We start from the raw sequence: 48,068 nt of genomic DNA, 5'->3' as shown, positions 1-48,068 counted from the left end.
CGGAGATCCTCCGGCGTGAGGTCGCACAGCCGCACCTTCGGCCGCTCGCGTTGAAAGCCGAACTTCGGTGGACGCTCCAGCACGCGATGCGCCAGCCGCCGAAGGTGATGAGGGGCGATGTCGTTGACCGGCACGAACAGCAGCTCGTCGGCCAGATGATGGTTGATGAGCGCCAGCGTGTTGTAGTGCCCGCCCGGCGAATGCGCGATCTTCGTCCAGGCGGTGTAGTCGGCAAGGGCATGGCCGATCGTGTAGAGATCCCCGATGGGGCAGAACCTGACCCCTGACATTCGCTCGGCGGGCCGCGCAGCATGCGCCTTGTCGGCGACGTCCGGGGCCGCAAACCATGCCTCGGCGAGATCCAACGCGGCCTCGAACCGCAAGGCGCCTTGGCCCGCGCCCAATGCAGGACCGAGAGCTCTTTGCTTGTAGAGCTTGTCCCTGGACAGGTAACGCGCCGTCCAGGTGCAGACCCCGGCGTGAGGACGATAGATCCCGAGATGCCGGGAGGTTGCGATCGACCACCAGTAGGGCGTCTCCCGGAACGGCAGTTCCGCGATCGTCCGTGGGGCGGCGAAGGGACATGTCCTTTCATTCACCGCATGTGTCGACGGCACTGGCAGCGTCATGACGCACTCCATGCGGCCGTTAACGGCTGGTTAACAGTTTGCCGTCAAACCGAAGGACATGGGAAGCATCTGTTCATTCGAGCGATGGGTTTGCAAAAGCGCCACCGCCTACACGGAAGGAAGGGCAGTCCGATATGGCCTGTTCGACCCGGAGACACTGGCACGGCTTGCGGCGCTTCCGCGCTTGCGATGGGTTCGGCTGGAGGACTTCGCCCCTCTGGGTGCCTCGTATCAAAGCATCATGGCCCGAGAAGAGAGGGCGGTGGTTGCGATGTCGGCTCAACTACGCCTGCATGGCCGCCGGGTGTTTGATCACGAGCTCACCCTGTCAAACCGGCGATGCGACCTGCTGATCCTGGTTTGCAGCACACTGGCCTCTCCCATCTCGGATCGAGAAAGCCCCCGCGACGTCCGGGGCGATGCCGCTTCGGTATTGCCCGGTGTGATGTTTCACCGAAGCGAAGGAAGAACGTGGGGTCATGGCATCAACCAGACAGGTTCCTCCCGCTCCTTCCCACCCATACCATGCCCCTAAGAATGGCGGCGCAGCTCCTGGATCGATCAGCAACGCAGCGGCCCCGTGTAGAGTGAACATATAGAACTGGACGGCATGACCCACCCCATCGACAAACACGTCGGCACGCGCATCCGCCATGCTCGCTGGATGAGAGGAAAAACGCAGCAGGACCTGGGGGAAGCGGTCAACTGCAAGTTCCAGCAGGTCCAGAAGTATGAGACCGGGGCCAACCGGGTTTCAGCGTCGCGGTTGTGGGACATTGCCAATGCGCTCGGCCTGCCCATCACCTATTTCTTCAAAGGCACGGACCAGCCGGATCCGATGCTATCGACATTCCCGGATCGCGGCTCGGCCGAATTGCTTCGGATCTGGATGTCTCTGCCGGACAGGCAGAAGCAGGCACTTCTAAGCCTTGCGAAAAGCATGGCCGATATGGAGGGGCAGGCTTAGGTGGCACTGGCCGCTCCCCAGTCCTGCGAAACACGAGCTTGGCGCTTGCGCCCTACTCGACCTTGGTGATGTCGCAGACCAGCGCAATGGCCGGGGCCTCGGTGCGGTTGTAGACCCAATGCACCGTCTCCTCGGTCTCGCGGAACGTGCCGAGTGAGGCGGCATCGAAGCTGCGCTCGCCCGATGGCTGGCCCTCGATCCAGCTACCGTCGATCACCGTGACGATGCCCGGGCGATCGGCATGGTCATGCTCGGCGATCTGGCCGCCGGGAGCGATCTCGATGGCGCGCATCCGCAGGCTGTAGCCCGCAAGGCCGATGGTGGCCTCCATGGTATCTCCGGAAAGCTCGGCCAGCAGGTCGACCGTCAGGCCGGCATGCTCGGTTGGGCCTGACATCTGCGCAAATCCGGACCCACCTACAGCAGCTACGAGCCGGTGGAAAGGCCGAGGGCGAATGCCATCCAAGGATGGCGTCGAAGTCGCGACATGGTGGTTTCCTTTCACGATTGGGTGGAATTTCACCTCCGGCGATGACGGTGCTGTCAATGGGTGCAGACTGTGCCGACCAGCAGCATTGCCGGATCGAGGTCGAAGGCGGATTGCAGATCTTCGCCGAACAGGGCCAGCCAAGCGTCCTGTGCATCGTAAGCCAGCCGTTCACGCGCGGCCGGGCAGGCGAAGCGGTGCCCGGCCATGGCCTGCATGTGATGAACCATCTCATGGATGAGGATCGACAGCTCTGCCGGGCTTCGGCCTGTCCAGCCATCGGAGAGGTAGATGGTGGCAGTGGCCTCATCATAGAGCGCGACCACGCGGTCGGGAGCGATGCGTGCTCCGTCGCCATAGCGCATCGCGATCAATTCCGGGCCGGGCAAGGTGACGAGGCGCGGATTATGGACTGCGAGCGGCAGGTCGAAATTGGCCCCAAGCCACAGCGCGAGGGTGTCGAGAAGCGGCGGTGCGTCGCGCATCCGGCCCTCCTGCTCAAAGGCGGGCAACGGCGCCGCGGTCATGGTCGAGAGGCATAAGGCAAGCGTCGCGATGTAAGAGGCTGAACGGAGCATGATGACCCTCCCGAGGCCGTGACGGTGTGCCCCAAAGCTTCGATCAGGGACGAGTCGAAGTCCTGAAAACGGCCTGAAGGAAGTCTGAAATCGTGCTAAAATCGGCAGGTCCAGCAGCGGGGCATCGTCGTGGAGGCATGTGAGTCCATCCGGATTGGCAACGTCGTGCTGAACCCCAAGCGGGGCCGGCTTGAGGATGAGACCGGCGCTGAGCGGGTTCTGCGCGCCAAATCCTTTCGCGTGCTCGAACTCCTGCTCGCACGGCGCGGGGAGCTGTTGGCCAAGGACGAGCTTCTGCGCAATGCATGGCCGGACGTCATCGTGTCGGACGACGCTCTGTCACAATGCATCAGCGACATCCGGCGCGCGCTGGGGTCGCGTGGTGCGGCACTGCTGCGCACGGTGCCCCGGCGCAGCTACGTGCTCGAGGAGGAGGCCCTTGCCAGTGTCCTGCCGCGCCGCGCGGCCGCCCGGCACGGTGCGGCGACCGCCTCTGTCGCTGCGGTCTTCGCCGTTATTACGGGTCTGGGATGCTGGCGATGCCTGCCGAACCGGATGTCCTTCCCGTGACGCCGAGCCGGGCCATGGCAGCTGAGGCACTGCTGAGTGGCCATGACTGGCAAAAACGAGAAGCCAATGAGGAGGCGCGCGCGCTGCTTGAGGCGGCAGTCGCGGACGATCCCGGCGACTCTGTGGCCTGGGCCGATCTCGGCCTGACCTACTGGCTCGAGGTTCGACATCTTGCCTGGGGCGGGGGGCGGCGCGAGATGGCGCAGGTGATCGAGGCGGTCGAGCGCGCCGTGGCCCTCGGGGGCACGGCCAGCGCGCACCGGCTTCTGGCCGAGATGCGGCTGCTGTCGCCTTTTCCCGAGATGCGCTCGCCTGTCGATGCACTGGCCAATGCCCGGGCAGCGGTCACGATCGCGCCCGACGAAGCCGACAACCTCGCCGTGCTGGCGCATGTGCTGGCACTGACCGGTCGTGGCGCCGATGCCATGCACCATATCGAGCGGGCCATGCGCCTCGATCCGACCCCGCCCGACTGGTATCGGCAGGTGGCCGGGCTGAGCTATCTCGTTTCGCAGGAGCCAGCCCGCGCGGCGGAAGCCTTTGGTCCGCTCCATGGCGCGGGCACCTTCGCCGGCACGCGCTGGTGGCCCGGCTGGCTGCTGGCGTCGAGCCTCGCGCAGGCAGGCCGCATCGACGAGGCGGCTGCGATCATCCATGCGGCCGAGGGGCGCCGCCCGGAGCGTAGCATCTCCGCGGTGGCGCAATCGCTTGACGGCTGGTCCGATCGCGACAGCCGAGAGCGGTTCCTCGACGGGCTGCGATTGGCCGGGCTGCCTGACTGACCCGCTCTAATCGATGTAGCCCCGCGCGGTGGCAGAGCCTGGGCCTTCGGCATGCTCCAGATAGCTCTCCCAGGCCGCGGCAAGAAGCGGATCGCGGGCGGACTCCTCGGCGATCACTTCCGCCCAGGCCCGCCGCAGTGCTGCAAGGATCTCCTCCGGCCAGTCATGGATCTCGATCCCCTGGCGCGGAACCGATCCAAGGCTGTTTCCTGCCGTTCCCGTGCCATTGCAAGCGACCAGGACAGCGTCGCCCCGCAGGCCGCCTCGATCGCGGATCGGTGGACATCTGACAGCGTCGCCCAGCTGCGCTTAATCATCAGCAACTCAAGGGAGGTGGCCGGCTGCTGCCAACCGGGCAGGTAGAGATGCCCGGCTGCCTCGTGCAGGCCGAGATCGGCGTCGATCGACGGCAACGAGAACTCTGCCGCCGTGATCAGCCCGGTTTCCAGTGCCGGGCGGATGTCGGCTGCTGGCAACTCGTAGGGCACCACGCCGAGCGCCCTGAGCGTCAGCGCGCCGTAGCCGAAGGCGCGCATGGCCAGCCCATCGAGATCGGCGATGGTCTCGATCGGCGCGCGGAACCAGCCGCCGCCCTCGGCCGGCAGCACGCCGCAATAGTGGCTCTTGAGACCGTGGCGTGCATAGATGGCCTCCAGCGCCTCGGCCCCGCCGCCCTCGAGCATCCAGGCGGTGAAGCCCTCGGCATCCGGTCCGAAGGGAAAGCCGCTGAAGATCGCGAGTGCCGGGTCCTCGCGATGATGGTGGCCGGCCGACCCCCAGACCGCATCGATCAATCCAGTCTCGAGCGCGCCGAAGCTGTCCTGATCAAGAACCATCCGGTCCTGCACCTCGATGACGAAGCTGCCGACTGTCAGGCGCTCCACCTGCGCCGCGAAGTAGGACCCGGCTTCGCCAAAAAGCTTTGGGTAGAGCAGGCTGTTCATGTGCCACCGCAGGACATCCGCCTCGACCGACGCGGGGGATGATGCCAAGCTGAGCGCGGTGATTACCGGGCCCAGTTTGCAGATCGAAAGGGAGCGGTATGACATGTCGAGCTCCTTCACATGGAGCCGTTGGCTCTGCCTATCATGTGCACTTTTCAGTTGCCGATAAAACCCGAAGGCTTTGTACAGCCCTCGTGCTTCGTAGACGGCTTTTCCCTTTGACGAGCAGCAGCGAGTTCGCGACAGGCGCGAGCGGGACAGGGTCGCGCAGATCACCGAGCGAGGCTATCAGCTTAGGGAAGTTGCGAATGGCCGCTCATCGCTTGGATCAACCAGGTGAGTGGGCTGCCTTCGACCCCGTCGCCACGTCGATGAGACCGGATCGACGAGTGACACATTCGACAAAGACAGACAGGACGTGACGTTTTGAGACGGCGGGACGTAGCGTCCGAGGACCACCGCCACATTCCAGCCATCCAGATTTATCATTCGACCTGAGTAACACTCACATTGGAGGCAGACAGAATGTCCATACTGAGCAAGAAGCACCTTGGCCTGACCCTCGCCGCCACCCTGATCGCGGGCGCAGTTGGCGAGTTCGGCTTTGCCCGCCATGCCCGCGCGGTAACCGTCGAGCCGTACGAGTTGTTCAAAACCGTCGAGATGGAGATCGGCGGGGTCGTCTACGACGTGCAGATCCGGAAGGACCCGCCGACGATCTCGGCAGCCGGTTCCGCCTACTTCTTTTAGGAGGTCAGTAGGTAGGCAGTCGTCGCATTGACAAAAATTGCCATGGCACCCATCTTGAGAGTATGGCCACCATGAACATCTCATTGCCTGACGACATGCGTTCCGCAGTGGACGCCCAGACGGTCGCGCGCGGCTACGGCACTTCAAGTGAATATGTGCGCGACCTGATCCGCCGCGATCTGGACCGGCAGGCGCTGCGCGCTCTGCTCGATGAGGGACGTGCAAGCGCGCAAGGGGAGCCCATCACCGAGAAGACTTTCGAGGCCCTGAAGCGGCGGGCAGCTCTGGCGGCCGGCAAGACAGCTTGATGGACGACGCCAAGCCGGTCGTGCCCCGACTGGCAGCCAGCCAGGATATCGAAGCAGCTGTCGAATACCTCGCTCGTGAGGCGAGTTTCGAGGTAGCCATGCGCTTCATTGATGCCCTCGAGGCGGCATGCCTGCATATTTCAACGCACCCCGGGTCTGGGTCGCCGCGGTTCGGCTGGGACCTTGGCCGGCCTGGTTTGAGGGTGTGGCCAGTGAAGGGCTTCGGCTACTTGGCATTCTATTGCGAGGAAGAAAACTTCGTGGATCTCTGGCGCGTGCTGCACAACGCGCGCGACATTCCAGTCTCGCTGCGCGACGACCTTCCGAAATGACGATGTTATTGCTCCAAGGGCATCCGTTACGCGACTTGTCGAGTGCTATCCTGCAAGTCGCCCAAAGAGGAGCCGACGTATACGAAAAAAAATCGCTATATGTCGCTACACTTGGTGCGACCGCGCTCAGGTCCATCTGTGCAAAGCGCTTAGTCGTCTGCGGCGCCGGTATGTCGCGGTATTCTCCAATACATACCGGTATCCCTCCCTGCATACCAAGCCACGCATAGACCGCATATGACCGACCACACGAACGATCTGATCTTTCTCGATTTCGAGGCCTCGTCCCTCACCGCCGACAGCTGGCCGGTCGAAATCGGCTTGTCATGGCTCGCAGACGACGGGGCGATCGAGAGCCATGCGCGGCTGATCCGACGACACCCCACCTGGTCGATGGACGCATGGTCTGAGGACAGCGCAGCGGTGCACGCGATTCCATATGCGACGCTCGAGAAGGGGCTCGATGCCCCGGAAGCGGTCGAGTGGTATCAGGCAATGACACGCGGACGACGGATCTGCTCGGATGCGCCCAAGTACGATACCATGTGGCTCCGCCGGCTGCTCGAAACGTCGCTCGATCCGAACACGGTGGACCACGAGCTGGCGAGGGTCAGAGACATCCGGGTCATTCTGGAGCCAATGCTACCGCCACGGGCGCTGGATGCATTTTACGAGCGTCTGGCGCGGCTACGGACACCGCATAGGGCAGGGCCTGACAGTGCCCGCTACGCCTCGGCGCTGCGGGCAGCTTTCTTGGCCAGGTGATGCGCATCGCCGACGTCATCGACGTTCATTTCAGGAAGAGGTCGTACTGTGCAGATGACAACGAGCTTGGTGCCAAGATGAGAGAGGTGTCGGAGATGACGCGCGCGGAGCTCGAGCGAGAGTTGCGGCTGCTGCGCCGCTTCATCCGGCGTCGATTGGGCCATGCCAAGATTTCACGGGTTCTTGCGGGTGATCTCGAGACGACCGCGCTGACCTCTGAGGAGAGGGCTATCTGGTCGAAGAGGTTTCTGGCGCAAATGTCCGAACCCGGACCGGAGGAAGAGGCGTACTATGACGAACTACGCGAGAGTGGCAAAGTCGTCGGTCTTGATCCGCCGGGCGAGCCCGACATGGAGGCGTGAGCAGAGGCTCGGACGAAGGGAGGCTATCAAGTGAAGGCACCATTAGCCCAAGCGTCAGCCTGCCCAAGGACTCCATCAATATCACCAACTGCCAGTAACTCGTGAAGTCGGCGGTCAGTGCCGTCGTGAGCCGCGCTTATGAGTAGCCGGTAGACTGTCAGGGGTGATCCATCCAATCTTGCGACTACCTGATCAATACCAGGCAATAGCGTACCGTCTGGCCTCCTCTGCCAGGCAGGATAGCGGGTCTCTCCGAGCAGAGTGAGGGCGAGCACACGATCGTGCTGCCGGAGATCATCGACTGCGTCGGCCGAGACGCCGAGCCGCTGTGCCAGCTGCTCAGCGGTGAGCATCTCCGGGTCAGCCAGACGCTCGGCCATCCAAACACGGCCTCGTGCTCGGGCGCGATCGAGAGCTTCGGAAAGCTTGGGTTGCGTTGTCATCGCATCCTTCCTTGTTCAGGACTATGCACCGAAACCTATTTGGTACAAAGCGTAGAAACCTGAGCTGCTTTTTGCACACCGTTAGCCCTTTGAAACAGAAAATTAGCTTGACCTAATGTAAGGCACTGTATTGCGAGATGGGTTGCTATAAAGCGGTCTTGAGTCTCAGAGCGCCCTGCTTCAAATCATACATCTTGCCCCCACAATGGGAATGTAAGCGCCCCATTTTAAGGACAGACAGGGGAGCTACTCCTTACCTTCATTGACCACGTAAGTGCGCGCGGTTGGAGAGCACACTTTCGACGAATTCCCTCGAGAACATATCGCCCCTACGAATGACGTAATGCGCAGCATCTCTCGGTGGAATCAGCCAAGCTTCATCGAATCCGATGAATAGCAGGTTTTGAAATATAGCGTGGAATGTTTCTGGAGAATACTTTCCCCAGTCCGGATCGGTTAAATTTTTACCCGTTATCGTAAGGTCCAATTCGAAGGGTGAGCTTCCACCCTTGGCAACAACCACGCAATTTCTCAATCCCTCTTCGGCCCAGTCCTGGGGGATCCATCCCGTCAACCTCAGCCTGAAGACCTCCTTCCAACCCGGCTTTATGCATCGAATATCAATCCACGCGTACCCTGCGTCATCCATCAAATCACTCCCATTTTGGGAGTAGACGCATAGTGCATCTACAGAGGCCTGTCCACACCCGAGTTGCGCATGGCAGGCACTTTACACTCTCGAGAATACAAGGCGCTCATCGCCACGTTGGTGCGAGCAAGACAGGACAGTGGGCTGTCACAAGCTCAACTGGCAGAGAAAATATCACGGCCGCCATCATTTGTAGCAAAGGTCGAACTTTGCGAGCGACGGTTGGATGTACTGGAATTCTGTGTTTGGGCCTCAATCATATCCAATAATCCACTTTCGTTGCTGGAGGAGCACATCCGTCAGGGCCCCTCAAAGATGCCAAAGTGAGCGCCTATAGCACTGGATCTATTTCTCGACAAATCAATCTGCATTTATATTATGTGTGCACAGGCTATCAACCACATAACTGATTTACGACCCCTCGACGCCCAACTGTAAATTTATCTACGCCGCGGGGATGTATTTAATGCCCCATTGAAATTATGGGCGCTTGCTCGGCAACTCTGATAGGCTGATCTCCAACCATAGACCCCAGCGCCCTATCTCCGGCCTCTATGATTTGCCGATATGTGCTCTAAGCAGGACTTGCCTGGATGAGGATTTTGCAGCGGTCTCGCCGGTGAGTGAGATACCTAAATTACTCACTTTCATATTGTGCGATGCATGAATTTGGATTCAGATCAGGTCCGCGTAGTCGTCGTCACTCCTGTTGGCGAAGATCAGATCCTGCGCGGTTCTGTAACTCACTTCCTTCGACTTCATTGATCGGTACTTCTCCGGGATAGCGTCAGTCTTGTGGAAGGTTGACGCCTTGGCGTATTGCAGACCGAACTCGCCCTCAGAGGCGAAGCTGTCGTAGATTACAGTGCGTGCGATCTGACCGCCGGTGCCTGTAATTGCCGCCCACTGACGGCTGTACCAGCCGTAGGCACACGGGCTGCCGTCGTAGTTCACATAGAGCGGTCGCTGAGCTGCGATCGCCTGGGCCCGAAGATCGCCGAGATAGCGCCGATCCTGATCTTGAAGGATCACAGCGTCGATGAAAGCCCCGTACTCCGGATTGAGCGGTATTCTCAGGGGTTCGGCGACCGTGCCGCATGTCTTTTGGGGGCGATATTCGAAGCGGTAGTTGCCGGTGTCCGCATCCCAGAAGAGACCCTTTCCGAAAACATGGTTCTTATGAACATCCTCGGGGCGCGCCGGCACGGCGGTGCCGAGTGAGATAGCCGTGGCGCGGTTGCGTCGGGCATGGCGCCAATCGACCCTTTCTAAACGCTCGGCCTCCGCGAGGATCTTGCGCGCATCAGCCAGCAGATCGCCTGACGGCTTGATGTTCTCGAGTTTGTAAAACTTGAGAGGTTCCTGGTCCGTCTCGTTCATGGTCAGAGCGTCGAGAGTCTTTTTGAGCGCGATACATGTTGCATGGGACAGGCCGTGTACCTTTGCAAAGCGATGCAGCTCCTCCCAAGTCGATCGAAGATAGGCCCAGCGAGGCTCGCCCTCGTTCGCCTCCTTCTCGGCGGACCGGGCCCGCATGTCATCGTAGAGGGCCTTGCAGGCCGGAACAGAGCCAGATCGACAGGGTGCCCCGCTTGGCTGGCAGACCAGGCAAAGCAGCAAAGCCGGGCCTGCATCCGCTTCAGGACCTCGGGTGAAAAGGCTGCGTGCGTGCGCAGTCGGAGGAGAGTTTCTTGCCAATCCGTCGGCAATTGCTCGAGCGGCACGCTCACAGTGCGATCATAGTCCCGATTCGGTCCTTTCGGATAAGCCTTGAAGTGAGTCTGGCGCTTGACCGCCTCCGTCACGGCGCGAACCTGCTGAAGAAGACCATCGTCAAACCCGAGGCGGCACAGCGAGAGATCAAGACGATGAAGATCCCGCGCCGATTGCTGGCACAGCTCAGCGAAGGCCAGAATATCCGTCTGCACCGGGGGTTCGAGCCCGTTCTCGAAGCAAAAGGCCATGAAGGCATCAAGTGTGGCGAGTTCCTCGTGAGGCATCGTCTCGATGGCGGGTTCGTCGATCAGCCCTTCCATGTAAGGCTCGCGCAAAATGATGTGTCGGGGCTTCATGACTTGCTCCTGTTGGCGTGTTTGATGATGAGGTCCTGACCAGTACGGAAGAGCTTCTCTTGGTCGATCCAGGCATAGTTCTTGGCGCAAACGGCAGGCGTGTTGCCCAACATGTCGGCCGCAATCTGCAAATTCTCGAAGCCGAGCGAGAGTATGATCGACGCCATCCCGTGCCGCCACATGTGAAAGGTCATCGGCAAGCCGGCCTCGGCACTGGCTCTCTGGAACCAGCAGTCGAAGGTTCTCTTGTCCAGCGACTGGCTCTTGGTTTCGACGCTTGGGAACAGGAACTTGCTGGTCTTGGCGTGTGGAAACAGCGGCCGGATTTCCTTCAGGTACCAAGCCATCACGGTGTGGCCGCCGCCCTCCTTTCGCAGGGATGTCGAAGCCTCGTCCTTTTTGCTTTTGGTCTCGTCCTTGAACAGTTTGAAGCGGTAGTCGAACTCGCTGGCATCCGGGACGAAGAAGTTTTGTTTTGCGCCACTCATGCGCAGGCCGAGGGCGTTCATCAGCCGGATCGGCCGGCCGGTATACTCGATTGCAGAGGTCGCGGCAGCGGTGCCGAGTGCGCGGACCTTGCGCATCTCCTTCGGGGTGAGGTCACGCCCCTCCGCTTTGGCCCTGGCGATGATGGCTTTCGCCTTGCCCATGAGGATCATGTGCATGCCCTCGAAGATCCGGGTTTTCTCCGGGTTCTTCAGCAACGCCTCGCACCATATCCGGATGTGGGGTCGCATACCCTCGGCAAGATCTCGACCCTCCTCCATGTACCGGCACTCCTTGATCGCTTTGAAGGTCGCATCGGGGAGCAAGTCGTTGCGGCTCAGCACGACGAGGATGTCCGAGTAATACTGATAGGCGGAGACGTGCGAGATCGTGCCGCGGTTGTCATCGACCTGCTCGGTCTGGCGGATCGTCGCGGCGAGATGCGACAGGTCGAGAAGGCCCTCGATATCATTGACCTGGGTGAGGTCCCGGACAGGATTGGGGTAGCGCCGCGCCAGATCGGCGGGGCACGTGGTCAGTGTGCGGAAGTGATGCCGCATCGCGGCGCGATAACAGGCGATCGTCGCATCCGAGACTTTCTTGTTGTCGTTCTTCATGACTTCGTCGTTTTTGAAGCCAGCCTTGAGGATCAGTCGCTCGATGAGCTCCAGAATGCTGTTCGGCAGATCGTGCGGGCCGCGCAGCGCCGGAATTTCCGGCAGCGACTTTCGCGGCAGAAGCCTCTTGATCCCGGGCAGGGAGCCGTACTTCCCGAGGAACTTGAAGGCGCGCCTGATGGCCTTCCGATCATTCGACGACTGAACCGCCGCCTCGAGCCGTGCCACAGCATCGTCGCTGTCCAGGTCCCAAGGCTGCAACTCGGCGCGGCGGCTGATGTCGGAGAGCGTCGTCACCGGAGAGGCCGACGCACCATGGATGGGGCCGCCATCCTTGGATTGCAGCTTGATCTCATCGAGAAGATCCGACCAGCCGTCTTGCTGCGCGCGCAGCGCTTTCTTTGCGGCAACGGCACCGGTGGCCTTCTTGGCCGCGCGAAGAATGTTTTCGCGCCACTTGATGTAAGCCGTGAGGCTCTGATCGAGATCAGGGCGCGGGTGTTGGCCACGGCGCACCTTGGGGAAGAGCTCTTCAAGCTCGCGAATGCATGTCGAGTCGAGCGATGTGCCGCACAGGTTCGCCAGCAACTTGCTGAAGTACTGCTTGGAGTTCTTATCGCCATAGCGGGCGGCCCAGTCCTTGAGTTCCTGCAACGTGGCGTCCGGTGTCAACACGGGTGGCTCGGTAGGCAAGGTCGGCATGATCGCGGCTTGATCGTACGTCTGGGCAGCTCGCAAGGCTGCGAAACTGATGGTCTTCTTGCGGGGGGCCGTGCCCGCGGCGATGACGGGGTCAGAGGTGTCTTTCATGGGTTATTCTCTATCTTTGTGCTGTCCGGCTATGTCGGTGATGTCCGCTTGTTCCGGTGATTTCGGGCTAATCCTGTCGGCAAGCGGTTTTTTCGTTCATTTGCCGGTCCCGGAAATGAGCAGAGGTTCCGCTTGTGTCCGGCTATTCCGGTGATGTCCGCCTGTTCCTGCTGTTGCCGGCGAAGGCCCTCTGACCGATGGGTTTGGCGGGGGTATTCGCCGCGATCTTGTCGGGAACTGGGGCCTCGAGGACCGTCTCGGCGGGCGGCTTCGATAAAGCCGCCGTGCTAATCTCGAATGCCGATGGCAGGTCGAGTTTGATCTCCTCTTCGACCCACAGTCGAACTTCGAGGGGACGGTAGCGCCTGAGCCGAACGCCCAACTCCAGTGTGGGGAAGGGCAGCGTGGCGCCACGCTTCATGGCTTTGCTCAACGAGTCCGGCTTCTTGTCGAGAGCTTGCGCCATCTCCGCGAAGTCGATCAGAGGCATTCTGAGTGCGAAGGCGAGATCAGTAATGCCAGAGAGGATCGGTGAGCTCGGGTGCTGCTTCTGGAGGGCATCCAGATGGTCGGGTAGGAGACGGCCTTCCGTCTTGTGGATGGTCTGCCAGATCCGCCGCCACGGATATGTACCGAGCTCCCGGCGGAGGGGGACCCTCTTCAGGACCTCGCTGATGGTCTTGTCGTCCACGGCCAGATGCCGAGCCAGAACGCGGCGCGTGAGGGGATCCCCACTCAGCAGCAGCTTTGCATCGTTCTGAATTTCGGCCTCTTCGCGGGCCGCTTTGTCTTCCAGCGTCATGTCGTATCTCCTGTCTGAGCAAGAGGTGTTGCTTTCGTCCGGAGCTCGGAAACGGATCTGACGGAAAAGTAGGCTCAGTCGGAAAAAAATGTTCATTAGCCGGACACACTGGCGTGGATCAGGCGGACATCACGGGAAGAGACAGAAGCGCGGACAGGGCCACGCTTCCCCTTGGCAGGCATCAGCTCTGCGTATTGCCGCGCAAGAGCAGAAGATGAGCGAAGCACGCGGCCAAAGTCAGGACTCGGACGACACGGCGGCAGGTGAGGCGGGGCTTTCGAACGGTTGGGTTGGTTGTGAAGAGGAATTCCGACCGTTCCGATTTTTCCTATTCGAGTCTGATTGTTGCGGATCATTCGATGAGAAACAGACGCTCAGTCGAGCCGATCTTCGAGGCTGAGGTTGCGCGGCGCCCAAGAGATGGCAACCTTGGGCCCAAACACGATCGCAGCGCCGATCTGCATACAACTCGTCGCAGATTCTATGACGCTGCCAAGTGCCACGCCTTGTTACTGACGACACGCAACAGGATCCTGCGGATCATGCACGGAAAGTGATGAAGCTTCTATCAGGAGCAGTCGTCCCCTACGATATGGGCGCTGAGCCGACATTCGCCGCAGGTCGGGCGAAGGTCGGCTCTGCGGACCTCGCCGCCGTTCGCTGCATTTGCTCGATCGCCGCTGCGTCTGCGAAGGCCTTGGTCAAGAAGGGCGGGAAGCTGCCATTCGCCGCAATCCGGACCGAGGTCCGCTCGGCGGACTTTCGCTGCGCTATGCAGGAAGGTCCGGTTAACCCGAGCATACGTGGTGAAACTGTCCCACCCTCAGATCGCTGCTTTTTCCAAGAATTAGACACGTACCTGCACGCGCTCACGAATTCGGTTGTAAATCCTGATTTCTGGTCGATGCTCAAGTTCCACGACGACGGCGAACCGCTGATCGAGAACTTGGTCCACCGCCCAATGGGACAGGCACCGCACGACGAGGTAGTAGACCTCTCCATACTCCCCCGTATCACGCTTGAAAGTGACAGAGGCCGTCTGAAGAGTGTTATTCGCCCGCTCATCCGACCCGGGTTGGAGCTTGCACTTAAACTTTGACGGCACGGCTGGCGCTGCCCCCTCCAACATCTTGTCCCGATCGCGGAAGTGTTCAAAGAGCTCAGCCTCGTCGATGCCTCGCAGGAGTCGGAAATCCATTTTGGTGCCGAGATAGTCATTCCGCGTGCGGCGGACGGGCGGGTCGAAGGCAAGGGAGACCCGGATCGTACGATCCCCACCCGCTCGGAACTCGGGTGGGATAGGCAGGCGGTAGACTGCGAATTGATCCATCTCCAAGGCGTCCTCAGCGTAAAGGACGACACGATGGTCATCAGAATAGGCGGCTCGGATGGGATCAACGACCCCATTACCTCCGATCCTGACGCGCTCGGCGGTCGTCATTGCCCCCAACCGTCGTTCTAAGGCATCGGGCGAGCGCGCTGCGCCCACGAGAAGTGCTCGTAAGAGATTGGCAGACGCATTGGGCATACGACGTAGCAAACGCGCGGCCTTGTGGACCAACAGCGGCGCGGCGAAGGATGTGCCCCCGGCGGCAGTGAGGAACTGCTCCGTGTAACGATGATGCAGCGTAATCACCCCCGCTGCGGGCAGATGTGGCGCGCCAGTCAAGCTGATCGAAGGCACGTCGAAGACCGCTGTCCCGCCAAGGTCGACGACGTCGGGCTTCCGTACACCGCCGGCCCCAGGTCCGACCCGTGTGAAAGGCGAGGGCTCGCCCCATTCCTGCGTGATTGGCCGCACATTTGCATCCTGAACATGCCGGGCGTCGAGACCGGTTCCTCCCGCCACCGCACCGACCGTCATGACGTTCGCCGCGCCCGCCGGCTCGGCCAACCGGTTTTCAGGTTCGAGCAGGTAGGTGGGGTATACGGTTACCAGTTCCTCGGACGTAGCTGCCATGAAGGGTCTTGGCCGCCCTCGATTGCCGGCGGAGACGACAATTAGTACGTCGAGCTCGCGAGCAAGCGCGTCGAGGGTCGCGGCCCAAGGACCGACTCTACCTTGTGGAAGGTTGGCGTTCGTATCGCCAAGGGACATTACGAACAGCCTACAGCCTGTGTCCGCGTGGAGCGTACGGATTGCCGTATCCATTACATGGGGCACGGTGCGTCGATCCGAGAACCGGCCATTGTCGCCCACGACCTTGGCAACGGCCAGCCGTCCGACCGGTTTCAGGGCATTCGCCGTGATCGCGTCACGCAGATCACCAAAGAGCGCCGTTCCTGCGACGGAAGTGCCGTGTCCCCAAACATCGGCAGCGTCAACGATGCCCTCGCCGAGGTGACGAGCGACGACGAGCCCGTTCAGGAGGGGATGATCATTTACGCCGCTGTCGAGGACGCCGATGACCGGCGCATCCTCCGCCAGTTCAAGGACGGGCGGGATCCCGCCCGCGTTCAGGGCCACCATTGGCTGGGCTGCGAGATCCGGCTCCGGGGGTAGATCAATGATCGCGATCTCGGGCACCCCGAGGAGGGGCCGGAGGCCACGCCCCAACGCCTCCACACGCATCACGGTGATGGAGGGCCCAATATAGGTGTCGTAAACGGCCCCACCTTGGGCGATCAGGAACTGTTCGATCTCCGCCACCTTAGCTTCGCGCCGGGGCCGGGTGCTAAACTCCCAGAGTTCGATGTCGAGGACGTACCGAACATCGTCTTGAAGATCCTCGGCTTCGGTGAAGCCCTCGCCTTTGATCTTCGGTCCGAGCCGATCCCGCGGCGCGAGTCCGCGGATCCCGTCAATCCGACCCACAAGGCCGGCGTAGTTAGGGTTCTTCTGATCTGGGTTGATGGGGGGAGCATCGAACTTACTGAGGCGGTCCACAAATTCGGTCAAGTCGCCCGTCGAGGAGAAGAGCAGGACAGAGCGATCCGCATCGCTGGAGACGACCGAGAGGCCGAGCCTCTCCCACTCGCTCTCAGCGATATGCCCATCCACTTGGACGCGGAGGAGTAGGGATGGATCAATGAAGGCGGCTGGCTTTGCGGCTTGCTGCTCCGCCACCGCAGCTTGGGTCTCCGCCTGGAGGGCGCCGCCGTGACCGCCGCCTCGTCTGGGTGGGGGGCCGCCGCCGCCGGTTTTGCGCCTCCCGATCGGCACACGAGCACGTATCAGCTGCAGGTGGTCGAGCTGGGCCATCCCGACTTCCTATACTGAAGTGGCTTCCGCGCCACTTTTGTACGTCCTCGCACGCCGGCGCTCCGAATTGCGCAGGGCCGAGCGCAGATGGCCGTCGGTCATACCCGTGTTGCCATCAAGGATCGACAGCTTGATCGCTTGTTGGGTGATCCGGGCCAGTTCCGCATAAGAGCTTCCCGTCAGGCGCTCGACATAGGTCGTCGGATCAATTGAGGTCGCCACGTTGCGGAAGGCGTGGCGCAGATAGGCTTCGATCATCCGCGCGTCGGGTAGGTCGAACCAGACCACCTCGTCGAATCTCCGCCAAATCGCTGGATCCAGCTGCCCCGCGAGGTTCGTTGCCGCAATCAGAAATCCGCCGGGCTCGATCTGCTCAATGAACATCAGGAGACTGTTGACCACACGGCGCAACTCACCGGTCTCGGTCGTCTCCTCCCGCGATCGCGCCAGCGCGTCGAACTCGTCGAAGAAGAGGACGCAAGGCTGGCGCCGGGCGAACTCGAAGGTCTTGCGGATGTTGGTGGCCGTTTCACCGAGATATGACGACACGAGGCTGTCGAGGCGCACGTGGAAGAAGGGCAGTCCCAGCTCGCCGGCGAACACCTCGGCGCACATGGTTTTCCCTGCCCCCGGCGGGCCACAGAAGAGCAGTTTAGAGCGCACGTCGAGACCATGGCGGCGTAGGCGGTCCGCCTGCCGGAATTCGCGGATGATGCCGGCGAAGAGTTCGGTGTTCTCCTGCGACAGGTGAAGCTCAGCTGGCGTACGCTTCGGCTCGACCCGCTGGATAAAATCGCGGGCTTCGTCCGGGAAGGGTAGGAGCTTAGTTTCGGGAGCCGTTCGGGTCGCACCTTCACCGAGGCGATCGAGAGACGTACGCAGAGAGCCTGCAAGCACGCGATTGCCTTTGCGTTCCTCCTCGCCAATGATCTGCTCGACCACGGTGCGGAACTTATCATCCCGACCGTAGCTCGTTATGAGCTTCTTCATCAGTTCGCCGCGCGCCATCTCGCCTCACTTGTTCTTTTCACCCTACATGTTCGGTGAGGGCCTTTCCAACGACAATTGAAGCCCTTGCGTCCCCGCAGCGAGATCATGTGATTGAAATGCTGCCCCAACGGCACTTCAGGTCGTCACAGTCAAATCTCATCAATCGATACAGTCCGAATGGGCCCTGCCGAAACGGATCCTGTCGTCACGCGCCCCCCCGCAGCACCGCCGAGCGAAACTGATTGACCGTTACAATATCATTTGCACGGGCATTTCAAATGCTGCGGCGGCAGGGTCTCGATCCCAATGGAACATGCGGCTGAACACGTAGCCCGTGTCGTCAAAGCCGCCGTTCGCACACTTTACAGCATTCGGCAAGCTGGGCACGATGCTGCCATTCGCCGCACGGACCACCAAGGTCAGCTGTGGGCCGTTCATGCCAGATCAGCTCATGTTGCAGCTGCGAAGACTTCCGCCCCTCACGCGGGCAGTTCGGGCTCGGAGCGGCCATTGGGGCGGCGCCGTCTTGGCCTGGTCTGCAACACATCCGATAAGGGGCTTGGTCGGGGTATGACGCATTCCGCGCGGTGGGAGTTGGATCGCGTCCCTGGATGGTTCTGGTGGCATGTGCGGCGAGCTTTGCGGCGCCTGCATTGACCAGAAGACCAGACTAACCTTGTCTAAGAAACTCTAACGACCAAAGTTAGACTTTCTCGTGTATATATTATTATATTCAACAACAATAATGTTAAAATATTCTTGTATCAGTGTGCAGAGTCCGGTGGCCTGCCCCAATCGGGTAGTCCGGTTTCAGTCTTAGTGCATGACGGGTTTCGGTGCCACTCTTGGTGCGTTGGGCGGGGGTGATCCACCTTCGTTTGAAGGCCATTGAACGGCCTCTGGCGCGGGTGGACGATAGCCCAGAGACGAGTGCGGCCGCGCGGTCTTATAATGGACCCGCCATGCCTCGATCACCACATGTGCCTCGGCGAGCGAGTGGAATATCTCGCCGTCCAGTAGCTCGTCGCGCAGCTTCGAATTGAAGCTTTCGCAGTAGCCGTTCTCCCATGGGCTACTGGGCTCGATGAAAGCCGTTTTCGCACCGACGGCATCGATCCAGTCCCGGACGGCTTTGGCAATAAACTCCGGGCCATTATCTGACCGAACATAGCTTGGCACCCCCCGCAGAATGAAGAGATCGGTCAAGACGTCGACCACGGCGGTCGAGTTAAGCTTCCGGTTGATACGGATCGCCAGGCATTCCCGGGTGAACTCGTCGACGACGTTGAGCATGCGAAACTTCCTCCCATCATGGGTCCGGCTCTCGACAAAGTCGTAGGACCAGACATGGTTTGGCCGCTCTGGTCGCAGACGGATGCACGACCCGTCGCCCAGCCAAAGCCGACCTTTCTTCGGTTGCTTCTGCGGGACCTTCAGCCCCTCCCGCCGCCAGATCCGCTCGACGCGCTTCACGTTCACTGCCCATCCAGCCTCCCGGAGGAGCGCGGTGATACGACGGTAGCCATAGCGGCCAAACCGACCGGCGAGCGCGATGATGTCCGCAGTCAGCGCATCGTCATCGGCTCGTCCGCGCGGCGTCTTCCGCTGGGTCGAGCGGTGCTGCCCGAGCACGTGGCAGGCAAACCGCTCCGAGACACGGAGCTTTTGACGGACGTGGTCGACGCAGGCACGGCGGCAGGCGGGGCTCAGAAGTTTCCCGAGGCCGCCTCCTTCAGGATCAGCTTCTCGAGCGTCAGGTCGGAGACGGCTTTGCGCAGCCGCTCGTTCTCCTTCTCGAGCTCCTTCAAGCGCTTCACCTGATTGGTCTTCAATCCACCGAACTCCTTGCGCCACCGGTAATACGTGAACTGCGTCACGCCGATGGTGCGCACAGCTTCGGACACCGTCCGGCCTTGAGACACCAGGACGTCGACCTGCCGGAGCTTCACGACGATCTCTTCCGGCTTGTGCTTCTTCTGGGGCATTCCTGCATCCTCCATCTGGCTCGAAAGCCTACTTCAGGGAGGGCCACTTTTCAGGGGGCAGGCCAGTGGGAGCGAAGAGGACCGGCCCTGCATCGGACGGGTCAAATGGGGGAGTAGCGTGCGCCGGGATCTCTGGATGTATGTCGTCCAGCTCGATGCAGAGATTCCAGTCACAGACTTGGGCAGCCCCTTGATTTGCGGCCATAGGGCGTACAGTTCGTCGGTCGAGGGATCTTCGGGCAAAGAGAGCATGCCTGAGACGCTGACAATATGCCAAAGCTGCGGCAACCCCGCCACGCCTGCGAGCGGAGACTCTGCGTAGAGCTTAGATAGCGTCGGTGGGAGGGCAACACGTCGCCGTCCGAGCCGATCGTACTCGGGAGCCGCGCCGACCCTCTCCGGCGGCAGCAAGCCGCTCTCGACGATTTCGTGTATATCGAAGAGCTCATCGAAGGCCACAACGGCCGCACGAAGCGTCTGGCGCAGGCTTGTGCTCAGGTCGGCGGCCGGGACGCGAAGTTTCTCTCGTTGCTGCCTGCGCAACTCCTGCTCTGGACTTGCGATGCCCTTTTCCGCATCGAGGTCCCATACCCAGTCAGCCCGGATATCGCAGGGCGCCAGCCCGGCATCGCGAGCAGGCGTCATCAATGCCCACAGGCGGCGCTCAAGTTCTTCGCCTCCGACGTTCCGGATCTGCACACGCAGGGCTTCCCAAGGATCTTCGACGTACCCGAAGAGGGTCAGGAGCCGCGAGACTTCTCTGCGAGCCGTAATGTATGTCCGGGCTCCGGGAAGCTTGCTCTGTATCTCAGGTGCGAGATCCTGAAAATCCTTCGGAAACCAGTCCGCGAAGGCCGGGATCAGGATCTGCTCGAGCCCACCGCAGGCATGGTCAAGGAGGCTCAGGTTATTGAGAACCTGTTGCCAGTTGAGGACCAGCGGGTCGCCCGCGTCTTCAGCGCGCTGGCCGTGGGTGAGGATGTCATGAAGCGTTATCATACAGCCAATATTGGTCTCTCGCTTTAAACGCGGAAACGCAGAATCGGGTAGGTCTCGATTCACACGGAGAGGATCGGTCGATGTCATTGCTCGAACCACAGTTTATGAACGGCCTCCCGTTTCGACCTGACACTTAGCAATAGCCATAGAAGCTTAGGCATATGCCTAATCCGTACTCACGCCTGCCTACGAGATCATCACCAAGCGTGGCTGCAGGAGCCGCTGGGCCTTTGCCGAAAAGCTTCGGGTCAAGCGCTGGCGCGAGGGTCCTTCCCGGGGCAGGGACGTCCTTCGGAACCCAGCCGCGGTGGGCCGGCCGACGGGCGGCCCATCCTCGACAGATGATCGCGGCATCCTGGCCGGGCCGGGCTTCGGCGGCAGGCAGGTCCCCGGCATATAGCCGCAGGCATTCGGCCTCGATCGCCTCGGGATCGGCGCCGGCGGCCACGAGGGCCGAAAGCGGCACCAGCGCGGCCGGGTCAGGCAGCGGTAGGTGCCGCAGCTCATAGGCCGAGACGGCGGTGGAGCCGCTCAGGCAGCGGAAGGCCTCGCTTGCTGCTACGCTGTTGAACACCGCGCAGAGCACTTCGAGCGGCACGGCGGGGCACGGCCCGACCGGCGCGAGGATGTTGAGGTGGTTCTCGATCGCCACGGCACCATGGGATTGCAGCAGGTCCACCTCCAGCACCGCCGCGACGAGCCGGCGCGGCTGCTCGAGCGCGGTGGTCCGCTGTAGCAGCAGGCAGGGCCGCGTCACCAGTTTCATCTCCTGCCCAGTGGCCCGGTACCACGCGCTCCGCCCACGCTTGGCGCGCGGCCAATCGAGGCCCTGCGCCGAGACGGCCTCGGGCCACAGCATCGGGACAGCGCCCGCGGTCCCCGCGCAGTCCTCCCGCGACCGGTCGCTGCCATCGACCGGCCCCGTGCGCACCTCGTAGCCCCAGTCGGCCAGCCGGGCGGGCATGGTGCCCATCGCCCGCGCAATCGCGTGCTGCGACCCCCGCCGCGGCAGCAGCCACGGCGCCCCGGCGGCCGCGGGCAGCAGGTGAAGGCCGAGCGGCTCCACCACGACGTCGTCGGAGCCCACATGCAGCGCCCGCATCTCGACGTGGCCCTGCCCACCCTCGCCAGCGCCGTCCGCACGACGGCAGGTGGTCACCACCGTTTCCTGCTGGACACCCTCGAAAACCCCCTTTCGCGCGGTGATGGTCTCGATCGACAGCGGTGCCGCCTCGGTCGCCAGGTAGCGGCGCAGGGCCGCGAAGTACTCACCTCCGAGAAACCCCGTGGGCGTGAGCAGGACAAGCGCGCCGCCGGGGCGGGTTAACTCGACCGCCCGCTGGCAGAACAGGGCGTAGAGGTTGGCGCGGCCATTGATGCTCTGCGCAAACCGGGCGCGGGTGGCGGCGTCGAGGCGCAGCTGGCCATAGGGCGGGTTGGCGAGCACGAGGTCGTAGCAGCCGTCCTCGGCACTGGCGGCAAGGCCACAGCCGGCGTGGGCGACGCGCGGCGCCGGCCGCCCGGTCTGACGGCACCAGGGGGCGAGACGCATGTCGACACCGACCTGCGCGATCCAGGCCGCCACCGGGTCGAGATCGATCCCGCGCAGACGCCGGCCGATCTCGTCGAGCACATGTCCGGCCGGCTGGTCCGCAAGGCGCGCCAGCATGCGCTCGAGGGTCGGAAGCAGGAGCGCCCCGGCGCCGCAGGCGGGATCGATGACCCGGGCCCGGTGCCAGTCGATGCCGGCCTCGCCCGCGCGCTCGGTCATCAGCGCGGCCAGAGTGGGGGGCGTGTAGTAGACGCCGTGCGCCTTGCGTTGCGGGCGCGGCAGCAGCGATGTGTAAAGGGCACCGAGCGTCGAGGTGGCCTGTGCGACCGTGCCCAGCCCTGCCAGCCGACCGACCGCCCGGGCCAGGTCCTGCGCTTTCTCAGGGGCGTATGCCGGATCCGGTATGCCCCGATCGTCGACGCTTGCAGGAAACGCCCGCAGCGGCAGGTCGGGGGCCTGCGCGGCCCAGGCGGTGCGAGCCGCGAGATGGACCATGCTTCGTGCCAGATCGAGCGCCACGGCCTCGGGCAGGTCGGCGGTGAGCCATGCGGCCTCGCGCAGCAGGGGCGGCACCTCGGCGACAAGAATGGGGTCGAGAAGCGAAGTCACATCCGGGACAAGGCCGGCCGAGGTGTCGATCGAGAGGGTCGTGTGAAGGGTCATTGGGAGGTCCTGTGAGCTGATAAGGATCAGATCGGACCGTTTGAATCGCCGCGGAAATCGATGCGGTGATTTATTTTGCCAAGGCAGCGAAAGTCCCTTGCGCGCCGGGCCGCACCGTCGGCCTCGGGCGGGGTTCGTGACCTGTCCTCTCCCTATGGCAACCCATCGCACCAGCTCGCCATTGCCACGTCCGCTCTCCAGCGCCGAGACGGAATGGCAGCGGAGGTCCTTAAGAGGGCTCCGGCAGCCCCGTCCGGAGGACCCGGCACCGCGCGGACTTTTGCGTCCGATGTCCGGGTTTCTGCGTCCGTTGCACGAGTTTCTGCGTCCTTGGCCCGGTTTTCTGCGTCCCTGCGTCGGGTTTCTGCGTCCAATATCCTCGCAAGTCACTGCCGGGAAGAGGATATTTCGCCCCCTGAATAAGAAGAACAAGAAGAACAAAAAGAAATGGAAGGAAGCGCTCGCCAGCGCCGCCTTCGGCCGCGCCGACGGCCTGACAGTGAGATTGTTTTTGGGGATTGGCACTGAAGGGTAGCGTGGGCTCCGGCGAGCGGCCGCAGCAGCATGCAAGGGTCCGTGCCTAAGAGAGACGTGACCCGCGGTGTCGCGGCGGGCATCGCAGATTGCACGCTGCCAAGACCATGGCACACGGTACTCCAGGGCTTCCGCAAGCTACGTCGATGGCCCGCTTTCAGCGAGGCGCAACCAGCGAAAGAAATCCGTTTCCGCGTAGAACCGACCAGCACTAATTCCTGATTAGGCCCAGACGCGGGCGCCATCGCCGTCCGGACCGGATCGCGGGATTAAACAGACAAGGACATTCAAGTGACCTAATCCACCCCGACAGTACCCTGCGAGCTAACCATCGTCGAGATTATCGAGTTGATAGGCAGGCTCTGCCGCGTTGCTGCCACCGCTGCAAAGAACCTGATAGCGATCGAGCAACTTCTCGCGGCCTGCCAGCGCCGCCTCAATTCGAAACTATACATAATTATCATTATACGCATGAATCGCGTGTAGCGGCGCGCGCTACTTCCAACTGCGACTCTTGTTTGAAAACAATGCCCTATCAAACAGGAGTTTTCCAGTATGGGACGTGTTTACGCGCAGCTGACGCTCGAGGAGCGCCGCAAGATCGAGCGTTGGCGTCATGCCAGAGTGTCCGTGAACGAGATGGCGCGGGTGCTGCGCCGCCACCGCTCGACCATCTTCCGCGAGCTCCGACGCAACCATTTCCAGGACCCCTGCATGCCCAAGGTCGTGGGCTACTTTGCGATGGCCGCTCAGCTGAGAACCAGCGATCGCCGCGCCCGCCAGCGCAAGCTGATCCGGCATCCGCAGCTGTGCGATCAGGTCGTCGAGCGGATCAAGGATGGTTGGACGCCGGAGCAGATCGCCGGTCGAATGCGCATGGAGCACGCGCCGCTGCGGGTCTGCCAGGAAACGATCTATCGCTACATCTACGCCAAGGAAGGCCTGTGCGAAGAGCTCTGGTGGTATCTGCCGACCCATCGCAGGGCCCGCCGCCCGAGACGCGCCCGCAAGCGCCGTGCGCCGAAATTCCATCGCGATGTCAGCATCCTGTTTCGACCCGAAGCCGTGGCGCAGCGCTCTCAGTTCGGTCATTGGGAAGCTGACTTGATGCTGTTTCGGCAGCGGTTCGGCTCCGCCAGCGTGACTTCTCTCGTCGAACGCGTCAGTCGCTTCACCGTGCTGCTGAAGAACGCCGACAAGCGGACCCGGCCCGTCATGGACAAGGTCATCGCGGCCATCCGTGCGCTGCCCCAGCCAGCGCGCAGATCGATCACCTTCGACCGCGGCACCGAGTTCGTCTCATGGCCGCATCTCCAGGCTGAGATCGGCACGCGCACGTGGTTCTGTGACCCCTCCGCGCCCTGGCAGAAGGGCACGGTCGAGAACACCAACCGTCGTGCCCGCCGCTGGCTGCCCCGGGAACGCGACATCGGCAAACTCTCGGACCGCGACATCCGCGAGATCTGCGACCGGCTGAACGCCACGCCGCGCAAATGCCTCGGATGGAAGACCCCCGCGGAGGTGTTCCGGGCCAAGATGCTGGAGACGAGGACGTGAGCGCCCTACCCTGAACCCATCGCGGAGTCGCGGTCCAAGTATCGCTCACCGTCGAAAATGTAGCATCTGCTTGAAAGTCAGTCCCCAGATGCTCTTAGCATACTTCGGTCCCGACTTCACCCTTTCCGGCCTTTTCGCGCGCTGTCGTCCTATCGATTGCGACGGTGAGGTCATCTTTCTTGCACAGGGTCACGGTCGCTTCGAGCCGCTGTCATGAGTTATCCACAGGGTGCTGAGTGTTAGTATGTGTTAAATAGTGTGTTAAGGCTCACAGAATGATCCGTAAGTTACTGTATTATCAGTACAAAATATAAGTTCCGGTCACAGATACCCCGAACATTTGTCACTGTTTCCCAGACATCGGTCACAGAAACCCCGAACTCATGTTTCGGTCACAGAAACCCCGAACATGTGGTCATGGGTCATAGATTCCCCGAATCCTTGACTTCGGTCACAGATTCCCCGAACTGTAGGGCATGGTCACAGAAACCCCGAATCTTTCTCCTGAACGCTACCCCGAAAAGGATCTGTTCATCTGCGACGTGGGTGATGCGGTTCTCAAGGACTTCATGCAAGAGATGGAGCATCCGTTCTACTCCCTCTCGAAGAAACCAGATACCAGTGTCCGAAGGTATGAGCATAATGGATTGTGGATCGAAATAACGCCCTCCGTGAAGGGCTTGGCAACGATCTACGATAAAGACATCCTTATCTATGCAATCAGCCAGATAATGTCAGAGTTGAATGCTGGTAACAAAGTAGGTAAGCGAGTCCGGATTAACTCCCGAGATTTTTTACGCTTTACGAACCGCGGCACTGGGGGGAAAGACTATACTGCTCTAATACAGAGCCTCGAAAGGCTTCGGGGTACAATGATTACAACAAATATTCGCACAGGCGATGAGGAGCAAATAGATACTTTTGGACTTATCGAAAGCTCGTCTGTTCGTCGAAAATTCGGTCTTGATGGTAGATTACTATGGGTCGAGCTAACGCTTTCAGACTGGGTCTTTAATGCTATTCAGAAGCACGAAGTTCTAACTCTGCACCGTGATTACTTTCGTCTCAAGAAACCACTCGAGCGCAGAATCTATGAGCTTGCGAGAAAGCATTGCGGTGCTCAAAAAGAGTGGCGATGTAATGATGAGCTGCTCTTAAAAAAAGTCAGGGTCTCGGTCGCCGTTGAAGCAGTTTAGATACTTGCTTCGTGATATCGCAGATCAGGATCATCTCCCGGACTATTCGCTTAGTGTCGATGACGAGATGGTCACATTCCGTTCGCGCGGCACCGTGCCATCTGAGTTTATCGAAACCATCTCCATCCCTACTCTCGACCCGGAAATTTACGAGATGGCACGACAGGTGGCGCCTGGTTGGGACATCAGAATGATCGAGCGGGAGTGGCGTGACTGGGCGACAGAGGCTCCCAAGAACCCGGAGATGGCATTCTTGGGATTCTGTCGAAAGTGGTTCGAAAAGCGCGGTAAGCCGTGATTCAGTAAGGCTGAAGCATGGTTCCTTGCCGCGATGATGTCAGCGAGCTCGGTGCGCATCTGCTCAACGCGTGCCAAGTCACCAAGAACGCCCTCATCACCGGCGCCCTGCCTTTCCTCAACAACATGGTCAAAAAGTTGACGCAACTGATCCATTTCGCCAAAAATGGCTGTCATGCCGACTTCAGTGACGGCGGGCGGCAGGTCGGACTCTTGGATACGCTGAGCGGCAGCGAAGAAGATAGAGGTCAGATCACCGCGGGCGGATTCGAAACGGAGGCGGTTGTGGGCTAAGAAAGTTATCGCTTGCCCTCTGCCTTGTCCATGAGGATTTCAAGCATCGCCCACCGGCTCCTGCGATCTTCTTTGCACATAGCATTGAAACGGTCAGCTACACTTTGAGGGCCATGAATATGGAGCTGGACGGTTTTCTCCTTCTCAGCTTCCACTTTGGCCTCACGCGACGGCCAGCCGCCCTCTGTATGCTTCTCCGGCGCTCGCTTCCTGACAGGTTCTGGCTTAGGAGCTTGACGCGGAGGTCGAGGCCGAAAGTCCTCGAGGCTGTCCGCCTCAGCCCTCTCGACGCGATCGGAAACCTTTGCCTCATCCGTAGCGGATTCTGGTGCTTCCATACTGAATCCCCGTCTTGCCATTAAGCTGCCTCCCCTGCCCTATTGGATCGAAGTATTTCAAGCAGCTCGGCCACCAGAGCCGCCACGTTCTCGCGTGCTCGATCGCGACCGCCTCTGGGGTCTGTCAGACGACCAAGGGATGTAGCATGAGACCAAACAGCACCTACCGCGTCGCGTTCGAGTAGCTCGCAGTCCATGACGCGGACGCCCTTGTTACTGCGGAGTTCATCGGCATTCTCACGAGCGTCCGTGCCGCGACCAACCTCACGAGTCCGGGTCAGGCAAACGACTGCGGGCACCTCTCGACGCAACTGCCGAGAAACACGCCCTACTTCCGCAATGGTCTTCATGGCATCTTGGATGTCCAGGTATCGCTCTTGAGCAGGCACGACCACGAGGTCAGACTCGGTCATGGCAAACGTTGCCATCCGGCTCGCGACGCCCTCGAGATCGACGAGGACGAACGCAGCCTCAGATGCTGCCCGCTCGATCTCATCCTGGATGTTTGCTTCACCATCTGATCGCCTCACCGACAGTCCCGCTGGCTTGTCGCCCTCGGCTTCAAACCACTCGAGAATCCTCGGCTCTTGGTCAGCGTCGATGACGATGACGCTGGACTTCTCGGCGAGATAACTGCCAACCAAGACTGCGAGGGTGCTCTTACCTACCCCTCCCTTTATCGACGCAAATGAGATCACTGGCATGCTCGTCCTCGTTTCTCTTGGTGAGTTGCCTCACCAAACCTCACCTGATCGCATCGCACCACACATCATCAAAACATAAGGCCTGATGTGATGCGGTGAGGTCACGTATGTTACTACACCTTATGATGCCACACCTTATCATACAGTATCATAACTTACCTTATCAAATAAAATCTTATCCAACCTTATCTAACCTTATCATACCTTATCAATCGTTCTCGGTCAGGCGTTGCTATGCTTCGAGATCATCACCTGCGAAGTCGCACCACACGCTCACGACAGTATAGACCTGTTCGCCATCATATCTCCAAGCGAGGTAGAACCCCTCGACATCAGCACAGAAAGTGTATCGACCTCTCTCCTTCTCAGTGTCAGAGAACAGCACGACAGGCACCTGCCCCATAGCATGAGATTTGAGGAGCTGCCGGACCCAGGGTGGGATTTCGGGTCCGTTCTCTGCGGGGTCATAAAGTGGCAGGGCCGATGGGTTATACAGTATGAGTTGCAGCAGCGGTATTGGCGGGTTGTACATCGACATCGTCAGTCTCCCTCTGTTCTAAGAAGAAATATTAACCCGTTTCCGCAAGAACGAAACAGAAACATAAGTTACCGAAGCAGCCGCTGATGATATTGAGTGCGGACGGGTAGGGCAGGGGGTCTGCGCCCTTTAATCGGCACCAGCGCGCGAAACCGGCCCAGTCGCGCGCTTAGGCCCGACAGGTGTTCTCGGCGATGGCGTGATCGGCATAGCCCCGCGCCGAGTCGACGAGCCGGCGACGTGGGTAGGCAGGGCGATCGGGGCGGGGATTTCGGGCGTGTCCGGCATGCCGGTGGGCGTATCATGCTCATGTCCGATAAGAGACGGGTTATCGGATGCATGAGCCCCGTTCGAGACGCAGCAGGCGCGTGGGTCACAGAGGATCAAAAATCTGCTTGTAACCAGGTCGAGGAAGCCCTGCTGACCTGCTTCCGGATGAATTCAGCTTCCCTCGGCCCAAAGTCGGAGAGCGATGTAGGAACTTCTGACCCGGCGGGATCGATCAGACGGGGCCGTCCTCCGGCCGCTCAGGAACCGGTTGAAACGCTTGTGCTTCCCCGAAAGATGAGGCGACCCGAAACGAGGATCTTTGTGGGAGCGGCGGGTTTGGACCCGGCGACAAGCTCGTGGAGCGTTCTGACGGCCAAGGCCCCGATCTGGCGTTTTGGTACATCGATCGTACTGAGCGAAGGTGAGATCATGCTGCTCATAGGCAAATTGTCGAAGCCTATCACCGCGACATCTTCAGGGATGGAAACGCTTCTTTCACGGAGAGCACGCATCAATCCAAGAGCGACGATATCATTTGCGCAGACATAGGCCTGCGCCAGGAAGTCGAGGCGGTCCAGCTGGTCCTTGGCACTGACATAGGCCGCTTCGCGGGTCGCGGGGACGGCGAGAATCTGGTCCTCCGAAAGAGAAAGGCCCAAGGCGTCACAGGCGCTTCGAAACGCATCGGAGCGCAAGCGGAAATTCACGACATCCGAGTGGCTGCCAACAAAGCCTATCCGTTGCGCGCCGGCGCGCAGCAGGGCGGAGACCGCCGAGAAAATCATCTGGTCGTTGTCCATGTCCACGAAGTTTGCTTCGAGGAATGGATAATAGGCGTCGATGAACACGACCGGGATCCGACAATCGTTCAGTTTCTGGATGTCGTCTCCTGACAGCTCTGTCGCGAGAACGATGGCCCCTTGCGTGGCGCGGTCCTCCAGAAAGCTTCTGACGACTTCAATGTCGTCGCCTTCGTGACTGACAACCTCCAGAGTATAGCCGCAGCTCACGGCCTCAGCGGACATTCCGTCGATGTAATCCGAGATGAAGTGGTTGTGGTCGCGGTTCACGGTTTGCCCATGCTTGGCAAGCTTCAGAAAGCGCACTGTCGGCAGCGCTTCAGATTTCATCCGGCTGGCGCGGGGCTTGTACTTGAGCGCCGAAACTGCCGCGTGAACCTTGTCGCGCGTGGTTTCGGAGATGTCTCCCTTGCGGTTCAGCACCAGCGATACAGTAGCAGCCGAAACGCCAGCGTGGTCGGCGACCTCCCTGAGAGTCACAGGCTTCTTCTCCGAGTTCTTCATCAGTTCATCACTTTCGACATCACCCTCGTTTAGTAAACAGAACCGAGCGCCGATGGATACATGACCCTCACGACCCTTTTCAGAAAAGGGATTGACGAAATCTAAACAGATGGTAGCGTTTAGTAAATAAGAGAGATATTTCACTAAATCTCAGGGAGGGGTTGGTGAGACTCGATCCAAATTTCGTGACTTTGTCCGTGCTGGTCGCCTTGCTTCTGGCCGTTGGCGGCTGGGTGTCGGGAGGCACCTATCTGTCGCCTTTCAATCTCCAGTCGATGGCCATGCAGCTGCCCGAGATCGGGTTTCTGGCCATTGGGGTCATGTTGGCCATGTGTGCCGGCAACGGTGGTATCGACCTGTCAGGTATTGCCAATGCCAACATGTCCGGCGTCGCCTCAGGGATCTTTACGGTCGCGTTCTTCGATGCTGCGCAACAGCCGGTGGTGTTTACGGCCGTCTTTGCCATGGGCTGCATGATCGTCGGAACGCTGGGCGGAGTTCTCAACGGTCTCATCATCTCGAAGCTCAAGGTCACCCCGATCCTGTGTACCTTGGGCACGCAGATGCTGTTCACCGGGGTGGCGGTCGTCCTGTCGGGCGGGCGTTCGGTTGCGGTGGGCGCGCATGACCCGCTCTATTCGATCGGCAACGGCACGGCTCTTGGCGTGCCGATCGGCTTTCTCATCTTCGTCGGGGTCGTGATCCTGCTCGGTGTCGTGCTGAAATTCACCCGCTACGGGGTGCGGCTGATGCTTACCGGGGCCAACCCCAAGGCGGCCGTGTTCAGCGGGTTTCCGATCTCGCGCATCTTGACCACGACCTATGCCATCTCGGGGTTGCTCGCGGGGATGGCGGGCGTCGTGATCGCGGCGCGCAACGTCAACGTGAAGTGGGATTACGGCACCTCCTACCTGCTCGTCGCGATCCTGATCGCCGTCATGGCGGGGGTGCGCCCCGAGGGGGGGTACGGCCGGGTCGTGAACGTCATGCTCTCGGCGATCGTGCTGCAGCTGCTGACGAGCCTGCTGAACTTCATGGGCATGTCGAATTTCGTCCGGGATCTGGCTTGGGGGCTCTTGCTCCTGTGCTTCCTGGCCGTGGGACGCTTCGCGGTCATCGACCGGATCGTCGCAACGCTACCCTCGGCGCGCAGCCCTCGCGCACCGAGCTGAAGGAGGAGAGGGCGAAATGGAGGAGGACGTATGACATCTCGTGCAATCAAGGCCGCCCTGTTCGGCTCGGCGATGGCCATCACGGGCCAAGGCGCCCTGGCAGCGGAGGGCAACACGATCACTACGGTCGTGAAGATCAGCGGCATCCCGTGGTTCGACCGCATGGAAACCGGGGTCGAGGCCTATGCCGAGCAGCACCCCGAGATGGAGATCTCGCAGGTCGGACCCGCCACGGCGGATTCGGCGCAACAGCTGCAGATCGTCCAGGACCTGATCGCCAAGGGCACCGACGCGCTGGCGATCGTGCCGATGGACCCGACCATCCTTGAAGGCGTGCTGCGTCGGGCCATGGATCGCGGCACGATCATCGTCACCCACGAGGCCGACAACCAGATCAATACCATGGTCGACGTCGAAGCCTTCGACAATTCCGACTATGGCACCGCGCTGAACGAACGTCTGGCCGAGTGTATGGGCGGTGAAGGCAAATGGACGACCTTCGTGGGCTCGCTCGGCAGCCGCACGCATATGCAATGGGTCGGCGCCGGCGAGGAGAACGCGAAGCAGCATCCGGGCATGCAGCTGGTCGATCCCAACAACGAAAGCTTCGACGACGCCCAGGGCACCTATGAAAAGGCCAAGGAGATCCTGCGCAAGCATCCCGACATCCGCGGCTTCCAGACCTCGGCGGGCAACGACGTGCTGGGCGTCGGCAGGGCAATCGAGGAGGCCGGTCTGACCGGTCAGGTCTGCCTCGTTGGCACCGGGCTGCCCAATCCGTCTGCCGCCTATCTCGACAGCGGCGCGATTACCGCGATCGGCTTCTGGGATCCGCAGAAAGCCGGCATGGCGATGAACGAAGTGGCCCGCATTCTGCTCGAGGGTGGCGAGATCAAGGACGGCATGGACCTCGGGGTCGAGGGCTACAACGCCGTCTCGGTGCGCCCAGGCGCGGGCGACGGCAAGCTGGTCGTCGGTGACGGCATGGTTCTGGCCGACAAGGACACCTACCAAGATCACCTGTTCTGATCCGCGAACGATCTGGACCGACCCCCGTCGGGGCCGGTCCAGATCAGCCTCCAGTCCACTCCCATTCCCGAGGTCACAGCCATGTCCGACCGCGCCGCAGACTCAGTGCCATTCCTATCGCTGTCAGCGGTTCACAAACGCTTTGGCGGCGTACACGCGCTGCGCGGCGTCGAGCTGACGATAGAACAGGGCAAGGCCTATCACCTCTTGGGTGAGAACGGCTGCGGCAAGAGTACCATCATCAAGGTGATCTCGGGCGCGCATGCTCCAAGCTCGGGAGAGATACTTCTCGACGGCAAACGTCTGGATCACCTGACACCGATGCAGGCGATGGAGGCGGGCATCGAAACCGTCTATCAGGATCTGTCGCTGCTTCCCAATCTGAGCGTGGCCGAGAATATCGCCCTTGGTGAACAGTTGGTGGCCGGGCAGGGGCGTCTCTTGCGCCGCATTGCGCGGCACCGGATGGACGAGATCGCCACGCGGGCGCTGCGCGAGCTGGGCGTCGCGGCTGACCGGGCCTTTCTATCGCAGGCGGTGTCGGACCTGCCACTGGCGATGCGCCAACGCGTCGCCATCGCACGCGCCATCGCCGCCGAGGCGCGGCTGGTCATCATGGACGAGCCGACCACATCACTCACCCGACACGAGGTGGCGGCGCTGATTGAGGCGGTCGAGCACCTGCTATCGCGCAACGTGGCGGTGCTGTTCGTCACGCACAAGCTCGAGGAGAGTTACCGCATCGGCGGCGAGGCGATCGTGATGCGCGACGGGCTTTCGGTCGCTCAGGGGCCGATCGAAAACTACACCCGCGCCGAGCTCGCCGAGTTGATGACCGGGCGCGCCATCGAGGCAGTGCGCTACCGCAAGGGCGCGCCGCAGGATGCGGTGCTTCTCGAGGCGCAGGGGATCGCTTCGGGCGGTGGCGCCTTTCGCAACGCGAGCTTCGCGCTTCGGCGCGGTGAAATCCTCGGCATCACCGGCTTGTCGGATTCGGGGCGCAACGAGCTTGCCATGGCGTTGGCGGGCCATGTCGGGATTAGCGCTGGTACACTCTCCATTGAGGGGCGCGAGATCCGCATCAACACGCCCGCCGCGGCGATCGAAGCCGGGATCGGATACGTGCCCGAAGATCGACTCGCCGAGGGACTTTTCCTCGAAAAACCGATTTGGGCTAACGAGGTGCCGCTGATCCTCGACCAGCTGTCCGGGCCTGGAGGATTGATCGATGAGCGTCGGGCGCGGGCACGGGCGCGCGAAATCTCTGCATCGATGAAGCTGAACACCGCGGATGTGACGCTGCCGGTTGGCACGCTGTCGGGTGGCAACCAGCAGCGCGTTCTGATCGGTCGCTGGCTCAGCATTGCGCCGCGGGTCCTGATCCTGCACGGGCCGACCGTCGGCGTCGATGTGGGCTCCAAGGAAACCATCTTTCACGCCATCCAAGAGATGGCCGAACAGGGCATCGGCGTGCTGATCGTGTCGGACGATTTACCCGAGCTTTTGCAGAACTGCGACCGCATCCTGGTGATGAACTCGGGCCGGATCGTCGAGACGCTGGACGCCGAGACGGCCAGCGAGGACGACATCTATCGCTCGATGCTGGCAACCAAAAGCGAGGCCGCATGATGACCGTTGCACATACAACGCCGAAAGATACGAGCGACGCGCCCCGACCGCGCGAGCGCGTGCCGCTATCGATCTTTGCCCGGCATCCTGAATATGTCACGATCCTCCTGTTGATCGCGATCTGCATCGCGGTTGCACTGATCAACCCGGCGTTCCTTCAGCCTCTTCGCTCATCGACATGGCGCGCGCCAGCGTGGTCACCGGGCTGTTCGCACTCGGCGTCTTTACCATCCTCGCTGCGGGCGGCATCGACGTGTCCTTTCCCGCGATCGGCGCGGTGGCGATGTACAGCATGACCAAGCTGGTCCTCGAGGTCGCACCTGGCATGCCGGTCTGGGTCATCTTGCTGTGCGGCATCGGAATCGGAGCCGTCTTCGGGGCCGTCAACGGCATTCTGGTCAACAGCCTGCGCGTGCCCGCCCTGATCGTGACCATCGGCACGCAGTATTTCTTTCGCGGCTTGCTGCTCGTCTTCGTCGGGACGGTCTGGCTGATGGAAATCCCGCCGCAGATGGTCGCCTTCGGCACCTGGTCGCTGCTTGAGGTCAAGGCCGGCAACGGGGTCACGGTGTCCTTGCCGATGTATTTCTTGGCCTTCCCGGTCGCGGCGCTGCTGACTTGGTATCTGTTCAACCGCACCCTGATGGGCCGGGCGATATTTGCCACGGGAGGCAATGCGGATGTTGCCGCGCGGTTGGGCTACAATTTGCGCAAGGTGCATGTCTTTGCCTTTTCCTTTGCGGGCGGGCTGGCCGGGCTCGCGGGCATCATTCAGGCTTCGGCCAACCGCATGGCCAACCCCTTCGACTTTGCTGGCACGGAAATTGGCGTGATCGCCGCCGTCGTGCTGGGCGGCGCGCGCATCACCGGCGGTACCGGGTCGGTGCTTGGCACCGTCGCCGGCGTGCTTCTGGTCACGGTCGTCAACAACGTGCTGGTGCTGGTGGGTATCCCCAGCACCTGGCAACGGGTCGTGGTCGGGGCCTTCATCCTGATCGCTGCGGGATTCTTCGTGCTGCGCGATCGAAAACAATCCATCTGACAAGCAGGCTTGAAAATGAAAAAATTCGTCAACGATCCCGAAAACTTCGTGGATGAGATGCTCGACGGAATCTACCGCGCCCATCCGGAAGTGACCCATGCGGGCGATGACCTGCGCTGCTTCGTGCGCAGCAAGCAGGTGCCGGGCAAGGTCGGTCTGGTGACCGGCGGCGGGTCGGGCCATCTGCCACTGTTCCTGGGTTATGTGGGGGAGAACATGCTCGACGGCGCCGGCGTCGGCGGCGTCTTTCAATCCCCCTCATCCGAGCAGATCCTCGAGGTGACGCGCCATGTCGATCAGGGTGCGGGCGTCCTCTATCTCTATGGCAATTACACCGGCGACCTGATGAATTTCGACATGGCCGGCGAGCTGGCCGATCTCGAGGGCATCAAGACCGCGACCGTGGTCGGGCGCGACGATGTCGCCTCCTCGGTGCCGGGTGAGGAGCACAAACGCCGCGGTGTCGCGGGCATCTTCTTTCTCTACAAGGCGGCCGGGGCCGCCGCGGCGCGGATGATGCCGCTCGAAGAGGTGGCCCGCATCGCGGAAAAGGCGAGCGCGCGCACCCGTACCATCGGCGTCGCGCTTTCGCCCTGCATCGTGCCCGAGGTCGGCAAGCCCGGCTTCGAGATCGGCGAGAACGAGATGGAGATCGGCATGGGCATCCATGGCGAGCCCGGCATCTCACGCGATGCACTTGCCCCGGCCGACGAGGTGGTCGACCGCATGATCGAGCGCATCTTGGCCGAACAGGATTATACGCAGGACAAGGAGGTGGCGGTGTTGGTCAACGGCCTCGGCGCCACGCCGCTGGAAGAGCTCTACATCCTGTATCGCCGCACCGCGCAACGGCTCGAGGCCGCAGGCGCGCAGATCCGCCACACCTTCATCGGCGAATTCGCAACCTCGATGGAGATGGCCGGCGCCTCGATCTCGGTGCTGCAGCTCGATAGCGAGCTCGAGCCGCTGATCGCAGCCGGTGGCGACACGCCGTTCTTCAAAAAACTCGCGAACTAAGGGGGCCGGAGATGCAAGGGTTTGGCACGGATGAAATTGCAGCGCTCTTCGCGCGCCTTGCGGATGTCTTCGCCGCCGAAAAGGAGGCGCTGATCGCCCTCGACGGCAAGGTCGGCGACAGCGATCTCGGTCTGACGATGGCCAAGGGCTTTGGTGCTGCGCATGACGCCGTGGCGGCGATGGAAACGCCCACGCCCGAGGCGCAGCTCAAGACGGCCGGCGCGGCGCTCGCGCGCGCCGCTCCATCGACGATGGGCACCTTGATGGCCACTGGGCTATTGCGCGGAAGCGCGGCGGTCTCTGGAGCGGAAAGATTGGAGACGGCCGAGATGGCCGCGTTCTGGTCCGCGTTTCGCGACGGGGTCGCGCATCGGGGCCGGGCCCAGGTCGGCGACAAAACCGTGCTCGACGTGCTGCATCCGATCGCCGAGACGATGCAGGCGCAGGCGCGCGAAGGAGCCTCGCTCGACGCGGCGCTGGACCGGGCCCGCGTCGCGGCCGAGCAAGCGCTCGAGGACACCAAGGATCTCGTCGCCCAGCATGGCAAGGCCGCAGCTTTTCAGGAAAAGACCCGTGGCATCCAAGACGCGGGTAGCACCGTTGCTGTTATCCTGATCCGCACCATGGCCGAATGCGCCGCCGATTGAACCGCCACGCCCCGTTTCGCACGAAAGAGGAAACCAGATGCAGTATCGCACCCTCGGCCGCTCCGGCCTCAAGGTCTCGGCCATTGGCATGGGCACCTTCTCCTTTGGCGGAACCGGCCCTTTCGCGGCCATCGCGCAGCAGGACGCGTCCGAGGCCGCCCGGCTCGTGGATTGCTGTCTCGATCACGGCGTCAACCTGATAGATACCGCCAACATGTATTCCATCGGCCTGTCCGAAGAGATCGTTGGCGAGGTTCTGGCGACGCGCGACCCCGATATTATCGTCTCGTCCAAGGCGCGAATGCGCATCGGCGCGGGGCCCAACGACGAAGGCGCGAGCCGCTGGCACCTGATCCGCGAATGCGAGCGCAGCCTCAAGCGGCTGCGGCGGGACCACATCGATATTTATCACATTCACGAATGGGACGGCCTCACACCGGTCGAGGAGACGATGGAAGCGCTCGACACGCTGATCCGGCAAGGCAAGATCCGCTATGCGGGCTGCTCGAACTACACCGGTTGGCAGATCATGAAATCTCTTATGGCGTCCGAGCGCGGCGGATTCCAGCGGTTCGTTACGCAGCAGATCCACTACACGCTTGAGGCGCGCGAGGCCGAATACGAGCTACTACCGCTTTCCGTCGATCAGGGGATCGGTGTGACGGTCTGGAGTCCGCTCGCCGCGGGCTTGCTGAGCGGCAAACACACCCGCAACCAGCCGGTCGCGCCGAATAGTCGACAGGATCGTGGTTGGAGCGAGCCGCCAATCCGCGACGAGGCGCGGCTATGGCGCATCATTGAGGTGCTCAATGACATGGCCGCAAGCCACGGCGTCGAGGCGGCGCAGATCGCGCTGGCTTGGACTCTGGGTCGGCCCGCAGTCGCGTCACTGATCGTCGGCGGCACGTCGATCGATCAGTTCGAGAGCAACTTCCGCGCCCTCGATATCACGCTCAGTGCAGATGAGCTAACGCGCTTGGACGAGGTCAGCCGGCCGCCGGAGATCTATCCACTCTGGCACCAGACCCAGTTCGCCGCCCCGCGCTTTGGCGAGGCGGATCTGTCGGTCGCGCGGTGACGGCAGAGAAGGTCTTTCTCGGGGTCGATGTCGGCACCGGCAGCGCGCGAGCCGGTATCTTTGACAGATCAGGCACGCAGCTCGGCACCGGAAAAGCCCCGATCGCCCGCCACGAGGCACCCGGCGGCATCGCGGAGCAGTCGAGCGACGACATATGGCGTGCGGTCTGCCGAGCCGTGCGTGGCGCTCTCTCGGCTGCGAAGGTCGATCCCGAGGTCGTCGCAGGGATCGGTTTCGACGCCACCTGTTCGCTCGTCGTTCTCGGCGATGGCGGGGCGCCTTTGCCGGTCGGCGATCCGAAGGCGACGGATCGTGATATCATCGTATGGAAGGACCACCGCGCCGTGGAGCAGGCGGCCCGCATCAACGAGACCTGCCATGACGTCCTGCGCTATGTGGGAGGGCGTATGTCGCCCGAGATGCAGACTCCCAAGTTGTTGTGGTTGAAGGAAAATCGGCCGGAGATCTTTTCGCTTGCCTGGCAGTTCTTCGACCTGACAGATTATTTGGGCTGGCGCGCAACGGGAAGCCTCGCTCGCTCATCCTGCACCGTGACCTGCAAATGGACCTATCTGGCGCATGAGGCGCGCTGGGACGAAAGCTACTTCAGGCAGATCGGGCTGGAAGAGCTGGTTGCCGAAGGGTTCTCGCGTATCGGAACCCGCATCGTTCCTCCAGGCTCGCCTCTGGGTCATGGCCTGACACGGGCAGCGGCCGAGGATCTGGGTCTTTGCCCTGGCACAGCGGTAGGGGCCGGGCTGATCGATGCGCATGCGGGCGGCATCGGCACGATAGGCGCGGGGGAGGACGGCCCCGAGGCGAACCTGGCATATGTATTCGGCACGTCCTCCTGTACGATGACGACCACCCGAGAGCCGGTCTTCGTACCTGGTGTCTGGGGACCCTACTACGCCGCGATGGTGCCGGGCGCGTGGCTGAACGAGGGGGGCCAATCCTGTGCCGGTGCGGCAATCGCCCGACTGATAGACCTCCACCCCTTTAGCGCCGAGGCAGGGCGGCGCGCGGATGAGGCTGGCCAAGCCCTTCCTGACTGGCTGGCGGCGGAGACGACCGCGCGGGTAGCGACGGCGGGAGAGGCTGTTCGGTTGGCCGCGGGCCTGCATGTGGTGCCGGAGTTTCTGGGCAACCGCGCCCCTCATGCCGATCCTTACACGCGGGCGGTAATCGCAGGGCTGGGGTTGGAGAGTGATCTCGACAGTCTCGTTGCGCTCTATGTTGCCGGTATATGCGGCATCGGTTATGGGCTGCGTCAGATCATCGAGGCCCAAGCGGACATGGGGATCTCGATCGCGCGCGTGGTTCTGTCTGGCGGGGCGGGGCACAGTGTCACCGTACAACAGCTACTGGCCGACGCCGGGGGCGTTGAAGTCGCCATTCCTGCTACGAAAGAGCCTGTCTTGCTTGGCGCTTCAATCCTCGGAAGCGTCGCGGCAGGAAGTTTCCGTGATCTGTCGGAAGCTATGGCGGGCATGTCGCGTTTTGGCGATCGGATTCATCCCATGGGAGGCGATATCTCTTACCGCCATGCCGCGCGCTATAGGGTCTTCCGCCAGTTTCAGAACACAATGCGCGAAGCTGCTGCCGCCGACGCATAGTTAGCCTTATCTGTTGGCGGTTGTTTTTTTGGCCAGCCATGCAGGCGAAAAGCAATTTGAGCGTTCGTCGAATTCAGTTCTGGCCGCGTCTGAAGAGGCGGGAAACTGCGCGGAGGCATTACAATCTGGATGCCCAAGTTTTAGAGCGCGCCGCATCGGGGGATTTCGCAGGGGCTCGCTCGGATCTGTCTACCGTTGATCAAAAACAGGAGAATGAAGCAATGAGTGTGTTGGAGCAATTGCGCGACATGACGGTCGTGGTGGCCGATACCGGCGAGATCGCCGCGGTTAAACGCCACTGCCCGGTCGACTGCACGACCAATCCTACACTGGTTCTCGGCGCTCTGAAGGATCCCGCATCCGAAGAGCTGATTGCCCGGGAAATCGAGGCGGGGCGGCGGCGCGGCCTGTCACCCGAAGGATTGACGGACACCCTGACCGTAGCGGTCGGGGCGGAACTGGCCCAACTCGTTCCTGGACGGGTTTCGACGGAAGTCGACGCCCGCTTGTCGTTCGACAGCGCGGCATCAATCCGTCGCGCCCGCGCCATCGTGGCCGATTATGCAGCCCGCGGCATTGGAAAGGAACGGATCCTCATTAAGCTCGCCGCAACCTGGGAAGGCATCCGCGCCGCGCAGGTGCTGCAAGACGAGGGAACCGACTGCAACCTCACCCTGTTGTTCAACCTGGCCCAAGCGGTAGCCTGCGCAGAGGCGAAGGTGCATCTCATTTCGCCCTTCGTCGGCCGCATCACGGATTGGTACAAGGCCGCAGAGGGACGGGACACGTACGCGCCGGATGAGGATCCGGGCGTCAGATCGGTGTGTGCCATCTATGACTACTATAAAGCGAACGGTATCGCCACGATCGTCATGGGGGCCTCGTTCCGCAATATCGGTCAGGTCAAAGCCTTGGCCGGGTGCGACAAGCTGACGATCGCCCCGAAACTTCTCGAAGAATTGTCAGAGGATGAGGGTGAGCTCGCGCGCGTTCTGTCGCCGGACAAGACGCAGGATAGGGCACGCCTCTCCATGGACGAGCCTACGTTCCGTTGGGAGATGAACGCAGATGCGATGGCAACGGAAAAACTGGCCGAGGGCATCCGAAACTTCGACGCCGATCATCACAAGCTCATCGAATTGATAGGTGCTCGCACCTGATGTGGCAGGGTGGGCCGTCGGCTTGGAAGCCGTCGGCCCTTACTCTTCGGGGGCGATCGGAAGGGTGTTAACCGCAGACCAGTATCGTTATGTGCTACGGGCCGTTAAGACGGGTTATCGGATACGAAAGGGACATCTGCCAGAGGTAGGGCCTTCGAACTTTCGAGACTGACGATCGGTGTCTTCTTCGTCGATCAGTCCGACCATCGCCTCGCAGCCAGCGCGGATCGCATCTGCGCCGACCGGCCCAGCAGGAAAGACAGACAAAGCGTGATCCGGACCGCGAGCGGGACATTTCCGGGCCGTCGAGGCATATGAAAGGCAAGGCCAACCGGTCATTCGGGGCAGGCATGCCTTCTTGCCTTCCCAAGCGCCCGATCCACTCCAGGGTGCGCATCTGCGGCCCGGACTTGTTTGCGCTTCCCCGAAATACCCCTAAGCATGCCGCACGAACCCGATGACCGGGCCCCTCTGGCGGAAGTGACGGCGCTTCCGTGATGTCGGCATCGAAATCGATCTGCCTTCATCAGGATTTCAATCATGTCCCATACTCGCACGCCTGCCTCCATCGGAGGGGCAGGCCCATCGCAGCGGGGCGTTCTCCGCCATTTTCGCTGGGCCTTCGCCGTGACCGCGATCGGTCTCGCTTTGGGGGCCGCCCTGGGCTGACAATCCTCCGGCACCTTGGGTGGAATGGCGACGGTCCTCATGATCTGCGCGGTCCTCGCGGTGCTCGAGATCAGCCTGTCCTTCGACAATGCGATCGTGAATGCCAACAAGCTGAAGCAGATGACGCCGGAATGGCAGCACCGCTTCCTGACCTGGGGCATCCTCATCGCTGTATTCGGCATGCGGATCGTGTTCCCGCTGCTGATCGTCGTCATCGCAGCGCGGATCGGGCCCTGGGAAGCGGTCGTTCTCGCGGCGTCGGACCCCGATCGATACGCCCGCATCATGCAGGAGGCCCACCTGCCCATCGCCGCCTTCGGCGGCACCTTCCTGATGATGGTCGGCCTCTCCTTCTTCTTCGACAAGGAGAAGGACGTGCACTGGGTGCGGTGGTTCGAGCGCAAGATGGCGCAGTATGCCACCATCCGCGGGGTGGAAGTGGCCATCGTTCTGCTGCTCGTGCTCGCCTTCTCGAGCCAGCTGCAAGAGGCACAGAGCGAGGTCTTCTTTCGCTCGGCCATCTGGGGGCTGCTGACGTTCCTGTGTGTCAAGGTCGTCGGAGGGCTTCTCGACCACTCCCGCGGAGCGGTGACGGCCGGGGCAAAGGGCGGGCTCGGCGCCTTTCTCTACCTCGAGGTTCTGGATGCGTCGTTCTCGTTCGACGGTGTGATCGGGGCCTTCGCCCTGAGCCAGAACCTGTTCGTGATCGCGATCGGGCTGGGTATAGGCGCGATGTTCGTCCGCTCGACGACCATCATGCTCGTCGAGAACGGCACCCTGACCCAGTATCGGTATCTCGAACACGGCGCGTTCTACGCGATCATCGTCCTGTCGGTCGTGATGTTCGCCCAGTCCCTGGTTCACATTCCGGAGGTCATCACCGGGCTGGCCGGGGCCGTGCTGATCGGCATCTCGCTTTGGTCCTCAATTGCCTGGAACCGCAAGAACACGACGTAGCGCAAGAAGGCCTGCGCGCGCGGGACGACTCATGCGATAAGGGAAGGGCCTTCCCTCAGGAATACCGCGTGCGGCGAAGGTATCCTGCTTGGGTTCGGTTCACTGGTCATTCCGCCGATCAGTGGCTGCAACGCGACGACAGAGCACGCCGGATATCATTCCGGAACATGCCCGGTCGCCGGGCGGTCTTTGCGGCAAGGCCGGCCCGCCTTGCAGAAGTTGCCCGTGACTTGCCCTCGGACGAGCCATCTCGCGCCGTAACTTATAGATGTGGCTTTGGAAACTCGGCGACGGCCCGTGCCGTTGAGTGCCGTAACCGAACCGGATTCTCCGAGGTCTCTATGGCAGACGAACGCAGGCGTGCTCTCAGCGAGGTTCTCGATCAGCTGGAAAGCTCGGTCCAAGGGGACAGTATCGCGATCTCAGACGTGATCGAGAAACTCGGCCACAAGTCGTTCGCCTCCCTGATGCTGGTCTTCTCGCTGATCTCGACGTCGCCGGCGAGCGCCATTCCCGGCATCACGACCGTGGTGGCGGCGATTGTCTTCATCCTCGTCGTGCAGATGATGATCGGGCGCAAATGTCTCTGGCTTCCGGAATTCATCACCCGTCGGCATATGTCGGCCGCCAAGCTCTGCAAGGGGATCGGCTGGCTGCGCAGGCCCGTGCACTTCGTCGAGCGTTACCTGAAGCCCCGCCTGACCTTTCTCTTCCATCGCCCGTGGCTATGGCTGCCGCTGATCCTGATCCTGTGTCTCACCCTTTTCATGCCCGTGATGGAGATCGTGCCGACCTCGGGCTCCATTGCGTCCGCCGTCATTGCCCTGTTCGCGGCCGGGCTTCTGACCCGCGACGGTGCCCTGGCGGTGATGTCCCTGGTCCTGCTCATCGCGGTGCCGGTCGCCGTCTGGCAGTTCGGGTTCGCCGGCTGACGGGGGCCGTCGGCTTCATGTCCACGGGGCATTCTCCGTCGCATCCTTCGAAGCCGATGGCGACGGCGGCCTGAGGCAGTCACTGCATTTTCCATTTGCCTGAATATGCGGCAGAAGCATCGCAGTCCGCTTACCGAGCAGGCGGCTCACAAGAGACAGATCCCGCGATGCACCCTTTCCACCACCTCTTCCCGGCCATGGGACGCTTCTCGGTTCCGGAGCAGATCAGAGCCGCGGGCGGAGCCTTCCTCGGCCTCGGACTTTGCGGTCTCATCGCCATGTTGAGTTCCGAAGGCGCCAGACTGCCACTCGTGATCATCGCCCCGATGGGCGCGAGCGCGGTCCTGCTGTTCTGCGCTCCGAACAGCCCGCTGGCCCAACCCTGGTCGGCCATCCTCGGCAACATGAGCTCGGCGCTGGTCGCGCTTCTTGTCATCGCCCTGGTCCCGTCCCCCTGGACCGCGGCGGTGGCCGTCGGACTGGCGATCCTCGTCATGATGCTGCTGCGCGCTCTGCATCCCCCCGGAGGCGCGGTCGCCTTGCTGAGCGCGCTCGATCCGGAGCCTGTTCTGAACGCCGGGCTCTGGTTCGTCATCGGACCGGTCGGTGTCGTGACGGTGGCCCTCGTGCTGACTGCCACCGGATACAATCGTCTCACCGGGCGGGTCTATCCCTTCCGGCAGATGGAGGAGGCGGCAGATCGAGTGGGCCAACGCCTCGGACTGACAAACGAGGCCCTGGAGGCGCTCCTCGCGCGGTTCCACCAGTCCGCCAACATGGGGGCCGCGGATCTCGGCCGGGTGCTGGCTGCGGCCGAGGAGGTCGCGGTGCGACAGCGCTTCAACGGGATCACCTGCGGCGATGTCATGACCCGGCCCCTGATCACGACCTCATCTGGCACCTCGCTGGCCAATGTCGCAGCGCTGTTCCGCGAGCACCCGATCAAGAGTGTGCCGGTTTCAGGGCCGGACGGGAGACTGCTGGGTCTCGTGTTGCAGGCCGACCTTCTGCATCCTCTGATCGCTGTCGATGAGGCAGGGCGGGGCGGCCAAGCGTCGGAACTCGCCGCCGGAGATGTCATGCGACCGCCGACCGAAATCGCCTCCCATGACCAGCCGATCGGATCTCTCCTGCACCGGTTCGCCCGGCAGGGTGCCGAGGTCGTGCCCGTCATGCAGGAAGGCCGCCTGGCCGGTGTGCTGACCCGATCGGACGTCCTGAGGCTCGTGCTCGAGGTCTCGCGCGAGCCCTCCCGAGCATAGCTGCTCCGCGGGAAGTCTCAGACTTTCGGGGCCGCGGAGCGCGCGATCCGCCGCTGGGGCCGCCGCCGGCATGGTCATCGTGAAAACGACGTTGCCGCTCCGCATCTCGGCGGTCAGATGACCTCCGTGCGCCCGGGCGATTTCGGACGCGATGTAGAGCCCAGGCCGATCACCGAGCCCTTGCTGTCCTTTCCCCGCGAGAAGGGTCGGAACAGCCCGCGCAGCACCGCGGCCGGAATGGGGGCGCTCGCATTCGACACCGTGAGCTGGAAGATCCCGTCCAGAACCCGGGCCTCGACCCGCACGGGAAGATCCGGCGAGCCATGGGTGACGGCATTGCTCAGCAGGTTCGAGAGAAGCTGGCCCATGCGGGCGCGGTCGCAGTCGATCCGCTTGATCGCGAGGGCGACATGGATTGCACGCGGCGTGACGGCTTCGATCTCGATATCGATCACGACCTGCTTGAACTCCGATCGTAGATCGGGTCCGGAATCGCGTTCGACGGGCAAGCCCCTGTCGGCGCCTGAGGTCAGAGGGTCTGCCCCTTCCAACCCCTCGTCTGAATTCCGAGAGGGATAGCTTTTGGCCAGAGAATTAAAAACTCACACTGCAACCGAGGGGGAGGGGGGGCCGCTTCGCCTATGACTGGGCGGCATTCACCTGAGCCGGGCGCGTTTCCAAACTGACGCGCGTTGGCTCAGCACCCCAACAATGACCACGAAGAGCATCTCCGATGCGGCAAGGGACCTATCTGGCTGGCCATCCGTTTGGCCAAAGATCCACCAATCACAGGTAAGCTCATGGCCGCGAAAATCACCGTCCTCTTCTATTCCACATACGGCACCAATCATGGCATCGCTTTGCAGGCCGCCAGTGCTCTCGAGGCTGCTGGGGCTGAGGTGCGGTTACGGCGATGCCGCGAAACCGCGCCACGCGACGTGGTCGAAGGACAAGAGGCCTGGCGAGATCAGTTTCAAAAGATGCAGGACATCCCGGAAGCCACGCTCGATGACATGGAATGGGCCGACGGCTATTTTATCTCCGTACCGACCCGCTTCGGTGTTCCTGCAAGTCAATTCCGCGCTTTTGTCGATACGCTGGGCCCGTTGTGGCAATCGGGAGCCTTGGCCAACAAGGTCGTGACTGCGACCACGTCAGCACAAAACCCGCACGGCGGTCAGGAGACGACGATCCAATCGATCTATGTGACCGCCATGCATTGGGGCGCGATCATCGTGGCGCCCGGCTACGCGGACCCGGTGAAGTTCGAGGATGGCGGTAACCCTTACGGTTACTCTTGCACGCCAGGTCCCCTCGACGAAACTGGAAAGCAGTCGGTGGCATTTCAGGCCCGGCGGCTGATGGAGTATGCCGAGAAACTCTACCGTTGAAGCAATTTCGGTGGAAAAGAGGCTGGGGTTCAGACGAGTAAGGCGCTATCGACCCGGGCCTTGCCGGTGCTGCTTGAGTTTCATGAATAGCGATGCTCAGGAGCGACTGATTGATCCCCCCTTTCTTCCTCGCTTCTCTGACGCCAGAGTCTTTCTCGGTGACAATGCAATGACGCCATCCCCCTTGTATTATCAGGAAAATAGAAGTCGGCACGGTGAGGCCGCATGAAACCAGTTGGCCAAGTCACAAGGGCTGGCATTGATGGGGGACGAGCCCTTCGAAGGCTTCTGGTTCTTGTTGCCATTCTGCTATTGCCGGGATGCGGGGTCGAGAGCTTCCTCGACCCACTGGGTCCGGTAGCCGCGCAACAGCGCACGCATTTCTGGTTGGTCGCCGCGTTGATGGCGCTGGTCGTGCTGCCAGTCCTGACGCTGACGCCATGGCTGATCTGGCGCTACCGAGATCGCGGCGGGGCTGATTATGAGCCGCGATGGGCGTTTTCCCGCGGATGGGAAATCGCCCTATGGGGCGGCCCGACGCTGGTGGTAGTTATTCTCGCGGCGTTGCTTTGGGTCAACACGACACGGCTCGACCCCTACGCGCCGCTCGTCTCGGAGGCCGATCCGTTGCGCATGCAGGTCATTGGCTACGACTGGAAGTGGCTGTTTATCTATCCCGATCTCGGCATCGCCAGCGTCGATCTGCTGGCCTTTCCAGCAGGGCAACCGCTGGAGATCGAGTTGACCTCGGCCACCGTGATGCAGTCGTTCTTCCTGCCGGCGCTTGGCAGCCAAGTCTATGCCATGGGCGGCATGTCGACATGGCTGCATCTCGAAGCGGATGCGCCCGGGCGGTTCAAGGGCGAGAACTCTCAATACAACGGCAAGGGCTTTCACATGCAGAAGTTCGAGGCCATTGCGATGAACGAGGCGGCGTTCGAAGACTGGGCGCGAAATGCTGCGACAAAACCGGCACTCGATGCGGCGGCTTTGGATGCCTTGAGCCGGGAGGGTGTGGCCTCCGATCTGGCCCGCGCGCTGGACCGCCAGGGGAATGAGATCCTGTTCGGCAGCCTGCCGGTTGACCTTTTTGCGCGGGTGATGTCCGAGACCGCCAAAGGCTCAATGGCCTCGCAGCACATGGACGCTGATCGATGACGCTTGCTGGCATCCTCGATGCCGCGTTCGGGCGGCTCGACTGGAACGCGCTGCCGTTCTGGGAAATGGTGATGCACCCGAGCGCGTCGAGCATCATCAACGGTCTCATTGCGAGCGGCGCGGCGGGGATCATGGTGCTGGGTGCGCTGGTCACGGCTTGGGTGCTGACCCGCCACAGGCTCTGGGCGACGCTCTGGCGCGACTGGCTGACCAGCCTCGATCACAAGAAGATCGGCATCATGTATATCGCGCTCGCCTTCGTCATGTTGGCGCGGGCGCTGGCGGAGGCATCGGTGATGCGCGCGCAGCAGGCCGCCGGGTTGGGCGGCGGTTTTCTCAGCCCCGAGCATTTTGGCCAGCTCTTCTCGACCCATGGCACGATCATGATCTTCTTCATGGCCATGCCGTTCCTGACTGGCGTCATCAATTTCGTGATGCCATTGCAGATCGGCGCGCGCGACGTCGCGTTTCCTCTTCTGAACTCCGTCAGCCTCGCCCTCACCGCAGCGGGGGCGGCGCTCGTCATGGCGTCGCTGCTGTTCACGCCGTTCTCGATCGGCGGCTGGAGTGGCTATCCGCCCTTCACCGAAACCAGCTACAGTCCCGATGTTGGTCCCGACTATTGGATCTGGGCAATGACGTTGTCGTCGCTCGGCACGACGCTGGCCGGGATGAATTTCGCGGTGACGATCTACAAGAAACGCGCGCCAGGAATGGCGATGTTCCAGATGCCGCTATTCTGCTGGACCGCGCTGTGCGTGTCGATCCTGATGATCTTCGCGATGCCGCCCCTGACATTGGCGACCGCGATGTTGGCGCTCGACCGCTACCTGGACTTTCACTTCTTCACCAATACCGGGGGCGGCGACCCGATGCTCTATGCCAACTTGTTCTGGCTGTTCGGGCATCCGGAGGTTTACATCCTGATCCTGCCCGCCTTTGGGGTTTATTCCGAGGTGATCTCGACCCTCTCGGGCAAGAAGCTCTACGGTTACACCTCTCTGGCGCTGGCCACGATCTGTATCGCGGTGCTCTCATTCACCGTCTGGGTGCATCACTTCTTCACCATGGGGCAGTCGGCCTCACTCAACACGGTCTTCGGCATCGCGACGATGCTGATCGGCATCCCCACCGGCGTGAAGGTCTACGACTGGATGCTGACGCTCTACCGGGGCCGCGTGCGTCTGGGCGTGCCGATGATCTATGCTGCGGGCTTCCTGATGCTGTTCGTCATCGGCGGCGTCACAGGCATCGTGCTGGCCAATCCGAGCCTCGACTACGTCACCCACAACACGCTTTTCCTCGTCGCGCATTTTCACAACATGCTCATTCCCGGCCTGCTCTTCGGCATGCTTGCGGCCTATACCTTCTGGTTTCCCAAGGCCTTCGGCTTCCGGCTCGAGGAAAAATGGGGCCGCCGCGCCGCCGTCGCGTGGATCGGGGGCTTCATCCTCGCCTTCTTCCCGCTCTATGGCTTGGGGTTTCTCGGCATGCCGCGCCGGACGGTGGCCTTCTTCGAGCGGCCTATCTTCC

44 protein-coding genes and 2 pseudogenes are annotated in these 48,068 nt (G+C 61.8%); 28 read left to right on the top strand and 18 right to left on the bottom strand.

Annotation, left to right across the window (positions count from 1 at the left end; translation table 11 throughout):
- A partial coding sequence (locus tag MBELCI_RS21590) for a hypothetical protein (RefSeq protein WP_235047609.1) occupies positions 1-365 on the bottom strand: 365 nt, incomplete at its 3' end.
- Between the two features lie 874 nt (positions 366-1,239).
- Here MBELCI_RS21590 and MBELCI_RS09505 point away from each other — a divergent pair.
- Entirely contained in the window at positions 1,240-1,596 is a 357-nt protein-coding gene (locus MBELCI_RS09505; protein WP_021693975.1) for a helix-turn-helix domain-containing protein, read from the top strand.
- 52 nt (positions 1,597-1,648) lie between these two features.
- Here the strand turns inward: MBELCI_RS09505 and MBELCI_RS09500 are convergent, their stop codons facing one another.
- On the bottom strand, positions 1,649-1,993 hold the full coding sequence (locus MBELCI_RS09500; RefSeq protein ID WP_021693974.1) for a hypothetical protein: 345 nt from the start codon (positions 1,991-1,993) through the stop codon (positions 1,649-1,651).
- Between the two features lie 146 nt (positions 1,994-2,139).
- Entirely contained in the window at positions 2,140-2,661 is a 522-nt protein-coding gene (locus MBELCI_RS09495) for a DUF6647 family protein (protein ID WP_235047608.1), read from the bottom strand.
- A gap of 165 nt (positions 2,662-2,826) precedes the next feature.
- On the opposite strand from MBELCI_RS09495, the gene MBELCI_RS09490 reads away from it, so the two are divergent.
- Both MBELCI_RS09490 and MBELCI_RS09485 read left to right on the top strand, forming a co-directional pair.
- Positions 2,827-3,231: a winged helix-turn-helix domain-containing protein gene (locus MBELCI_RS09490; RefSeq protein ID WP_021693972.1), complete on the top strand. Its 405-nt coding sequence runs from the start codon at positions 2,827-2,829 to the stop codon at positions 3,229-3,231.
- Positions 3,201-4,013 carry a tetratricopeptide repeat protein gene (locus MBELCI_RS09485; RefSeq protein ID WP_235047607.1) on the top strand — a complete coding sequence of 271 codons (813 nt, stop codon included), beginning with the start codon at positions 3,201-3,203 and terminating at the stop codon, positions 4,011-4,013. Before MBELCI_RS09490 ends, MBELCI_RS09485 begins: the two co-directional genes overlap by 31 nt.
- A gap of 113 nt (positions 4,014-4,126) precedes the next feature.
- Here MBELCI_RS09485 and MBELCI_RS09480 read toward each other — a convergent pair whose 3' ends face one another.
- A complete protein-coding gene (locus MBELCI_RS09480) occupies positions 4,127-5,062 on the bottom strand; it encodes a type 2 periplasmic-binding domain-containing protein (RefSeq protein ID WP_021693970.1) in 936 nt (311 codons plus the stop codon).
- 420 nt (positions 5,063-5,482) lie between these two features.
- On the opposite strand from MBELCI_RS09480, the gene MBELCI_RS09475 reads away from it, so the two are divergent.
- The 6 genes from MBELCI_RS09475 to MBELCI_RS20730 all read left to right on the top strand — a co-directional run bounded on the left by MBELCI_RS09475 (position 5,483) and on the right by MBELCI_RS20730 (position 7,980).
- Positions 5,483-5,707 (top strand): hypothetical protein, encoded by a 225-nt coding sequence (locus MBELCI_RS09475; RefSeq protein ID WP_021693969.1) that lies wholly within the window; start codon positions 5,483-5,485, stop codon positions 5,705-5,707.
- 71 nt (positions 5,708-5,778) lie between these two features.
- Complete coding sequence (locus MBELCI_RS09470) at positions 5,779-6,015, top strand: ribbon-helix-helix domain-containing protein (RefSeq protein WP_200861262.1); 237 nt, start codon at positions 5,779-5,781, stop codon at positions 6,013-6,015.
- Positions 6,015-6,347 carry a type II toxin-antitoxin system RelE/ParE family toxin gene (locus MBELCI_RS09465; RefSeq protein ID WP_045319952.1) on the top strand — a complete coding sequence of 111 codons (333 nt, stop codon included), beginning with the start codon at positions 6,015-6,017 and terminating at the stop codon, positions 6,345-6,347. The genes MBELCI_RS09470 and MBELCI_RS09465 overlap by 1 nt, the downstream gene beginning before the upstream one ends.
- A 237-nt stretch (positions 6,348-6,584) precedes the next feature.
- Positions 6,585-7,112, top strand: coding sequence for a hypothetical protein (locus tag MBELCI_RS09460; protein WP_021693966.1), 528 nt, complete (start codon positions 6,585-6,587; stop codon positions 7,110-7,112).
- Positions 7,112-7,474: a hypothetical protein gene (locus tag MBELCI_RS19300; protein ID WP_052512712.1), complete on the top strand. Its 363-nt coding sequence runs from the start codon at positions 7,112-7,114 to the stop codon at positions 7,472-7,474. Before MBELCI_RS09460 ends, MBELCI_RS19300 begins: the two co-directional genes overlap by 1 nt.
- 281 nt (positions 7,475-7,755) lie before the next feature.
- On the top strand, positions 7,756-7,980 hold the full coding sequence (locus MBELCI_RS20730; protein ID WP_131505528.1) for a hypothetical protein: 225 nt from the start codon (positions 7,756-7,758) through the stop codon (positions 7,978-7,980).
- A gap of 196 nt (positions 7,981-8,176) precedes the next feature.
- Here MBELCI_RS20730 and MBELCI_RS20725 read toward each other — a convergent pair whose 3' ends face one another.
- From MBELCI_RS20725 to MBELCI_RS09395, 10 genes and pseudogenes are all read right to left on the bottom strand, one after another.
- Positions 8,177-8,566: a hypothetical protein gene (locus MBELCI_RS20725; RefSeq protein WP_131505527.1), complete on the bottom strand. Its 390-nt coding sequence runs from the start codon at positions 8,564-8,566 to the stop codon at positions 8,177-8,179.
- A gap of 675 nt (positions 8,567-9,241) precedes the next feature.
- Positions 9,242-9,946, bottom strand: coding sequence for a hypothetical protein (locus tag MBELCI_RS09445; RefSeq protein ID WP_045319951.1), 705 nt, complete (start codon positions 9,944-9,946; stop codon positions 9,242-9,244).
- Between the two features lie 2 nt (positions 9,947-9,948).
- Positions 9,949-10,638 (bottom strand): hypothetical protein, encoded by a 690-nt coding sequence (locus tag MBELCI_RS09440; protein ID WP_045319950.1) that lies wholly within the window; start codon positions 10,636-10,638, stop codon positions 9,949-9,951.
- Complete coding sequence (locus tag MBELCI_RS09435) at positions 10,635-12,551, bottom strand: site-specific integrase (protein ID WP_021693962.1); 1,917 nt, start codon at positions 12,549-12,551, stop codon at positions 10,635-10,637. The genes MBELCI_RS09440 and MBELCI_RS09435 overlap by 4 nt, the downstream gene beginning before the upstream one ends.
- Before the next feature lie 142 nt (positions 12,552-12,693).
- A complete protein-coding gene (locus MBELCI_RS09430; protein ID WP_045319949.1) occupies positions 12,694-13,353 on the bottom strand; it encodes a hypothetical protein in 660 nt (219 codons plus the stop codon).
- 847 nt (positions 13,354-14,200) lie between these two features.
- A complete protein-coding gene (locus tag MBELCI_RS09425) occupies positions 14,201-16,555 on the bottom strand; it encodes a S8 family peptidase (RefSeq protein WP_021693959.1) in 2,355 nt (784 codons plus the stop codon).
- Between the two features lie 9 nt (positions 16,556-16,564).
- On the bottom strand, positions 16,565-17,563 hold the full coding sequence (locus MBELCI_RS09420; RefSeq protein ID WP_021693958.1) for an AAA family ATPase: 999 nt from the start codon (positions 17,561-17,563) through the stop codon (positions 16,565-16,567).
- 798 nt (positions 17,564-18,361) lie between these two features.
- Positions 18,362-19,530 (bottom strand): annotated as a pseudogene (locus MBELCI_RS09410) (IS3 family transposase).
- 33 nt (positions 19,531-19,563) lie between these two features.
- Entirely contained in the window at positions 19,564-20,529 is a 966-nt protein-coding gene (locus tag MBELCI_RS09400) for a hypothetical protein (protein ID WP_045319947.1), read from the bottom strand.
- A gap of 133 nt (positions 20,530-20,662) precedes the next feature.
- Complete coding sequence (locus MBELCI_RS09395) at positions 20,663-22,744, bottom strand: Eco57I restriction-modification methylase domain-containing protein (protein ID WP_021693955.1); 2,082 nt, start codon at positions 22,742-22,744, stop codon at positions 20,663-20,665.
- Between the two features lie 1,089 nt (positions 22,745-23,833).
- Here MBELCI_RS09395 and MBELCI_RS09390 point away from each other — a divergent pair.
- From MBELCI_RS09390 to MBELCI_RS09380, 4 genes are all read left to right on the top strand, one after another.
- Positions 23,834-24,835 carry an IS30 family transposase gene (locus MBELCI_RS09390; RefSeq protein WP_021693954.1) on the top strand — a complete coding sequence of 334 codons (1,002 nt, stop codon included), beginning with the start codon at positions 23,834-23,836 and terminating at the stop codon, positions 24,833-24,835.
- A gap of 476 nt (positions 24,836-25,311) precedes the next feature.
- Complete coding sequence (locus tag MBELCI_RS09385) at positions 25,312-26,031, top strand: replication initiator protein A (protein WP_235047606.1); 720 nt, start codon at positions 25,312-25,314, stop codon at positions 26,029-26,031.
- Between the two features lie 4 nt (positions 26,032-26,035).
- Positions 26,036-26,329 (top strand): hypothetical protein, encoded by a 294-nt coding sequence (locus MBELCI_RS21585; RefSeq protein WP_235047605.1) that lies wholly within the window; start codon positions 26,036-26,038, stop codon positions 26,327-26,329.
- A 17-nt stretch (positions 26,330-26,346) separates the two neighbouring features.
- Positions 26,347-26,622: a hypothetical protein gene (locus tag MBELCI_RS09380; RefSeq protein WP_021693953.1), complete on the top strand. Its 276-nt coding sequence runs from the start codon at positions 26,347-26,349 to the stop codon at positions 26,620-26,622.
- 358 nt (positions 26,623-26,980) lie between these two features.
- Here the strand turns inward: MBELCI_RS09380 and MBELCI_RS09375 are convergent, their stop codons facing one another.
- The 3 genes from MBELCI_RS09375 to MBELCI_RS09365 all read right to left on the bottom strand — a co-directional run bounded on the left by MBELCI_RS09375 (position 26,981) and on the right by MBELCI_RS09365 (position 29,920).
- Positions 26,981-27,664 (bottom strand): nucleotide-binding protein, encoded by a 684-nt coding sequence (locus tag MBELCI_RS09375; RefSeq protein WP_045319946.1) that lies wholly within the window; start codon positions 27,662-27,664, stop codon positions 26,981-26,983.
- 232 nt (positions 27,665-27,896) lie between these two features.
- The gene (locus MBELCI_RS09370) at positions 27,897-28,202 is read right to left on the bottom strand and encodes a hypothetical protein (protein ID WP_045319945.1); all 306 of its coding nucleotides are present in this window, start codon (positions 28,200-28,202) and stop codon (positions 27,897-27,899) included.
- A gap of 527 nt (positions 28,203-28,729) precedes the next feature.
- A complete protein-coding gene (locus MBELCI_RS09365; RefSeq protein WP_131505525.1) occupies positions 28,730-29,920 on the bottom strand; it encodes a LacI family DNA-binding transcriptional regulator in 1,191 nt (396 codons plus the stop codon).
- Positions 29,921-29,940: 20 nt separating this feature from the next.
- Here MBELCI_RS09365 and MBELCI_RS09360 point away from each other — a divergent pair, with 20 nt between their 5' ends.
- The 12 genes and pseudogenes from MBELCI_RS09360 (at position 29,941) to MBELCI_RS09305 (ending at position 43,986) form a co-directional block, all read left to right on the top strand.
- Entirely contained in the window at positions 29,941-30,948 is a 1,008-nt protein-coding gene (locus MBELCI_RS09360; protein ID WP_021693949.1) for an ABC transporter permease, read from the top strand.
- A 30-nt stretch (positions 30,949-30,978) separates the two neighbouring features.
- The gene (locus MBELCI_RS09355) at positions 30,979-31,977 is read left to right on the top strand and encodes a substrate-binding domain-containing protein (RefSeq protein WP_021693948.1); all 999 of its coding nucleotides are present in this window, start codon (positions 30,979-30,981) and stop codon (positions 31,975-31,977) included.
- An 81-nt stretch (positions 31,978-32,058) separates the two neighbouring features.
- Positions 32,059-33,606 carry a sugar ABC transporter ATP-binding protein gene (locus tag MBELCI_RS09350; RefSeq protein ID WP_021693947.1) on the top strand — a complete coding sequence of 516 codons (1,548 nt, stop codon included), beginning with the start codon at positions 32,059-32,061 and terminating at the stop codon, positions 33,604-33,606.
- A gap of 178 nt (positions 33,607-33,784) precedes the next feature.
- Entirely contained in the window at positions 33,785-34,648 is an 864-nt protein-coding gene (locus tag MBELCI_RS09345; protein ID WP_021693946.1) for an ABC transporter permease, read from the top strand.
- 15 nt (positions 34,649-34,663) lie between these two features.
- Entirely contained in the window at positions 34,664-35,665 is a 1,002-nt protein-coding gene (locus tag MBELCI_RS09340) for a dihydroxyacetone kinase subunit DhaK (protein ID WP_021693945.1), read from the top strand.
- Positions 35,666-35,676: 11 nt separating this feature from the next.
- Positions 35,677-36,312 (top strand): dihydroxyacetone kinase subunit L, encoded by a 636-nt coding sequence (locus MBELCI_RS09335; RefSeq protein ID WP_021693944.1) that lies wholly within the window; start codon positions 35,677-35,679, stop codon positions 36,310-36,312.
- Between the two features lie 37 nt (positions 36,313-36,349).
- Positions 36,350-37,390: an aldo/keto reductase gene (locus MBELCI_RS09330; RefSeq protein ID WP_021693943.1), complete on the top strand. Its 1,041-nt coding sequence runs from the start codon at positions 36,350-36,352 to the stop codon at positions 37,388-37,390.
- Positions 37,387-39,006, top strand: a complete 1,620-nt coding sequence (locus MBELCI_RS09325) for an FGGY-family carbohydrate kinase (protein ID WP_021693942.1) — start codon at positions 37,387-37,389, stop codon at positions 39,004-39,006. The genes MBELCI_RS09330 and MBELCI_RS09325 overlap by 4 nt, the downstream gene beginning before the upstream one ends.
- Before the next feature lie 221 nt (positions 39,007-39,227).
- Positions 39,228-40,166, top strand: coding sequence for a transaldolase (gene tal, locus MBELCI_RS09320; protein ID WP_045319944.1), 939 nt, complete (start codon positions 39,228-39,230; stop codon positions 40,164-40,166).
- 540 nt (positions 40,167-40,706) lie between these two features.
- Positions 40,707-41,792, top strand: a pseudogene (locus MBELCI_RS09315) (DUF475 domain-containing protein).
- A gap of 341 nt (positions 41,793-42,133) precedes the next feature.
- Complete coding sequence (locus tag MBELCI_RS09310) at positions 42,134-42,724, top strand: exopolysaccharide biosynthesis protein (RefSeq protein WP_021693939.1); 591 nt, start codon at positions 42,134-42,136, stop codon at positions 42,722-42,724.
- A gap of 167 nt (positions 42,725-42,891) precedes the next feature.
- On the top strand, positions 42,892-43,986 hold the full coding sequence (locus MBELCI_RS09305) for an HPP family protein (protein ID WP_045319943.1): 1,095 nt from the start codon (positions 42,892-42,894) through the stop codon (positions 43,984-43,986).
- Positions 43,987-44,099: 113 nt separating this feature from the next.
- Here the strand turns inward: MBELCI_RS09305 and MBELCI_RS21020 are convergent, their stop codons facing one another.
- Positions 44,100-44,495: an ATP-binding protein gene (locus MBELCI_RS21020; RefSeq protein ID WP_045319942.1), complete on the bottom strand. Its 396-nt coding sequence runs from the start codon at positions 44,493-44,495 to the stop codon at positions 44,100-44,102.
- A gap of 291 nt (positions 44,496-44,786) precedes the next feature.
- Between MBELCI_RS21020 and MBELCI_RS09295 the strand changes: the two genes are divergently transcribed.
- The 3 genes from MBELCI_RS09295 to MBELCI_RS09285 all read left to right on the top strand — a co-directional run.
- Positions 44,787-45,377, top strand: a complete 591-nt coding sequence (locus tag MBELCI_RS09295) for an NAD(P)H-dependent oxidoreductase (protein ID WP_045319941.1) — start codon at positions 44,787-44,789, stop codon at positions 45,375-45,377.
- 225 nt (positions 45,378-45,602) lie between these two features.
- Positions 45,603-46,535 carry a cytochrome ubiquinol oxidase subunit II family protein gene (locus MBELCI_RS09290; protein WP_021693935.1) on the top strand — a complete coding sequence of 311 codons (933 nt, stop codon included), beginning with the start codon at positions 45,603-45,605 and terminating at the stop codon, positions 46,533-46,535.
- On the top strand, positions 46,532-48,068 hold a 1,537-nt coding region (locus MBELCI_RS09285), incomplete at its 3' end, for a cbb3-type cytochrome c oxidase subunit I (RefSeq protein WP_052512709.1). The genes MBELCI_RS09290 and MBELCI_RS09285, both read left to right, overlap by 4 nt.

The organism is Limimaricola cinnabarinus LL-001 (assembly GCF_000466965.1).
In the GTDB taxonomy this organism is placed as follows: Bacteria; Pseudomonadota; Alphaproteobacteria; order Rhodobacterales; family Rhodobacteraceae; genus Limimaricola; species Limimaricola cinnabarinus.
Note: the sequence above shows the minus strand (reverse complement) of the source record. Positions and strands in the feature narration are given on the sequence as shown.

What these genes read in the sequence shown, in the direction of transcription:
- MBELCI_RS09505 (WP_021693975.1), top strand. Translation starts at nt 1,240, where the DNA reads ATGACCCACCCCATCGACAAACACGTCGGCACGCGCATCCGCCATGCT.
- MBELCI_RS09500 (WP_021693974.1), bottom strand. Translation starts at nt 1,993, where the DNA reads ATGTCAGGCCCAACCGAGCATGCCGGCCTGACGGTCGACCTGCTGGCC.
- MBELCI_RS09495 (WP_235047608.1), bottom strand. Translation starts at nt 2,661, where the DNA reads ATGCTCCGTTCAGCCTCTTACATCGCGACGCTTGCCTTATGCCTCTCG.
- MBELCI_RS09485 (WP_235047607.1), top strand. Translation starts at nt 3,201, where the DNA reads ATGCCTGCCGAACCGGATGTCCTTCCCGTGACGCCGAGCCGGGCCATG.
- MBELCI_RS09480 (WP_021693970.1), bottom strand. Translation starts at nt 5,062, where the DNA reads ATGTCATACCGCTCCCTTTCGATCTGCAAACTGGGCCCGGTAATCACC.
- MBELCI_RS09475 (WP_021693969.1), top strand. Translation starts at nt 5,483, where the DNA reads ATGTCCATACTGAGCAAGAAGCACCTTGGCCTGACCCTCGCCGCCACC.
- MBELCI_RS09470 (WP_200861262.1), top strand. Translation starts at nt 5,779, where the DNA reads ATGAACATCTCATTGCCTGACGACATGCGTTCCGCAGTGGACGCCCAG.
- MBELCI_RS09465 (WP_045319952.1), top strand. Translation starts at nt 6,015, where the DNA reads ATGGACGACGCCAAGCCGGTCGTGCCCCGACTGGCAGCCAGCCAGGAT.
- MBELCI_RS09460 (WP_021693966.1), top strand. Translation starts at nt 6,585, where the DNA reads ATGACCGACCACACGAACGATCTGATCTTTCTCGATTTCGAGGCCTCG.
- MBELCI_RS19300 (WP_052512712.1), top strand. Translation starts at nt 7,112, where the DNA reads ATGCGCATCGCCGACGTCATCGACGTTCATTTCAGGAAGAGGTCGTAC.
- MBELCI_RS20725 (WP_131505527.1), bottom strand. Translation starts at nt 8,566, where the DNA reads ATGGATGACGCAGGGTACGCGTGGATTGATATTCGATGCATAAAGCCG.
- MBELCI_RS09445 (WP_045319951.1), bottom strand. Translation starts at nt 9,946, where the DNA reads ATGAACGAGACGGACCAGGAACCTCTCAAGTTTTACAAACTCGAGAAC.
- MBELCI_RS09440 (WP_045319950.1), bottom strand. Translation starts at nt 10,638, where the DNA reads ATGAAGCCCCGACACATCATTTTGCGCGAGCCTTACATGGAAGGGCTG.
- MBELCI_RS09435 (WP_021693962.1), bottom strand. Translation starts at nt 12,551, where the DNA reads ATGAAAGACACCTCTGACCCCGTCATCGCCGCGGGCACGGCCCCCCGC.
- MBELCI_RS09430 (WP_045319949.1), bottom strand. Translation starts at nt 13,353, where the DNA reads ATGACGCTGGAAGACAAAGCGGCCCGCGAAGAGGCCGAAATTCAGAAC.
- MBELCI_RS09425 (WP_021693959.1), bottom strand. Translation starts at nt 16,555, where the DNA reads ATGGCCCAGCTCGACCACCTGCAGCTGATACGTGCTCGTGTGCCGATC.
- MBELCI_RS09420 (WP_021693958.1), bottom strand. Translation starts at nt 17,563, where the DNA reads ATGGCGCGCGGCGAACTGATGAAGAAGCTCATAACGAGCTACGGTCGG.
- MBELCI_RS09400 (WP_045319947.1), bottom strand. Translation starts at nt 20,529, where the DNA reads ATGATAACGCTTCATGACATCCTCACCCACGGCCAGCGCGCTGAAGAC.
- MBELCI_RS09395 (WP_021693955.1), bottom strand. Translation starts at nt 22,744, where the DNA reads ATGACCCTTCACACGACCCTCTCGATCGACACCTCGGCCGGCCTTGTC.
- MBELCI_RS09390 (WP_021693954.1), top strand. Translation starts at nt 23,834, where the DNA reads ATGGGACGTGTTTACGCGCAGCTGACGCTCGAGGAGCGCCGCAAGATC.
- MBELCI_RS09385 (WP_235047606.1), top strand. Translation starts at nt 25,312, where the DNA reads ATGGTCACAGAAACCCCGAATCTTTCTCCTGAACGCTACCCCGAAAAG.
- MBELCI_RS09380 (WP_021693953.1), top strand. Translation starts at nt 26,347, where the DNA reads ATGGTTCCTTGCCGCGATGATGTCAGCGAGCTCGGTGCGCATCTGCTC.
- MBELCI_RS09375 (WP_045319946.1), bottom strand. Translation starts at nt 27,664, where the DNA reads ATGCCAGTGATCTCATTTGCGTCGATAAAGGGAGGGGTAGGTAAGAGC.
- MBELCI_RS09370 (WP_045319945.1), bottom strand. Translation starts at nt 28,202, where the DNA reads ATGTCGATGTACAACCCGCCAATACCGCTGCTGCAACTCATACTGTAT.
- MBELCI_RS09355 (WP_021693948.1), top strand. Translation starts at nt 30,979, where the DNA reads ATGACATCTCGTGCAATCAAGGCCGCCCTGTTCGGCTCGGCGATGGCC.
- MBELCI_RS09350 (WP_021693947.1), top strand. Translation starts at nt 32,059, where the DNA reads ATGTCCGACCGCGCCGCAGACTCAGTGCCATTCCTATCGCTGTCAGCG.
- MBELCI_RS09345 (WP_021693946.1), top strand. Translation starts at nt 33,785, where the DNA reads ATGGCGCGCGCCAGCGTGGTCACCGGGCTGTTCGCACTCGGCGTCTTT.
- MBELCI_RS09340 (WP_021693945.1), top strand. Translation starts at nt 34,664, where the DNA reads ATGAAAAAATTCGTCAACGATCCCGAAAACTTCGTGGATGAGATGCTC.
- MBELCI_RS09335 (WP_021693944.1), top strand. Translation starts at nt 35,677, where the DNA reads ATGCAAGGGTTTGGCACGGATGAAATTGCAGCGCTCTTCGCGCGCCTT.
- MBELCI_RS09330 (WP_021693943.1), top strand. Translation starts at nt 36,350, where the DNA reads ATGCAGTATCGCACCCTCGGCCGCTCCGGCCTCAAGGTCTCGGCCATT.
- tal (WP_045319944.1), top strand. Translation starts at nt 39,228, where the DNA reads ATGAGTGTGTTGGAGCAATTGCGCGACATGACGGTCGTGGTGGCCGAT.
- MBELCI_RS09310 (WP_021693939.1), top strand. Translation starts at nt 42,134, where the DNA reads ATGGCAGACGAACGCAGGCGTGCTCTCAGCGAGGTTCTCGATCAGCTG.
- MBELCI_RS09305 (WP_045319943.1), top strand. Translation starts at nt 42,892, where the DNA reads ATGCACCCTTTCCACCACCTCTTCCCGGCCATGGGACGCTTCTCGGTT.
- MBELCI_RS09295 (WP_045319941.1), top strand. Translation starts at nt 44,787, where the DNA reads ATGGCCGCGAAAATCACCGTCCTCTTCTATTCCACATACGGCACCAAT.
- MBELCI_RS09290 (WP_021693935.1), top strand. Translation starts at nt 45,603, where the DNA reads ATGAAACCAGTTGGCCAAGTCACAAGGGCTGGCATTGATGGGGGACGA.